Origin of the sequence: Citrobacter sp. Cpo109 (genome assembly GCF_030332565.1) — a bacterium.
GTDB classification, from domain to species: Bacteria; Pseudomonadota; Gammaproteobacteria; order Enterobacterales; family Enterobacteriaceae; genus Citrobacter; species Citrobacter portucalensis.
Map to the genome: position 1 here is coordinate 115343 of NZ_JAOWHQ010000056.1, position 57671 is coordinate 173013.

50 protein-coding genes and 1 pseudogene (2 of these 51 running past the window's edge) are annotated in these 57671 nt (G+C 51.0%); 19 read left to right on the top strand and 32 right to left on the bottom strand.

All coding sequences use genetic code 11. The features are described 5' to 3' along the window. From OGY71_RS10170 to OGY71_RS10180, 3 genes are all read right to left on the bottom strand, one after another. Nucleotides 1-463, bottom strand: the 5' portion of a protein-coding gene (locus OGY71_RS10170) for a nitrate reductase subunit alpha (protein ID WP_286613257.1). The gene continues 3278 nt to the left of window position 1, outside the view; only the first 463 of its 3741 coding nucleotides appear in the window; its start codon is at nucleotides 461-463; its stop codon lies off the left edge, out of view. Between the two features lie 96 nt (nucleotides 464-559). Continuing rightward, the gene (locus OGY71_RS10175; protein WP_063940753.1) at nucleotides 560-1945 is read right to left on the bottom strand and encodes a NarK family nitrate/nitrite MFS transporter; all 1386 of its coding nucleotides are present in this window, start codon (nucleotides 1943-1945) and stop codon (nucleotides 560-562) included. A gap of 212 nt (nucleotides 1946-2157) precedes the next feature. Next, nucleotides 2158-2736: a TetR family transcriptional regulator gene (locus OGY71_RS10180; RefSeq protein ID WP_003833036.1), complete on the bottom strand. Its 579-nt coding sequence runs from the start codon at nucleotides 2734-2736 to the stop codon at nucleotides 2158-2160. A 117-nt stretch (nucleotides 2737-2853) separates the two neighbouring features. On the opposite strand from OGY71_RS10180, the gene OGY71_RS10185 reads away from it, so the two are divergent. Further along, nucleotides 2854-4338, top strand: a complete 1485-nt coding sequence (locus OGY71_RS10185) for an MFS transporter (RefSeq protein ID WP_286613258.1) — start codon at nucleotides 2854-2856, stop codon at nucleotides 4336-4338. 3 nt (nucleotides 4339-4341) lie between these two features. On the opposite strand, the gene OGY71_RS10190 is transcribed toward OGY71_RS10185, so the two are convergent. The 3 genes from OGY71_RS10190 to yddG all read right to left on the bottom strand — a co-directional run bounded on the left by OGY71_RS10190 (nucleotide 4342) and on the right by yddG (nucleotide 7289). Beyond that, the gene (locus OGY71_RS10190) at nucleotides 4342-4782 is read right to left on the bottom strand and encodes a GFA family protein (RefSeq protein WP_003833032.1); all 441 of its coding nucleotides are present in this window, start codon (nucleotides 4780-4782) and stop codon (nucleotides 4342-4344) included. 83 nt (nucleotides 4783-4865) lie between these two features. Continuing rightward, on the bottom strand, nucleotides 4866-5948 hold the full coding sequence (ompD, locus tag OGY71_RS10195; RefSeq protein WP_008784801.1) for a porin OmpD: 1083 nt from the start codon (nucleotides 5946-5948) through the stop codon (nucleotides 4866-4868). A gap of 459 nt (nucleotides 5949-6407) precedes the next feature. Further along, nucleotides 6408-7289: an aromatic amino acid efflux DMT transporter YddG gene (gene yddG / locus OGY71_RS10200; protein WP_063941986.1), complete on the bottom strand. Its 882-nt coding sequence runs from the start codon at nucleotides 7287-7289 to the stop codon at nucleotides 6408-6410. A 288-nt stretch (nucleotides 7290-7577) separates the two neighbouring features. On the opposite strand from yddG, the gene fdnG reads away from it, so the two are divergent. The 4 genes from fdnG (at nucleotide 7578) to OGY71_RS10220 (ending at nucleotide 12904) form a co-directional block, all read left to right on the top strand. After that, nucleotides 7578-10625, top strand: a complete 3048-nt coding sequence (fdnG, locus tag OGY71_RS10205; RefSeq protein WP_286613260.1) for a formate dehydrogenase-N subunit alpha — start codon at nucleotides 7578-7580, stop codon at nucleotides 10623-10625. A 13-nt stretch (nucleotides 10626-10638) separates the two neighbouring features. Next, complete coding sequence (gene fdnH / locus OGY71_RS10210) at nucleotides 10639-11523, top strand: formate dehydrogenase N subunit beta (RefSeq protein ID WP_003833024.1); 885 nt, start codon at nucleotides 10639-10641, stop codon at nucleotides 11521-11523. Continuing rightward, nucleotides 11516-12172, top strand: coding sequence for a formate dehydrogenase-N subunit gamma (gene fdnI / locus OGY71_RS10215; protein ID WP_003020054.1), 657 nt, complete (start codon nucleotides 11516-11518; stop codon nucleotides 12170-12172). The genes fdnH and fdnI overlap by 8 nt, the downstream gene beginning before the upstream one ends. Before the next feature lie 129 nt (nucleotides 12173-12301). After that, nucleotides 12302-12904 carry an inorganic diphosphatase gene (locus OGY71_RS10220; RefSeq protein ID WP_286613262.1) on the top strand — a complete coding sequence of 201 codons (603 nt, stop codon included), beginning with the start codon at nucleotides 12302-12304 and terminating at the stop codon, nucleotides 12902-12904. 80 nt (nucleotides 12905-12984) lie between these two features. Here OGY71_RS10220 and OGY71_RS10225 read toward each other — a convergent pair whose 3' ends face one another. The 3 genes from OGY71_RS10225 to sra all read right to left on the bottom strand — a co-directional run bounded on the left by OGY71_RS10225 (nucleotide 12985) and on the right by sra (nucleotide 17024). After that, nucleotides 12985-14697 (bottom strand): ABC-F family ATP-binding cassette domain-containing protein, encoded by a 1713-nt coding sequence (locus OGY71_RS10225; RefSeq protein ID WP_286613264.1) that lies wholly within the window; start codon nucleotides 14695-14697, stop codon nucleotides 12985-12987. A gap of 309 nt (nucleotides 14698-15006) precedes the next feature. After that, complete coding sequence (gene maeA, locus OGY71_RS10230; protein ID WP_003833011.1) at nucleotides 15007-16704, bottom strand: malate dehydrogenase; 1698 nt, start codon at nucleotides 16702-16704, stop codon at nucleotides 15007-15009. 179 nt (nucleotides 16705-16883) lie between these two features. Beyond that, nucleotides 16884-17024: a stationary-phase-induced ribosome-associated protein gene (gene sra, locus OGY71_RS10235; protein ID WP_003833009.1), complete on the bottom strand. Its 141-nt coding sequence runs from the start codon at nucleotides 17022-17024 to the stop codon at nucleotides 16884-16886. Nucleotides 17025-17251: 227 nt separating this feature from the next. Here sra and osmC point away from each other — a divergent pair, with 227 nt between their 5' ends. Further along, a complete protein-coding gene (osmC, locus tag OGY71_RS10240; protein ID WP_003833007.1) occupies nucleotides 17252-17683 on the top strand; it encodes a peroxiredoxin OsmC in 432 nt (143 codons plus the stop codon). 84 nt (nucleotides 17684-17767) lie between these two features. Here osmC and OGY71_RS10245 read toward each other — a convergent pair whose 3' ends face one another. The 6 genes from OGY71_RS10245 to OGY71_RS10270 are packed head-to-tail and all read right to left on the bottom strand — an operon-like array spanning nucleotide 17768 to nucleotide 23477. Further along, nucleotides 17768-18538 carry a 3-hydroxybutyrate dehydrogenase gene (locus OGY71_RS10245; protein ID WP_218667426.1) on the bottom strand — a complete coding sequence of 257 codons (771 nt, stop codon included), beginning with the start codon at nucleotides 18536-18538 and terminating at the stop codon, nucleotides 17768-17770. 11 nt (nucleotides 18539-18549) lie between these two features. Further along, nucleotides 18550-19944, bottom strand: a complete 1395-nt coding sequence (locus OGY71_RS10250) for a GntP family permease (protein WP_196776256.1) — start codon at nucleotides 19942-19944, stop codon at nucleotides 18550-18552. 37 nt (nucleotides 19945-19981) lie between these two features. Next, nucleotides 19982-20905, bottom strand: a complete 924-nt coding sequence (locus OGY71_RS10255) for a 3-hydroxyacyl-CoA dehydrogenase family protein (RefSeq protein ID WP_164562780.1) — start codon at nucleotides 20903-20905, stop codon at nucleotides 19982-19984. Next, complete coding sequence (locus OGY71_RS10260) at nucleotides 20895-22100, bottom strand: acetyl-CoA C-acetyltransferase (RefSeq protein ID WP_267394218.1); 1206 nt, start codon at nucleotides 22098-22100, stop codon at nucleotides 20895-20897. Before OGY71_RS10260 ends, OGY71_RS10255 begins: the two co-directional genes overlap by 11 nt. A gap of 10 nt (nucleotides 22101-22110) precedes the next feature. After that, entirely contained in the window at nucleotides 22111-22767 is a 657-nt protein-coding gene (locus OGY71_RS10265; RefSeq protein ID WP_063941979.1) for a CoA transferase subunit B, read from the bottom strand. A 2-nt stretch (nucleotides 22768-22769) separates the two neighbouring features. Then, nucleotides 22770-23477 carry a CoA transferase subunit A gene (locus OGY71_RS10270; RefSeq protein WP_286613269.1) on the bottom strand — a complete coding sequence of 236 codons (708 nt, stop codon included), beginning with the start codon at nucleotides 23475-23477 and terminating at the stop codon, nucleotides 22770-22772. A 142-nt stretch (nucleotides 23478-23619) separates the two neighbouring features. Between OGY71_RS10270 and OGY71_RS10275 the strand changes: the two genes are divergently transcribed. Further along, entirely contained in the window at nucleotides 23620-24510 is an 891-nt protein-coding gene (locus OGY71_RS10275) for a LysR family transcriptional regulator (protein WP_003020016.1), read from the top strand. Between the two features lie 19 nt (nucleotides 24511-24529). Here OGY71_RS10275 and OGY71_RS10280 read toward each other — a convergent pair whose 3' ends face one another. Genes OGY71_RS10280 through OGY71_RS10310 form a run of 7 tightly spaced genes read right to left on the bottom strand, consistent with a single transcriptional unit; the run spans nucleotide 24530 to nucleotide 31447 of the window. Continuing rightward, nucleotides 24530-25465 (bottom strand): ABC transporter ATP-binding protein, encoded by a 936-nt coding sequence (locus OGY71_RS10280; protein WP_286613271.1) that lies wholly within the window; start codon nucleotides 25463-25465, stop codon nucleotides 24530-24532. Continuing rightward, complete coding sequence (locus OGY71_RS10285; RefSeq protein WP_003832994.1) at nucleotides 25458-26444, bottom strand: ABC transporter ATP-binding protein; 987 nt, start codon at nucleotides 26442-26444, stop codon at nucleotides 25458-25460. The genes OGY71_RS10280 and OGY71_RS10285 overlap by 8 nt, the downstream gene beginning before the upstream one ends. Continuing rightward, nucleotides 26441-27337 carry a D,D-dipeptide ABC transporter permease gene (ddpC, locus tag OGY71_RS10290; protein ID WP_003832993.1) on the bottom strand — a complete coding sequence of 299 codons (897 nt, stop codon included), beginning with the start codon at nucleotides 27335-27337 and terminating at the stop codon, nucleotides 26441-26443. The genes OGY71_RS10285 and ddpC overlap by 4 nt, the downstream gene beginning before the upstream one ends. Then, nucleotides 27334-28356, bottom strand: a complete 1023-nt coding sequence (locus tag OGY71_RS10295; RefSeq protein ID WP_003020008.1) for an ABC transporter permease — start codon at nucleotides 28354-28356, stop codon at nucleotides 27334-27336. The genes ddpC and OGY71_RS10295 overlap by 4 nt, the downstream gene beginning before the upstream one ends. A gap of 44 nt (nucleotides 28357-28400) precedes the next feature. Next, nucleotides 28401-29963 carry an ABC transporter substrate-binding protein gene (locus OGY71_RS10300; protein WP_003832992.1) on the bottom strand — a complete coding sequence of 521 codons (1563 nt, stop codon included), beginning with the start codon at nucleotides 29961-29963 and terminating at the stop codon, nucleotides 28401-28403. A 15-nt stretch (nucleotides 29964-29978) separates the two neighbouring features. Next, nucleotides 29979-30566, bottom strand: a complete 588-nt coding sequence (ddpX, locus tag OGY71_RS10305; RefSeq protein ID WP_003832991.1) for a D-alanyl-D-alanine dipeptidase — start codon at nucleotides 30564-30566, stop codon at nucleotides 29979-29981. A 14-nt stretch (nucleotides 30567-30580) separates the two neighbouring features. Continuing rightward, nucleotides 30581-31447 carry a MurR/RpiR family transcriptional regulator gene (locus OGY71_RS10310; RefSeq protein ID WP_003020002.1) on the bottom strand — a complete coding sequence of 289 codons (867 nt, stop codon included), beginning with the start codon at nucleotides 31445-31447 and terminating at the stop codon, nucleotides 30581-30583. A 401-nt stretch (nucleotides 31448-31848) separates the two neighbouring features. On the opposite strand from OGY71_RS10310, the gene hdeB reads away from it, so the two are divergent. The 4 genes from hdeB (at nucleotide 31849) to OGY71_RS10330 (ending at nucleotide 36035) form a co-directional block, all read left to right on the top strand. Continuing rightward, a complete protein-coding gene (gene hdeB, locus OGY71_RS10315) occupies nucleotides 31849-32178 on the top strand; it encodes an acid-activated periplasmic chaperone HdeB (protein WP_003019999.1) in 330 nt (109 codons plus the stop codon). A 155-nt stretch (nucleotides 32179-32333) separates the two neighbouring features. Continuing rightward, on the top strand, nucleotides 32334-34277 hold the full coding sequence (locus OGY71_RS10320; RefSeq protein ID WP_191221488.1) for a methyl-accepting chemotaxis protein: 1944 nt from the start codon (nucleotides 32334-32336) through the stop codon (nucleotides 34275-34277). Between the two features lie 179 nt (nucleotides 34278-34456). Beyond that, nucleotides 34457-34771: a helix-turn-helix domain-containing protein gene (locus OGY71_RS10325; protein ID WP_003832988.1), complete on the top strand. Its 315-nt coding sequence runs from the start codon at nucleotides 34457-34459 to the stop codon at nucleotides 34769-34771. Continuing rightward, complete coding sequence (locus tag OGY71_RS10330; protein WP_206159540.1) at nucleotides 34764-36035, top strand: type II toxin-antitoxin system HipA family toxin; 1272 nt, start codon at nucleotides 34764-34766, stop codon at nucleotides 36033-36035. Before OGY71_RS10325 ends, OGY71_RS10330 begins: the two co-directional genes overlap by 8 nt. A gap of 96 nt (nucleotides 36036-36131) precedes the next feature. Here the strand turns inward: OGY71_RS10330 and OGY71_RS10335 are convergent, their stop codons facing one another. The 5 genes from OGY71_RS10335 to OGY71_RS10355 form a co-directional block, all read right to left on the bottom strand. After that, the gene (locus OGY71_RS10335) at nucleotides 36132-37499 is read right to left on the bottom strand and encodes a glycoside hydrolase family 10-like protein (RefSeq protein ID WP_003832985.1); all 1368 of its coding nucleotides are present in this window, start codon (nucleotides 37497-37499) and stop codon (nucleotides 36132-36134) included. Between the two features lie 12 nt (nucleotides 37500-37511). Continuing rightward, the gene (locus OGY71_RS10340; RefSeq protein ID WP_032943454.1) at nucleotides 37512-37799 is read right to left on the bottom strand and encodes a VF530 family protein; all 288 of its coding nucleotides are present in this window, start codon (nucleotides 37797-37799) and stop codon (nucleotides 37512-37514) included. A 134-nt stretch (nucleotides 37800-37933) separates the two neighbouring features. Beyond that, nucleotides 37934-39262: an HlyD family type I secretion periplasmic adaptor subunit gene (locus OGY71_RS10345; RefSeq protein WP_185879291.1), complete on the bottom strand. Its 1329-nt coding sequence runs from the start codon at nucleotides 39260-39262 to the stop codon at nucleotides 37934-37936. Beyond that, the gene (locus tag OGY71_RS10350) at nucleotides 39262-41001 is read right to left on the bottom strand and encodes a type I secretion system permease/ATPase (protein ID WP_003832979.1); all 1740 of its coding nucleotides are present in this window, start codon (nucleotides 40999-41001) and stop codon (nucleotides 39262-39264) included. Before OGY71_RS10350 ends, OGY71_RS10345 begins: the two co-directional genes overlap by 1 nt. 10 nt (nucleotides 41002-41011) lie before the next feature. Next, nucleotides 41012-46345, bottom strand: coding sequence for a peroxidase family protein (locus OGY71_RS10355; protein WP_286613274.1), 5334 nt, complete (start codon nucleotides 46343-46345; stop codon nucleotides 41012-41014). A 632-nt stretch (nucleotides 46346-46977) separates the two neighbouring features. On the opposite strand from OGY71_RS10355, the gene OGY71_RS10360 reads away from it, so the two are divergent. Beyond that, nucleotides 46978-48165 carry an OmpP1/FadL family transporter gene (locus OGY71_RS10360; RefSeq protein WP_063941973.1) on the top strand — a complete coding sequence of 396 codons (1188 nt, stop codon included), beginning with the start codon at nucleotides 46978-46980 and terminating at the stop codon, nucleotides 48163-48165. 237 nt (nucleotides 48166-48402) lie between these two features. Continuing rightward, complete coding sequence (locus OGY71_RS10365) at nucleotides 48403-49032, top strand: winged helix-turn-helix transcriptional regulator (RefSeq protein ID WP_003832974.1); 630 nt, start codon at nucleotides 48403-48405, stop codon at nucleotides 49030-49032. A gap of 116 nt (nucleotides 49033-49148) precedes the next feature. On the opposite strand, the gene OGY71_RS10370 is transcribed toward OGY71_RS10365, so the two are convergent. Then, nucleotides 49149-49535 (bottom strand): KPN_03583 family lipoprotein, encoded by a 387-nt coding sequence (locus OGY71_RS10370; protein WP_063941972.1) that lies wholly within the window; start codon nucleotides 49533-49535, stop codon nucleotides 49149-49151. A 253-nt stretch (nucleotides 49536-49788) separates the two neighbouring features. Here OGY71_RS10370 and OGY71_RS10375 point away from each other — a divergent pair, with 253 nt between their 5' ends. Together OGY71_RS10375 and OGY71_RS10380 are read left to right on the top strand one after the other, a co-directional pair. Next, nucleotides 49789-51771: an alkyl/aryl-sulfatase gene (locus OGY71_RS10375; protein ID WP_286613276.1), complete on the top strand. Its 1983-nt coding sequence runs from the start codon at nucleotides 49789-49791 to the stop codon at nucleotides 51769-51771. Nucleotides 51772-51857: 86 nt separating this feature from the next. Beyond that, nucleotides 51858-52070 (top strand): annotated as a pseudogene (locus tag OGY71_RS10380) (GNAT family N-acetyltransferase); the annotation flags it as partial. A gap of 250 nt (nucleotides 52071-52320) precedes the next feature. Here the strand turns inward: OGY71_RS10380 and OGY71_RS23295 are convergent. Continuing rightward, nucleotides 52321-52548: a hypothetical protein gene (locus OGY71_RS23295; protein WP_003832964.1), complete on the bottom strand. Its 228-nt coding sequence runs from the start codon at nucleotides 52546-52548 to the stop codon at nucleotides 52321-52323. Between the two features lie 434 nt (nucleotides 52549-52982). Here OGY71_RS23295 and OGY71_RS10390 point away from each other — a divergent pair, with 434 nt between their 5' ends. Continuing rightward, complete coding sequence (locus tag OGY71_RS10390; RefSeq protein WP_193134001.1) at nucleotides 52983-53360, top strand: hypothetical protein; 378 nt, start codon at nucleotides 52983-52985, stop codon at nucleotides 53358-53360. Nucleotides 53361-53412: 52 nt separating this feature from the next. Continuing rightward, complete coding sequence (locus OGY71_RS10395) at nucleotides 53413-54249, top strand: DMT family transporter (protein WP_193134000.1); 837 nt, start codon at nucleotides 53413-53415, stop codon at nucleotides 54247-54249. A gap of 9 nt (nucleotides 54250-54258) precedes the next feature. Here the strand turns inward: OGY71_RS10395 and OGY71_RS10400 are convergent, their stop codons facing one another. Next, nucleotides 54259-54780: a GNAT family N-acetyltransferase gene (locus OGY71_RS10400; RefSeq protein WP_191222609.1), complete on the bottom strand. Its 522-nt coding sequence runs from the start codon at nucleotides 54778-54780 to the stop codon at nucleotides 54259-54261. A gap of 110 nt (nucleotides 54781-54890) precedes the next feature. Here OGY71_RS10400 and tam point away from each other — a divergent pair, with 110 nt between their 5' ends. Next, nucleotides 54891-55649 (top strand): trans-aconitate 2-methyltransferase, encoded by a 759-nt coding sequence (tam, locus tag OGY71_RS10405; RefSeq protein WP_126318110.1) that lies wholly within the window; start codon nucleotides 54891-54893, stop codon nucleotides 55647-55649. Between the two features lie 131 nt (nucleotides 55650-55780). Then, a complete protein-coding gene (locus OGY71_RS10410) occupies nucleotides 55781-56158 on the top strand; it encodes a GFA family protein (protein ID WP_003832953.1) in 378 nt (125 codons plus the stop codon). On the opposite strand, the gene OGY71_RS10415 is transcribed toward OGY71_RS10410, so the two are convergent. Together OGY71_RS10415 and OGY71_RS10420 are read right to left on the bottom strand one after the other, a co-directional pair. Next, nucleotides 56155-57069: a bestrophin family protein gene (locus OGY71_RS10415; RefSeq protein ID WP_063941590.1), complete on the bottom strand. Its 915-nt coding sequence runs from the start codon at nucleotides 57067-57069 to the stop codon at nucleotides 56155-56157. The genes OGY71_RS10410 and OGY71_RS10415 overlap by 4 nt on opposite strands. Nucleotides 57070-57284: 215 nt before the next feature. Then, nucleotides 57285-57671: the 3' end of a tagaturonate reductase gene (locus OGY71_RS10420; RefSeq protein ID WP_193133999.1), read on the bottom strand. 1065 nt of this gene lie beyond the right edge of the window; only the last 387 of its 1452 coding nucleotides appear in the window; its start codon lies off the right edge, out of view — the gene reads right to left on this strand; it ends in the stop codon at nucleotides 57285-57287.

Genomic DNA, 57671 nt, shown 5'->3' on the forward strand with positions numbered 1-57671 from the left:
GCCCGCGTACCTGCTTGTAGCTCTGGCATTTTTGCGGGTCGTTCATAATGGATTCCCAGGCTAGCACCGGATCGGGCTGGCGGGAGAGGGCGTCGCGCCACAATTCGATTAAGCGTTTACGCACCAGCGGATATTTCAGGCGGTTCGCGCTATAGAGATACCACGAGTAACTGGCGCCGCGTGGACAGCCACGGGGCTCATGATTTGGCAGGTCAGGACGGGTACGCGGGTAGTCGGTTTGCTGCGTTTCCCAGGTCACCAGCCCGTTTTTAACGTAGATCTTCCAGCTGCATGAGCCGGTACAGTTAACGCCGTGGGTAGAACGCACAATTTTGTCGAACTGCCAGCGCTGACGATAGCTGTCTTCCCAGTCCCGGTTGGTGTGCATTACTTGCCCATGCCCCTCGGCAAACGTATCGCCCTTTTGTTTAAAGTAGCGAAAGCGGTCTAACAGTTTACTCATGACATAACTCCTGCTTCGATAATATTGCCGACGGTGAATCGAACTCCAGGCCTGATCCGGCCTACCTAAATGTCCGATCCTGCGGTATCCATTTTGTTATTTTTTTTGTGATTTACGGCCATAGACCAACCAGGTCACCAGCACGCAGACGATGTAAAACACGAGGAATATTTTCATGGCACCCACAGGAGAGCCGGTCAATGCCAGCGATGAGCCAAACGCTTTAGGAATGAAGAAGCCCCCCACAGCGCCAATGGCGGAGATAAATCCCAGTGCGGCTGCGGTATCGGTTACCGCTTCCCGCTGAGCTTGCTCTTCAGTACCGCCATGCAGCTTCACCCGATAAATTGTGATTTTGCGAAAGATCACCGCAATCATCTGGAAGGTTGAACCGCTACCCAGACCCGCGGTCAGGAACAAGCCCATAAACACCAGGTAAAACGCGATAAAGCTACCTTCGCCCGAGCCGGGCAAAGTGAGAAACAGCAGGGCGCTGAACAGTGCCATAAAGATGAAGTTAATTAAGGTGACACGTACACCACCAAACTTGTCAGAGATAACACCGCCCGCCGATCGTGCAAGCGCGCCGATGAAGGGGCCGAAGAACGCCAGTTGCAGGATATTCACGTCGGGGAACTGGGTTTTCGCCAGCATGGCAAAGCCTGCCGAAAAACCGATAAATGAACCGAAGGTGGCGAGATACAGCAGACTTAATAACCACAGATGAAAACGCTTGAGGACCGGTAACTGGGAGGCAATTGAGGCCTTCGAGCTGGCAATGTCGTTCATTCCCATGCCCGCTGCCACGGTGGCTATCAGCAGTAACGGCACCCAAATCCATGCGGCATTGGCCAGCGACAATAACGAGCCATCAGCTTGTGGTACGCCCTGTACGCCCAAAAAGGTAAATATGGGCAGAAAGATCACCAGTGGCGCGATCAACTGCATCACGCTGACGCCGAGGTTGCCGAGACCACCGTTAACGCCTAATGCGCTACCTTGCTTCGCTTTGGGGAAGAAAAAGCTGATATTGCCCATGCTGGAGGCAAAGTTAGCGCCAGCAAAACCACACATCAGCGCAATGATAATAAATACACCGAACGGAGTAGTGGTATTTTGCACGGCAAATCCGAGCCAGACACAGGGAATAACCAGAATAATCGTACTAAAAATGGTCCAACGACGCCCACCAAATATAGGTACCATAAAGGAGTAGGGAACGCGCAATATTGCACCAGAAAGAGAAGGCAGTGCCGTTAATAAAAACAGTTGGTCGGTGGTGAAATTAAAGCCAATTTTATTCAGATTTACGGCAACGGCGCTGAACAACATCCAGACGCAGAACGCAAGCAGCAGGCAACTTACTGATATCCAGAGATTTCTGCGCGCAATGTGCTTGCCTTTATTTTCCCAAAAGCCGGGGTTCTCTGGTTTCCAGTCCGTTAAAAGATAACGATTATTTTTCTCATTTGATGATGACATATTATTCTCCATGCACATGCCGTTCATGAAAAAGAAATAAACGCATGCAGCGCCGCGCGGCTTCTTTTTAGAAACTATTGAAAAGTTTTAGGAATATTGACTGAAAGAATAGATAAAAAAGTGCAATAACGCGGCGTGATAGGAGAATTACACGTTGCTTAAGTGTTACTAATTGTAAACATAAAAGATGTATTGTTAATTCATCTATTACATCAAATAAATAACTCCTGCGTAATCATACGATCAAGATGACGATCGAATGCAGGATCGGCCATTTCCTCAATACCTAATATGTACATACCATCCAGGCCGCAGACTAATGCGATTAAACGCCATGCGACGTCGGCGGCATCAGGCGTAGATGAGAACTCACCGGCTTTCTGTCCTTGGGTAATAATGTTGGCGGTTTCTTCGTGCCACATTCGCATGGTCAACAGATAGGCGCTTTTAATTTCCGGATCTTTACCCGCAACAACCTGTGCTTCACGCCATAGCTTAATATAGGGTTCCAGACCACCATCTTCACTGCCTAGCATCGCATGCAGTCGCTCACGGAAACTGGCGTCTTCGCTGACCAGTTCGGCATCAAGTAGGGTGCGGATAAGGCGCACAAATGCCTGGGATTTGAGCTCACCGGCAGAGGCGAAATGGTGATGTAGCTGGCCCGTCGCGACGTGAGCTTCAGCAGCAATGCGTCGAACCGTCATGGCGGAAAATCCTTCTTCAAGTGCGACACGCATTGCCGCTTGCAGAATCACTTCCCGACGTTCATCCCGATTTAGATAGCTCATCATTCCTCCTGTATCCGTATAGATCGCAGTCTAACAAAAAGTTGGACATATGTTCAATTTTCCGTAGGATCGCTAAAGCTGGACATGTGTCCAGTTTTGGTTTCGTTAGGGAGTTTTATGTTTCGTCAGTGGTTAACGTTAGTCATTATTGTGCTGGTCTACATCCCTGTTGCGATTGATGCAACGGTGCTGCACGTTGCCGCGCCCACGCTGAGTATGACGCTGGGTGCCAGTGGTAACGAGCTGCTGTGGATCATTGATATTTATTCCCTGGTAATGGCCGGTATGGTATTGCCAATGGGCGCGCTGGGGGATCGCATCGGCTTTAAACGTCTGCTGCTGTTAGGCGGTGGATTATTTGGTCTCGCATCGCTGGCGGCCGCTTTTGCTCATAGCGCAAGCTGGCTGATTGCCACCCGGGCGGTATTGGCGATTGGCGCGGCGATGATTGTTCCGGCAACGCTGGCGGGTATTCGCGCCACGTTCTCTGAGCAACGGCATCGAAATATGGCGCTCGGCGTCTGGGCAGCGGTCGGTTCCGGCGGTGCGGCGTTTGGCCCACTGGTTGGCGGGATGCTGCTGGAGCACTTCTACTGGGGGTCCGTATTCTTAATTAATGTACCAATTGTCCTGGTGGTAATGGCCTTAACCGCACGCTTAGTGCCACGCCAGGCCGGACGTCGCGATCAATCGTTAAATTTTGGTCATGCGATCATGCTGATTGTTGCCATTCTGCTGTTGGTTTACAGCGCTAAAACTGCGCTGAAAGGGCATACGGCGACTGTTGCCATCGCCCTGACGCTGTTAACCGGCGCTTTACTGTTGTGGCAGTTTGTCCGTATCCAGCTTGCGGCAGCCCGCCCGATGATTGATATGCGTCTGTTCACGCATCGCATTATCTTGAGCGGTGTAGTGATGGCGATGACCGCGATGATAACGCTGGTGGGTTTTGAGTTGCTGATGGCTCAGGAGCTACAGTTTGTTCACGGTTTAACACCGTATCAGGTTGGATTGTTCATGCTGCCGGTGATGCTGGCCAGTGGTTTCAGCGGACCGATTGCCGGTATGTTGGTTTCACGCCTGGGATTACGTTGTGTGGCAACGGCGGGCATGGCGCTGAGCGCCGTCAGTTTTTACGGCCTGGCGATGACGGATTTCAGTAACCAACAGGTACAAGCCTGGATTTTGATGGCTTTGCTTGGCTTCAGCGCCGCCAGTGCGCTCCTGGCTTCAACAGCGGCTATCATGGCAGCAGCGCCGGCGGAAAAAGCCGCGGCCGCTGGCGCCATCGAGACAATGGCTTATGAACTGGGGGCAGGACTTGGGATCGCTATCTTTGGCTTACTGCTGAGCCGTAGCTTTTCTGCATCGATTCTGCCGCCAGCCGGACTTAATGCGCAGGAAATGGAACGTGCCTCATCGTCAATGGGGGAGGCGGTACAACTGGCGCACTCGCTCCCGCCGTCACTGAGTGAAGCATTGCTGACGGCTGCCAGAGAAGCGTTCACCTGGTCACATAGCGTGGCATTAAGCAGCGCCGGCAGCATGCTTATCGTATTAGCGATAGGAATGTGGTTCAGTCTGGCAAAGGTACAACGTTAATAACTAGTGAGCTAAATGACAGGGGTAATCCATCTCTTCGACTTCTTTCCCACTCAGTCGAGCGTATTGCCCTGTCAATCTCCAGAACGCAGGCTGTGTTTCCGTATAGATTTCTGCCGCTAATATCAGGCGGCGGCGATCTACCTCATTAAGTTCCAGAAGTGTCCACGGAATAAAGTAGCGATCGCTGTCCGTTAACGTAAACCACAGTGGGCATCCGCAGCCGGAACAGAAGAACCGTTCACCACGATTTGAAGAAGGGAAGTGCGAAGGTTCTGCCGATTCTGGCGACATCAGCGGGTGAGCGCTGGCTTCCAGATACATGGCGATGCCGCCTGACCATTTCTGACACAGCGTACAGTGGCAGGCATAGACATCCAGCATTTCGACGTCAACGGTAAAATGACTCTGTCCGCAAAGACAACGACCAGTGAATGTCTGCACGGCATACTCCTTATGACCGAGTCTACATTAAGAGAAAAAGCCAGCCCTGGAAGGACTGGCTTTGTATTCAGACTACAACAAAATTAGAACTGGTAGTTCAGACCAACAGCCACGATGTTGTCAGTGCTGATCTGCGCAACATTTTTAGTGAAGTTAGTGTCATCCAGCAGGTTGATTTTGTAATCAACGAAGGTAGACATGTTTTTGTTGAAGTAGTAGGTAGCACCCAGGTCTACGTATTCAACCAGATCCTGGTCGCCGTATGCACCCAGATCTTTACCTTTGGATTTCAGGTAAGCGATGGACGGACGCAGGCCGAAGTCGAACTGGTACTGTGCAACAGCTTCAAAGTTCTGAGTTTTGTTAGCAATACCGTCGATTTTACCGAATGTGGTCATATTGCGGGTTTCGGAGTAGGTGGTCGCCAGGTAGATGTTGTTCGCATCATACTTCAGACCAGCAGCCCACACTTCCGCATTCTGACCTGAAGCGTAAAGACCGTTGGTGCCGTTGCGCACCTGACGATCGGTACGGTCAGATTTCGCATAGGTAGCACCAACGCCGAAACCTTCGTATTCATAGGTAGTAGACAGACCGAAGCCATCACCGTTCGCTTCAACTTCATCGGTACGATCGTTTTTGCCCTGGTACTGAGCGGCAAAGTTCAGACCTTCAACCAGACCGAAGAAGTCGGTGTTACGATAGGTTGCAACGCCGGTAGCACGCTGGGTCATGAATACGTCGGTCTGGGTCCAGGTATCACCACCGAACTCAGGCAGGACGTCGGTCCATGCGCCGATGTCGTAAGCTACGCCGTAGTTACGACCGTAGTCGAAAGAACCGTATTCAGCGAATTTCAGGCCAGCGAATGCCAGACGGGTTTTGTCTGCTTCGGAACCCTGGCTTTCGGAACGGTTGCCTTTGAATTCGTATTCCCACTGACCAAAACCAACCAGCTGGTCATTGATCTGAGTTTCGCCTTTGAAGCCCAGACGCGCGTAGGTTTTGTCGCCATCGCTGCTGGTGTCGTCAGAGAAGTAATGCTGAGCGTGAACTTTACCGTAGATATCCAGTTTGTTTGCGTCTTTGTTATATACCTCAGCTGCGTTTACCGCACCTGCCGCCAACAGGCTAGTCACTGCCACTGCAACTAATTTAAGTTTCATTCTAAATAATCCTTATAATTTTTTCTTGGTGTGTTTCCTAAACCATTGCTAAACGAAGGGGTTCGTCAATGGCAAACTATTTTTAAATGACGCAGTGGTATAAGTTCAATAATAAGTTTCATAATATTGCGAAATATTTGAGTTTGTGTGATCCAGATCTACATAATATAGCTGATTGTATTAATCTTTATATGTGACAAATCTGAATGGGTATATTTACGTAGGGGACTATTGTGCCGCCTATGGTTTAAATGACGTTAGTCACGCAGGTGTAATATATACATATCGAGGATTATAGATAAGCATGAAATATTTTCTGGAGTTAATTAATTACCAATTATTAACATTTAATTAAACAAAAATAAACATAAGCCACAAGTGGAATGAACATTTATTATTCATTAATTTGATTACAGTGTAGCCGGGTTTTAGATTTGCGCGATAAAACCCGGATTTTTTTCAGGCGCGGCGTGTTGCCAACCAGCAAAGTAGCGAACCCGCACAAACCATCAATGCACCCTGCCAGAAAGATAGCGACAACGGGGCGCTGAGTAACACAGCAGCCAGGGCGGAGGAGAGCACTGGAGTAAAATAGGAACCTACCGCCATGATGGTCACGTTGCCATGCAAAATGCCAATATTCCACGCCGCATAGGCAAATCCTAACGTTAATGCCGCTGAGAACATTTTAATAGTCACCGAAGTGCTGAAAATCATTTCTGGTTGCGGAGTCATAAAATAGTAAACCCACAAACTTGCGGCCGTCAGTAAAACGAATACCGTAATGCCGTTAAAGCCTTTTGCATATTTATTGGTCACCGTGCAATACGTTGCCCAGATAAATGCGCCCAAAAAGGCGAGGAAATAGCTCAGCGGACTGCTGGCAACGTTGTTTATAATTTCACCAGGATTAAGGCCGTTTTCACCACCCAATACCCAACAAACCCCGGTCAATGCGATAATTAATCCAGGGATCACCAGCCAGGTTGTTTTTTGACCATTAAATAAAATAGCAAACAATATCGTTAAACTCGGCCAGAGATAATTGACCATACCGACTTCAATAGCCTGGTGACGAGTAGCCGCATAACCGAGAGCCAGCGCTAAACATATTTCATAGGTAACAAAAAGCACGCTACCCGCGATTAAATAACGCACAGGAATCTTTCTTATATTCGGAAAGCCGACGGTAAAAATCAGCAACAGGCCACTTAACGAAAAAATCATTGCTGCTCCGCCCGCAGGACCCAGTCCTTCACTTACCCCACGCATGAGTCCGACCATCGTACTCCAGAGCACAATGGCAATGAGCCCAATTAACGTTGCTTTTTGTTTTGTCATTCTGATTGTCTGTCCATGGTACTGGCAAAAATTTAAGCTGAAATTTATAGCACCTTTACACCGTAGCGCGCTAATTAATTGCTTTTCACATACTCCCTTATGGGTACAAAGGTTAAACAAAGTGCACTATTTAGTAGCGGAACCGTTTCGTTATTGATTTGACGCAAAAAAAATATGGATATAGCTGATAGTTTCGTCGCGAAGTTGTACATGTCATCTTTCAATTATGCCGCGCTGGCGCGATTTGAGAGATGTCCTGTACGAATCCCTGCAAAAAAGAGGAAAGCAATGGACGTCAGCCGCAGACAATTTTTTAAAATCTGCGCGGGCGGTATGGCGGGAACAACAGTAGCCGCTTTGGGTTTTGCACCCAAAATGGCACTGGCTCAGGCGCGAAACTATAAACTGTTACGCGCCAAAGAGATCCGAAACACCTGCACATACTGTTCCGTAGGTTGCGGGCTATTAATGTATAGCCTGGGAGATGGAGCAAAAAACGCCAAAGAGTCGATTTACCATATTGAAGGGGATCCGGATCATCCGGTGAGCCGCGGGGCATTATGCCCTAAGGGCGCAGGATTACTGGATTACGTGCACAGTGAAAACCGTCTGCGTTACCCGGAATACCGTGCACCAGGTTCCGACAAATGGCAGCGTATCAGCTGGGATGAAGCATTCACCCGTATCGCGAAGCTGATGAAAACTGACCGTGACGCCAACTTTATTGAGAAGAATGAGCAGGGCGTAACGGTAAACCGCTGGCTTTCAACCGGGATGCTGTGTGCATCTGCGGCAAGTAATGAAACTGGTATGCTGACGCAAAAATTTGTGCGCTCACTCGGCATGCTGGCAGTAGACAACCAGGCGCGCGTCTGACACGGACCAACGGTAGCAAGTCTTGCTCCAACATTTGGTCGCGGTGCGATGACCAACCACTGGGTTGATATTAAAAACGCTAACGTCGTGATGGTGATGGGCGGTAACGCCGCTGAAGCACATCCAGTGGGATTCCGCTGGGTGATGGAAGCCAAAAACAACAATGATGCCACGCTGATTGTTGTTGACCCTCGTTTTACACGTACAGCTTCGGTGGCGGATATCTATGCGCCAATTCGTTCCGGCACGGACATTACGTTCCTGTCCGGCGTCTTGCTGTACCTGATTGAAAACAACAAAATTAACGCTGAATACGTTAAGCATTACACCAATGCCAGCCTGCTGGTGCGGGATGACTATGCTTTTGAAGACGGTCTGTTCAGCGGGTATGACGCGAAAAAACGCCAATACGATAAATCGTCCTGGAACTACCAGTTCGATGAAAACGGCTACGCGAAACGCGATGAAACGTTAAGCCATCCTCGCTGTGTCTGGAACCTGCTGAAACAGCACGTTTCCCGCTACACGCCGGATGTGGTGGAAAACATCTGTGGTACGCCGAAAGAAGACTTCCTGAAAGTCTGCGAAGTACTGGCTTCCACCAGCGCGGCGGATCGCACCACTACTTTCCTGTATGCGCTGGGCTGGACACAGCATACCGTAGGGGCGCAGAACATCCGTACCATGGCGATGATCCAGTTGCTGCTCGGCAACATGGGGATGGCAGGTGGCGGGGTTAACGCCTTACGTGGTCACTCCAACATTCAGGGATTAACCGACTTAGGTCTGCTCTCTACCAGTCTGCCAGGTTACCTGACGCTGCCGTCAGAGAAACAGGCGGATCTGCAAACCTATCTGGCCGCAAACACGCCAAAAGCGACATTGGCCGATCAGGTTAACTACTGGGGCAACTATCCGAAGTTCTTCGTCAGCCTGATGAAATCTTTCTACGGCAATGCAGCGCAGAAAGAAAATGACTGGGGCTTTGAGTGGCTGCCGAAGTGGGATCAGTCCTACGACGTCATTAAATACTTCAACATGATGGATAGCGGGAAAGTCACCGGCTACATCTGTCAGGGCTTTAACCCGGTTGCGTCCTTCCCGGATAAAAACAAAGTGGTGCAGTGCCTGAGCAAACTGAAGTATCTGGTGGTTATCGATCCGCTGGTGACCGAAACCTCAACGTTCTGGCAGAACCACGGTGAATCAAACGACGTCGATCCGGCATCGATTCAGACCGAAGTCTTCCGTTTGCCATCGACCTGCTTTGCAGAAGAGGACGGCTCCATTGCCAACTCCGGCCGCTGGCTACAGTGGCACTGGAAAGGTCAGGACGCACCGGGTGAAGCCCGCAACGACGGCGAAATTCTGGCCGGTATTTACCATCGTCTGCGCGACATGTATCGCACTGAAGGCGGTAAAGCTGTAGAGCCCGTTCTGAAAATGAGCTGGAACTATAAGCAGCCGGACGAACCGCATTCCGAGGAAGTGGCAAAAGAGAACAACGGCTATGCGCTGGAAGATCTCTATGATGCCAACGGCGTGCTGGTTGCGAAAAAAGGTCAGTTGCTCAACAGCTTTGCGTTGCTGCGCGATGATGGTTCTACGTCATCGTCCTGCTGGATTTATACCGGTAGCTGGACCGAGCAGGGCAACCAGATGGCCAACCGCGATAACGCCGACCCGTCAGGTCTCGGTAATACGCTGGGCTGGGCCTGGGCATGGCCGCTGAACCGTCGCGTACTGTATAACCGCGCTTCGGCGGATCCGCAGGGTAAACCGTGGGATCCAAAACGCATGCTTATCCAGTGGAACGGTACGAAGTGGACGGGGAACGATATCCCGGACTTCAACACCGCGGCACCGGGCAGTGGCACCAATCCGTTTATCATGCAGCCGGAAGGGCTGGGGCGTCTGTTTGCTATCGATAAGATGGCGGAAGGTCCGTTCCCGGAACACTACGAGCCGATGGAAACGCCGCTGGGTACTAACCCGCTGCACCCGAATGTGATCTCCAACCCGGCAGCACGTCTGTACGAAGCGGATAAACTCCGTATGGGCACGAAACAGGACTTCCCGTACGTCGGGACGACCTATCGTCTGACCGAACATTTCCATACCTGGACCAAGCACGCATTACTGAATGCGATTGCCCAGCCAGAGCAGTTTGTGGAAATCAGCGAAACGCTGGCGGCAGCGAAAGGGATCAACAACGGCGATCACGTCAAAGTTAGCAGCAAGCGTGGATTTATTCGCGCAGTTGCCGTGGTCACTCGTCGTCTGCGTACCCTGAACGTCAACGGTCAGCAGGTTGAAACGGTTGGGATCCCAATCCACTGGGGCTTTGAAGGAGTCGCGCGTAAAGGCTTTATCGCCAACACCCTGACGCCGAATGTCGGTGATGCAAACTCGCAAACGCCGGAATACAAAGCGTTTTTAGTTAACATCGAGAAGGCGTAAGGGAGGCGAACATATGTCTATGGAAACGCAGGACATCATCAAACGGTCCGCAACAAACTCCATCACGCCGCCGCCTCAGGCCCGTGATTACAAAGCAGAAGTCGCGAAGCTGATCGACGTTTCCACCTGTATAGGTTGTAAGGCCTGTCAGGTGGCATGCTCAGAATGGAACGATATCCGCGATGAAGTTGGCCACTGCGTCGGGGTGTATGACAACCCCGCCGATCTCAGCGCCAAGTCCTGGACGGTGATGCGGTTTACCGAAACCGAACAGAACGGCAAGCTGGAGTGGTTGATTCGTAAAGACGGCTGTATGCACTGTGAAGATCCGGGCTGCCTGAAGGCGTGCCCGTCTGCCGGGGCCATCATCCAGTACGCCAACGGGATTGTCGATTTCCAGTCAGAGCACTGCATCGGCTGCGGCTACTGTATTGCCGGGTGTCCATTTAATATTCCGCGCCTCAATAAAGAGGATAACCGCGTGTATAAATGTACGCTGTGTGTGGACCGAGTCAGCGTCGGGCAGGAACCTGCCTGCGTGAAAACGTGTCCGACCGGGGCAATACATTTCGGCACCAAGCAGGAAATGCTGGAAATGGGCGAACAGCGTGTGGCAAAACTGAAAGCACGCGGTTTTGAACATGCCGGTCTTTACAACCCGGAAGGTGTGGGCGGCACGCACGTCATGTACGTTCTGCATCATGCCAACCAGCCTGAACTGTATCACGGTCTGCCAAAAGACCCGCAGATAGATACCTCTATCAATCTGTGGAAAGGGGCGCTGAAGCCGCTGGCCGCTGCCGGATTTATCGCCACCTTCGCCGGACTGATTTACCACTACATTGGTATTGGTCCGAATAAGGAAGTGGACGACGACGAGGAGGATCATCATGAGTAAGTCGAAAATGATTGTGCGCACGAAATTTATCGACCGCGCCTGTCACTGGACGGTGGTGATCTGCTTCTTCCTGGTAGCGCTGTCGGGGATTTCATTTTTCTTCCCGACTCTGCAATGGCTGACGCAAACCTTCGGTACGCCGCAGATGGGACGCATTTTGCATCCGTTCTTCGGCATACTGATCTTCGTGGCGCTGATGTTCATGTTTGTACGCTTTGTGCACCACAACATCCCGGATAAGAAAGATATTCCGTGGCTGAAAAACATTGTGGAAGTACTGAAAGGCAATGAACACAAAGTGGCGGATGTGGGCAAATACAACGCCGGGCAGAAAATGATGTTCTGGTCGATTATGAGCATGATTTTCGTGCTGCTGATTACCGGTATCATTATCTGGCGTCCGTACTTTGCGCAGTTCTTCCCGATGCAGGTCGTGCGCTATAGCCTGCTGATCCATGCGGCTGCGGGGATTATCCTGATGCACGCCATCCTCATCCATATGTATATGGCATTCTGGGTGAAAGGATCGATTAAAGGCATGGTTGAAGGGAAAGTGAGCCGTCGCTGGGCGAAGAAACATCACCCGCGTTGGTATCGCGAAGTTGAAAGACAAGAAGCGAAAAAAGAGAGTGAGGAGGGGGTTAACTAATCCCTGATGTTCCCTCTACGCAATGGCGCTACATCGGTAGCGCCATTTTTTTGCCAAAAAAACGTCATGTTTCTGTCATCTGCTGAACGTAAGGTGTTGTCTTTCCGATAATAGAAGAGTTAAAAGACAATGCATCTGGTGAAAAAATTACTCGCTGTCAGCGTGTTTCTTTGTGCTTCAGCTCAGGCGCAGAACATCCTCGAATTTCCTCAGCCGGAGAACAACCCGGAAGAGTTTTATGCCGTAACCGAAATTCCGGCAGGTGGAATGATTAAATATGAAACCGACGCCAAAACCGGTTTTATCGTTGCCGATCGCTTCCAGTCAATGCCGGTTGCCTATCCCGCCAACTACGGTTCACTCACCCAGTCTTTAGCCGGTGACGGCGACCCGCTGGATGTCATTTTTTATACCCGTGCGCCGCTTGCTCCGGGAACGTTGATTAAGCTGCGCGCTATTGGCGTACTGAAGATGATCGACGGCGGTGAAAAGGACGACAAAATTGTCGCTGTTCCGGCCAGTAAAATTGACCCCACTTATGACGACATCAAAGAGTTAAGCGATCTGCCCAAGGTTGAAGTTCAACGTCTGGAATCTTTCTTCCGCGTGTACAAAGATCTGCCGGAAGGGCGCAAGAAGGTCGAATTAAACGGTTTCAATGATGCCGCTACGGCAAAGCAAGAGATCAGACAGGCCTGGGATGCCTGGAAAGAGAAAAAACCGCAGCAATAACGCATTGCCGGATGGCGCTTGCGCTTATCCGGCCTACGTTTTTGTAGGCCCGGTAAGCGTCGCGCCACCGGGCGTTGCTATCAGAGTTTCGCCGTTATTTCCTCTATCTCCTTGCGCCATTGCGCCTGTAACAACGGTTTTTGATGTTTCGGCTTGCGGGCGAGATCGTCGGCCAGACGCTGCTCAAGATCGAGAAGTTGTTCCAGCAATCTATCGCTGTCACCGCTTATTTCAGTTTTCTCTACGACCGCCGTTTTGGGAACGGTTATCTCCGCGGACGTTTCCCGAATACGCGCATTGACCGCCTCCAGATCGTGCCATTCACTGAGTTCGCCATTGTCGATTAACCAGAACCGATTACAGCTTTGGCTGATAAGCTGCCGGTCGTGACTGACCAGCAACACGCCGCCGTTATATCTTTGTAGCGTTTCTGCCAGCGCCTCTTTGCCTTCCATATCCAGATGGTTGGTCGGTTCATCAAGCATCAGCAGACTGTAGCGCGCAAGCGTCAGCCCAACAAACAGTAGCCGGGAGCGCTCACCGCCGCTTAATGTACTGACCCGCTGCGCATGACGAACCCACGGAAATCCCGCGCTAATCAGCGCCATCTTGCGAATCTCTGGCTGCGGGGCAAACGCTTCCAGCGCGTCAAACAATGAATCGTTATCGGCAAGCTGATGCAGCGTCTGGTCGTAATAACCCAGCGTAACGCGCGGGTGTAACACCAGTGAAGTTGATGCTATCTGTGCCTGGAACTGTTGCCAGATAAGCCTTAACAGCGATGATTTCCCGCAACCGTTACGCCCGACAATCGCCACGCGATCGCCGCTTTTTAACCGGATACCGGCAATGGAAAACAGTGTATCTGCACCAGGAACAGGGGCTACAGACAGATTGGTCATCTCCAGCAAACGATCTGCACGCAGGGCATCACCCTGCAATGTTAGTGTCCACTGACTTCCTGACGTTACTTCTGTTTGCACCTCTTTCAGGCGCTGTACCTGTTTTTCCATCTGCTTGGCCTTGCGGGAGAGATCTTCGTTGTCGTAGACCCGCCCCCAGGTTGCCAGCCGTTTGGCGCTGGCAGTCACCCGGTCTATTTCTTTTTGCTCAGCCTTGTGGCGCAGAGCATCGCTGACATCTCTTTCTGCCAGAGCCTGACGCGCTGCACTACAGGGTAGATCAAACGCATGGAGGGTGCGATCGCGTAAGATCCAGGTTCCGTGAGTCACCGCATCCAGCAGTTGCGGGTCGTGGGAGACCACCACAAAACTGCCAGACCAGTTCTGTAAGAACTGCTCAAGCCACAGTAATGTAGGCAAATCCAGGTGGTTACCCGGCTCATCCAGCAGCAGCAGGTCAGGATTACGCATCAGTGCCCGCGCTAATAGCAAGCGCGTGTGCTGGCCACCGCTCAACGTTTGCGCTGTAAGAGATAAATTCTCTGGCGTAAAACCCATTTCGGCAAGCAGTGCTTCAACCCGCCACTGCTGAGCTGCGCGTTCATGCTCGGGAAGTTGAGCGAGAACGGCTTCCTGCAGCGTAAGCGGCAGTATATCGTCAGGTAGATGTTGTTCTACACGCGCGAGATGGCAGTGATTCGCCTGCGCGATTGCCCCACTGGTGGGCGAGATCGTGCCATCGAGCAGTTTTAACAGTGTGCTTTTGCCGCAGCCGTTGTAACCGATAAGCCCGATGCGGTCGCCTTTTTTCAGGGTAAAGGAAAGATCGTCGAATAGCGTGCCGAATGCCGTATCAACGTGTAAAGATTGTGCGGTTAGTAATGTGCTCATTGTTGCTTACTCAAGAGTTACAGGCGTGAAAACGCCTCGTCAAACATCGCTGACGATAACCCGGTAAGCCCGAGAGAAGGGGATTTAGAAGTTAGCTTCGCTCAAGCAGAAGTTATCGCAGCACGATACCGATAACGCTTGAGCACTGGCGATCGCCAAAAGCATGTGAAACGATAAAACGTTCACAGTACAGCATAAGTATCCTCCTTTTGTTTTTCAGAATGTTAATCGGTGGTGAAAGTGTAATCGTAAGTTGCGCAAAAGCGCAAGTGTTGAACGCCCGGCAGCAGTTTGCCGCCGGGCAAAGCGTCAGATAGAGGTACGGCGGTAGTCGCGATATTCTGCTTGCCAGAAATTATCGTCAATCGCCTGTTGCAGCGCTTCGGCGGAGGTTTTCACCGCCACACCTTGCTGCTGCGCCATTTTACCGACGGCAAAGGCAATGGCGCGAGAAACGGTCTGAATATCTTTCAGTTCCGGTAGCACCAGGCCTTCGCCGTTGAGCACCAATGGTGAATACTGTGCCAGCGTTTCACTCGCCGACATCAGCATTTCATCAGTGATGCGCGACGCGCCAGACGCAATCACACCCAGACCAATACCCGGGAAGATATAGGCGTTGTTACACTGGGCGATTGGGTAAATTTTATCTTTCCACAGTACCGGTGCGAACGGACTACCGGTCGCAACCAGCGCGTTACCTTCGGTCCAGGCGATAATATCCTGTGGCGTAGCTTCAACACGGGAAGTGGGGTTAGACAACGGCATGACGATCGGACGCGGACAATGCTTGTGCATTTCGCGGATGATCTCTTCGGTAAACAGGCCGGTTTGTCCAGAAACGCCGATCAGGATGTCAGGTTTAACGTTGCGGACCACGTCGAGCAACGACAGCACATCTTCTTGTGTATCCCAGTGCTGGAGATTTTCGCGTTTTTGCACCAGTTTGGTCTGGAAGGAGAGCAGGTTCGGCATTTTGTCTGTTAACAGGCCGAAGCGATCGACCATGAATACGCGTTGACGCGCCGCTTCTTCGCTTAAACCTTCACGCTGGATCTGCGCAATGATCTGCTCGGCAATCCCGCAACCGGCGGAACCCGCACCGAGGAAGACGATGTTCTGTTCGCTCAACTGGCTACCGGCCGCGCGGCTAGCCGCAATCAGCGTACCGACGGTAACCGCCGCGGTGCCCTGAATATCGTCGTTAAACGAGCAAATTTCATCACGATAACGGGTCAGCAGCGGCATGGCGTTTTTCTGGGCGAAATCTTCAAACTGCAACAGCACGTCCGGCCAGCGATGCTTCACGGCCTGGATGAATTCATCAACGAATTCGTAGTATTCATCATCAGTGATACGCGGATTGCGCCAGCCCATATACAGCGGATCGTTCAGCAGTTGCTGGTTGTTGGTCCCCACGTCCAGTACCACCGGAAGAGTATAGGCCGGGCTAATTCCGCCACATGCGGTATACAGCGACAGTTTACCGATTGGAATGCCCATCCCGCCGATCCCCTGATCGCCAAGACCTAAAATACGTTCGCCATCGGTGACAACGATGACCTTGATGTTGTGGTTAGGGACGTTTTGCAGGATATCGTCCATATTGTGGCGGTTCTGATAAGAGATAAACACGCCGCGCGCACGGCGATAAATCTCAGAGAAACGCTCACAGGCCGCGCCGACCGTTGGGGTATAGATAACTGGCATCATCTCATCCAGGTGATTATGCACCAGTCGGTAAAACAGGGTTTCGTTGGTGTCCTGGATGTTGCGCAGGTAAATATGTTTGTCGATTTCGGTTTTGAATCCCTGATATTGGATCCAGGCGCGTTCAGCCTGTTCCTCAATCGTCTCGACCACTTCCGGCAGTAACCCCAGCAGGTTGAAGTTACGGCGTTCTTCCACACTGAAGGCGCTCCCTTTATTCAGTAAAGGGAATTCCAGCAGTACCGGGCCAGCGTAGGGGATGTAAAGGGAACGCAGTTTTTTGGTTTCGTTTTCCATGTCACTCACTCTTTTTTGAATAACCGTCCCTGGCGCTCTTTATGATCGTATGTAGCCTGTCCGCCAGGGAAACGGGCGAAGTATAAAGCATTGTGAATGGGTTAAGGGGTTTTATAAGCAAAAACACCACTGCGGTTGCAATGGTGTTTATCTCGTTACTCAGTCAGACGTGCGAAAGGCTACTTGCCGTCAGTGCGGCGCTTTCTTCCAGTAGGATTATTGACCACGTTGGTTTTGTCACCTTCGGTCACGATTTTACGTTGATTTGAGATTTTGTGGTCCAGTCCGAGAATATGACGGGCCTGACGGTTCGATTTCATTCTAACTCCTTAATCCTGTTACTGGTTTCAAGGGCGAGCCCGTATGAGAACGGACGAAATACAACCTGATTTAAAGCCGATGTTCAACATAACGGCTTTCTGGATGGTCGGTCATTTTATCTGAAAGGTCAATGCTTAAGCGGCAAATGAGAACTATCCCGTATGTAACATGCTTTTTCCCGGGCGTCCTATACTAGTAACTCCGACGACAACACAGGAGAGCGGTAATGACTATCCATAAGAAAGGTCAGGCACACTGGGAAGGCGACATTAAGCGCGGCAAAGGCACTGTGTCGACCGAAAGTGGCGTGTTGAATCAGCAACCGTATGGGTTTAATACACGGTTTGAAGGTGAGAAAGGCACCAATCCTGAAGAATTGATTGGCGCGGCCCATGCAGCCTGTTTCTCGATGGCGCTTTCGCTGATGCTGGGCGAAGCGGGGTTTACCCCAGATGCCATTGATACCACTGCCGATGTTTCTCTGGATAAAGTAGATGCCGGGTTTGCGATCACTAAAGTCGCGTTGCATAGCCAGGTGAGCGTGCCGGGGATAGACGCCGCCACGTTTGACGGCATCATCCAGAAAGCAAAAGCCGGATGCCCGGTATCGCAGGTACTGAACGCGGAAATTACGCTGGATTATCAGCTGAAGTCTTAATCGTGGCGTGCCGGATGCGACTGCGTCTTATCCGGCCTACGACTGTGCCGGATGTAAGTCAGTCTTATCCGGCACCTGATGATGTTATTGCGCTACCCAACCGCCATCCATATTCCACGCCACGCCACGCACCTGCGCCGCACCGTCTGAACACAGAAATAGTGCCAGCTCACCTAACTGTTCCGGCGTGACGAATTCGCGCGACGGCTGCTTTTCCGCCAGCAGGGCGTCACGCGCAGCCTCAGGCTCTGCGCCTTCGGCAATACGCTTATCGATCTGTTGCTGAACCAGCGGCGTGAGCACCCAGCCGGGACACAGCGCATTGCAGGTTACCCCCGTCTGCGCGGTTTCCAGCGCAATGGTCTTGGTGAATCCCACCACGCCGTGCTTCGCCGCTACGTAGGCAGATTTCTCTTTTGAAGCCACCAGGCCGTGAACAGAAGCGATATTAATGATGCGCCCCCAGTTTCGCGCGCGCATACCAGGAAGCGCCAGACGCGTGGTGTGAAAAACGGAAGAGAGATTAATAGCGATAATCGCGTTCCATTTATCAATCGGGAAGGTTTCCACCGGGGATACATGCTGGATCCCCGCATTGTTGACCAGAATATCAACACCGCCGAATTCGCTCTCGGCATAGCGCATCATGTCGGCAATTTGCGCTTCATCGCTCAGATCCGCGCCATGATAACCTGGCGTTTTGCCATATTGCGCAACAGCGTCTTTAGCGGCATCCACATCACCAAACCCGTTAAGGATCAGGGTAGCGCCCGCTTGCGCCAGCACCTGTGCGATACCTAATCCGATACCGCTGGTCGAGCCGGTAACCAGGGCGATTTTTCCCGTTAAGTTCATGATGATTCTCCTTAAACAATTCCGGTGGTGTAGAAGACGCCGATGACAAACAGTACGGCCAGACTTTTAATGACGGTAATAGCGAAAATTCCGCCATACGCCTGACGATGGCTGAGACCGGTGATAGCCAATAAGGTAATGACCGCGCCGTTATGCGGCAGGGTGTCCATACCGCCGCTGGCCATAGACGCCACGCGGTGGAAGACTTCAAGTGGGATATTGGCAGCGTGAGCGGCCGCGATAAAGGTGTCAGACATGGCGGCAAGGGCAATACTCATCCCGCCAGACGCCGAACCGGTGATCCCGGCGAGCGTAGTGATACTGATTGCTTCATTGAGCAGCGGGTCAGGAATAGCCGCCAGTGCTTTTGACAGTACAAGGAAACCTGGCAGGGCGGCGATTACTGCGCCAAAACCGTACTCTGACGCGGTGTTCATCGCCGCGAGGATCGCGCCGCCAACCGCCGTTCTGCTGCCTTCCGCCAGGCGACCTTTAATGTTGCGGTAGCCGAAGAGCACCACCAGCAGGATCCCAGAAATCAGCGCCGCTTCCACTGCCCAGATAGCGGTGATTTTACCGACTTCGGTGGTAATCGGCTTGGCGAGACCCGGAAGCTCCAGTTGATGCGTTGCGCCATACCATTGCGGGATCCAGCGGGTGAACAACAGGTTAAATACCCCAACCAGGATCAGCGGAGAGATCGCGATGATCGGGTTCGGCAGATTAATGTTATCCGGCGTTTCCGGCTCGTTTAACAGTTCAGTGCCATAACCCTCATTCTTAGCCTGTGCTTTACGACGCTGACGTTCGAGATAAACCAGACCAACAACGATGATAAATACGGAACCTATCAAACCCAGCCACGGCGCGGCCCAGGCGTTGGTACCAAAGAAACTGGTCGGAATAATGTTCTGGATCTGCGGTGTGCCTGGCAGGGCATCCATGGTGAAGGAGAAGGCACCCAGCGCAACGGTTGCCGGGATCAGGCGTTTAGGAATATTGCTCTGACGGAACAGTTCAGCCGCGAACGGATACACCGCAAAGGCCACCACAAACAGCGATACGCCGCCGTAGGTCAACAGCGCACATACCAGCACAATCACCGGGATGGCATGACGACGACCGAGGATGTTGATAGCGGCAGCAACAATGGAACGTGAAAATCCAGATAACTCGATTAACTTGCCAAACACTGCCCCCAGCAGGAACACCGGGAAGTACAGCTTCACAAAACCGACCATTTTTTCCATAAACAGGCCGGTGAAGGCAGGGCCGACGGCGCTGGGTTCGGTAAGCAATACAGCACCTAATGCCGCGATGGGGGCAAACAGAATGACGCTGTATCCGCGATAGGCTGCCAGCATCAGCAGGCCCAGCGCTGCCAGGGCGATTAATACACTCATCATGACTCCTTATTATTATATTGGGGTACAGAAAGAGACGTTATGGTTTCAGAGCAAAACGCAGCTGATGCTCTCTGCGTTGCTGGATGTACTCCTTGCGCGAATCATCCCAGCGATAAAATCCCTGACCGCTGCGTAAACCGGTATCACCGTTGGCAACCTTGTCAGCGACCAGCGACATCATGTCGCTGCCGGTTGCCAGTTCCGGAAGCAGATGCCGACAAATGTCCTGCACCGTAGAAAGCCCGGTCATATCAGCAGCCTCCAGCGGACCGACCATTGCATAGCGACGTCCGAGCGAGGCGCGCATCACCTGATCAACCACTTCTGCGCTGGCGATGCCGCTTTTAACGATATGTAGCGCTTCGCGTAGCAGGGCAAACTGTAGTCGGTTGCCGACAAACCCTGGGGCAGCGCGGTCGAGCACCACCGCCTCAAGTTGCATCGCGATCAGCATTTGTTGTAATTCATGGAGATATTTCGGCTTCGTTGCGGTGCCAGGTACAATTTCGACCAGCGGAATAAAATGAGGCGGGTGCCAGAAATGGGCTATCAGCAACCGTTCAGGATGGGCGAGCTTTTCCGCCAGTGCATCCGGCGGCAGGCCACTGGTATTACTGGCAATAACGGCCTCCGGCGCGATCAGCTCTTCCAGTTGGGCATACAGTGCGTGTTTGAGTTCGAGCCGCTCCGGGATCGCTTCAATCAGTAACCGGCATGCGGCAATATCCTGTAGCGAGGTCGTGCCGTGCAGGCGAGACACGACCGTCGTTTTTTCACCAATGGCAAATTGGTCGGTGGCTATCAGCTCATCCAGAATACCGCCGGCAACTCCGCTTATTTCTGCAATTCGGCTGCTATCGGTATCGTATAACCAGACATCGTGACCATAACGGGCGAAGTGGGTAGCAATGCCGACGCCCATTAAACCCGCCCCCAGGACGCAGATAGGTTTACTTTGCATGAGATACCTCCTGTGAACGCTCTACTGCCAGCGCCACACCTTGACCTCCGCCCACGCACAACGTAGCCAGCCCTTTTGCGGCGTTGCTGCGAGCCATTTCGTGCAGCAGTGTTACCAGAATCCGGCAACCTGATGCGCCAATCGGGTGCCCTAGAGCAATTGCGCCGCCGTTCACGTTCACCCGGTTGCTGTCCCAGTTCAGGGATTCGCCAACCGCCAGCGCTTGTGCGGCAAATGCTTCGTTGGCTTCGATAAGATCCACGTCATTCAGCGTCCAGCCAGCACGTTTCAGGCACTGGAGTGATGCTTCTACCGGCCCAATCCCCATAATGGCGGGATCGACGCCAGAAACCGCGTAGCCTGCCACCCGGGCAAGCACCGGCAAATTGAGTTCTGCGGCTTTGGCTGCGCTCATCAACATCACCGCGGCGGCACCATCATTGATGGATGAGGCATTTCCGGCGGTCACCGTACCGTTACCTGGACGAAATGCTGGTTTAAGTTGCGCCAGCTTGTCGGCCTGAGTATCCGGGCGAGGCTGTTCGTCACGATCCACCACACGTGGCGGTTTTTTGCCCTGCGGGACGCTAACCGGCGTGATTTCCGCGCTAAAACGACCCGCTTCAATGGCGGCGGCGGCTTTTTGCTGGGAGCGCAGGGCAAAAGCATCCTGCTGCTCACGGCTGATAACAAACTTATCCGCCAGATTTTCGGCAGTAATTCCCATGTGATAGTCGTTGAACGCATCCCACAGACCGTCATGCACCACGCTGTCTTTCATGCTGGCATGACCCAACCGCAGACCGGCCCGCGCCCCGTCGAGAAAATAGGGCGCATTACTCATGCTCTCCTGGCCTCCGGCAATCACGATTTGCGCATCGCCACAGCGAATCGCCTGTACCGCCTGATGCACCGCCTTCAGACCCGAACCACACACCAGATTAATGGTTAGCGCGGGCGTGGTGACTGGCAGACCTGCGCGTAACGCCGTTTGTCTGGCCGGATTCTGACCGCAGCCCGCGGCCAGAACCTGACCTAAGATCACCTCATCAATTTGCTCGGGTTCCACAGCCGTTTTTTCCAGCAGCGAACGGATCACCACTGAACCAAGCTCAACCGCGGAAAGTGGTGCCAGCGCGCCATGAAAACTGCCAATCGGGGTGCGCGTTGCCGCGACAATGACAACATCCTGCATGGTCAGCTCCTCAGCTAAATTGCATTTCTGGGACATTTTCGGGAACGATGAGATTACCGGCGGTTCTGGCGACAATCTCATCCACGCTGATGCCCGGTGCACGTTCACGCAGAATGAATGCACCGTTGGCAATTTCCAGCAGAGCCAGGTCGGTAAGCACGCGTTTGATGCAGGCCACGCCGGTCAGCGGCAGGGTGCAGGCGGGAAGCAGTTTCGACTCACCGCTTTTGGAAGCATGGGTCATTACCACGATGATATTGTCGGCTCCGGCAACCAGGTCCATCGCGCCGCCCATGCCTTTCACCATTTTTCCGGGGATCATCCAAGAGGCGATATTGCCGTTAACATCGACTTCAAACGCACCGAGCACCGTCAGATCAACGTGGCCGCCGCGGATCATGGCGAAGGATTGCGCTGAGTCGAAAATCGCCGCGCCTTTGCGCGCCGTCACTGTCTGTTTCCCGGCGTTGATCATGTCGGCATCAATTTCGTCTTCTGTGGGAAACGGGCCCATACCCAGCAAACCGTTTTCTGATTGCAGCATCACGTCCATGCCATCAGGGATGTAATTTGCCACCAGCGTGGGAATACCGATCCCAAGGTTGACGTAATAACCGTCGCGCAGCTCGCGGGCGACGCGCATCGCCATTTGTTCACGCGTTAACATGGTCAGGCTCCTTCCTGGCGCAGGGTGCGTTGTTCAATACGTTTTTCAAACTGCCCCTGAATAATGCGGTTAACGAAAATTCCGGGAGTGTGAATCGCCGCAGGGTCCAGTTCTCCGGGAGGGACAATCTCTTCAACTTCCACGACGGTAATGCGCCCGGCGGCGGCCATCAGCGGATTAAAGTTCTGTGCGGTGTGGCGATAGATGACGTTGCCGTACCAGTCGGCTTTCCAGCCTTTAACCAATGCAAAATCGCCGGTTATCGCCTGCTCAAGAATGTAAGGGCGTCCGGCAAACTCGCGAACCTCTTTACCTTCCGCCACGGGAGTTCCATATCCGGTCGCGGTAAAAAATGCAGGGATCCCCGCGCCGCCCGCGCGCAACTGCTCTGCCAGCGTACCCTGCGGCGTCAGGATGGCTTCCAGTTCGCCGCTAAGCACCTGTTTCTCAAACAGGGCGTTTTCCCCTACATAGGACGCGACCACTTTGCGCACCTGACGCGTTTCCAGCAGCACGCCAAGACCAAAGCCATCCACACCACAGTTGTTAGACACAACGGTAAGTCCCTGAACCTCCCGACGGCGGACTTCGGTAATCAGGTTTTCAGGGATCCCACATAAACCAAAACCGCCCGCCAGCAGCGTCATGTTGTCGGTCAGTCCTTCCAGCGCCTCTTGATAAGTGGCAACACGTTTATCCAGTCCAGCCATACACTTGCCTCCCAAGTTGTCCTTGCCGACATCATTGAGGGTGAAAAATGATTTGTTAATTTTAAATTTGTGACTCACTCATTGGGTTTTTTTATCAATTTAATGTTAATTAAAGGTATTCAACAAGTTAAAGGAATGCGAAATGGGAATGAGCATCAAACAGTTACGCGCGTTTTTAGCGGTAGCTCACACTCTGAATTTTGCTCATGCCAGCGAAAGACTGAATATGTCGCAACCCGCGTTAAGCCTGGCGATTAAAGGACTGGAGGATTCGCTGGGTGGGGCGTTACTGTTAAGAACGACCCGCAAAGTGACCCTGACGCAGGAGGGAGAAACGCTGCTGAATATGGGGCGACAGCTGCTGGCGGACTGGGAGAATACGGAAGAAGCCATGCGCCAGCGCTTTACGCTGCAGCGCGGTAAAATATCGATCGCCGCCATGCCCTCATTTGCCGCTAACGTCCTGCCATCGGTACTGAAAACATTTCGTGATTCTTATTCCGGTATCAACGTAACGGTTCATGATGTGATCAATGAACACGTGATTGAAATGGTCAGTGAAGGGCGGGTCGAGATGGGCATAGCCTTCGAGCCGGACTATTCGGGACATCTGCATTTCACGCCGCTCGGTGTGGATCGTTTTATCGCGATTGTGCCGCCAACCTGTCGACTGGCAGACAGGGATCGTATTGCGTGGCGCGAACTGCTGACGCTGGATTTTATCACCCTGCAACGCCCGTCCGCCGTGCGGCTGATGCTGGAAGAACAACTGGTGCAAAGCGGACATACTCTGGAAGTAGCGCTGGAGAGCCATCAGCTGGTGACCGTTGGCCGCCTGGTGGCTAACGGTCTGGGCGGTAGCGCCGTACCTGCACTATGCCGCACGCAAATGACAGAGTTAGGCGCAACCTGTATCGATCTGGATACGCCGGTGATCCAGCGTCGGATCGGGGTTTTGCGTTCGGCGCATCATAAATTATCTACCGCTTCCGAGGTGCTGGTGGATTCACTGAAAAAGGCGTATCGCACCTGACTTTTCTCAACGGCTCTGGTCATGTAACCGCCCGCCAGCAGCGAACGTCACAGCCGGTATCACTCTTCAGCAATGCCTGTTTTTTGTCACAACCGTGGGTTGCCAATGGACATCTGTCACGGAAAAAGCAGCCCTGGGGCAACGTTCGGTTTCCCGGTAGCTCAGTCTTACGTAACACCAAATCTTCCGCCAGCGGTGCGCCCGTTTTAGGGACCGAGTCCAGCAATAATCGTGTGTACGGATGGGCGGGGTGAGTGAGAACCTGTTGGGCATCGCCCAGCTCAACAATTTGCCCGAGATACATCACCGCCACACGGTCACTCATATGGCGGACCACCGACACGTTATGCGATATCAATACGTAGGTCAGGTTTCTACGCGCCTGTAGCGACACCAGCAGGTTGAGAATTTGCGCCTGCACGGAGATATCCAGTGCTGAAGTTGGCTCATCAAGGACGATAACATCCGGCTCTGACGATAGCGCCCGGGCAATAGCAATACGTTGGCGCTGTCCACCGGAAAACGCGTGCGGCAAGCGGTCGAGATATTCAGGACGAATCCCCACCTGCCGTGCCAAATCCTCGGCAAGCATGCGTCGTTCACGCTCCGGACTCCGTTTTTGGATCCACACCGGTTCGGTAATTATCCGCCACACCGGTAAGCTCGGATCCAGCGATGAAAGAGGGTCCTGAAAGACCATTTGCATACCGTTATGCTGTTTTTCACCACGGCGAGAATAGCTTCCCTGGCTGGGTTTCAACATGCCCATCAGCAGTTGCGCCAGCGTACTTTTTCCACAGCCGGATTCGCCAACAATCCCCAGCGTTTCACCCTGGTGAATCTGTAAATCCAGACCGTTGAGCGCATGCACCCGTTCCGTAACCTTGCCAAGCCAGTTTTTACGCGCAGGAAAGTTGACATGAACATCCTGCAGCGCCAGTAAATAATCAGACATGTGTTGTCTCCAGTTGCGGATACCAGCAGGCAGATTGTTGATCCGCGCCTCCCTGACTACTTAACGCAGGCATCTCTTCACAACGAGGACCAGCGGCAAAGCAGCGTTCGCGAAACGCGCATCCGGCAGGTAAGCAGGTTAGGTTCGGCACGGTGCCGGGAATGGCGGGCAGCAATGCGCGCGGTTCGCCGTGTTCCGGTGCACATTTCAGCAAGCCAATGGAATAGGGGTGCGTCGGACGTTGAATAACGGTTTGCGTCGGGCCACTCTCAATCACGCTCCCGGCATACATGACATACAACCGGTCGCATAACTGTGAAACCACCGCCATATCATGGCTGATAAATAACACCGCTGTTCCGCTGGCGCGCGCTTTTAACTTCAGCAAACGCAGCACCTGCAGTTGCACCGTGACGTCCAGAGCAGTGGTCGGTTCATCGGCAATGATAAGCTCCGGCTCGCACGAAAAGGCCAGCGCAATCATCACGCGTTGGCGCATACCGCCGGAAAGCTCAAACGGAAATCGTTTCATGACCTCTGGCGCGTCCGGGATTTGCATCTCTTCGAGTAGAGCAACAGCTTTCTGGCGGGCATCCGTTCGGCTTAACGCCTGATGATGGCGGATCACCTCCACCATTTGCTGGCCGATACGGCGGGTCGGATTCAGTGCCGTCATGGGCTCCTGAAAGATCATCGCGACGCGTGCGCCGCGCCATTGGCGCATTTGTTTCTCACTGGCGTTGAGCACATCTTCACCCAGCAGCGAAACGCGTCCCTGGTGAATACGATAGCTTCCCTCCGGTAGCAGACGCATGGTGAGCATGGCGGTCACGGACTTACCGGAACCGGATTCACCCACCACACCAACAATTTCTCCGCGGTTGATGTGCAGTGATACATGGTTCAGCGCATGCACGTCAGCTTTATAGCCGGGGAAACTCAGATGCAAATCTTCGATTTCCAGTACGGGTTGTGTCATGACTGTTTTCCTCCGGCTTTCGGATCCAGCAGATCGCGAATACCATCGCCAAAGAGATTAAAGCCCACGGCGGTAATCAGAATGGCGGCGCCGGGAAAAGCACAATACCACCACTGATCAAGCACGTAATTGCGGCCAATTGCGACCATCGCACCCCATTCAGCGCTGGGCTGCTGCGCGCCCAGACCGATAAACCCGAGCGTGGCGGCCATCAGGATCGCACTGCCGATATCCAGTGATGCCTGCACAATGAGCGGCGGCAGAGAATTGCGTAAAATGTGCCAGCTAATCAGATGCCAGCGTGAAGCGCCGTAGGTCCGGGCAGCCTGTACATAAGTAAACTGGCGCACCACTAACGTCTGGCCACGGGCGAGGCGTACATAGAAAGGGATACGGACGATTGCAATCGCCAGCATGGCGTTAAACAGGCTGGGGCCCAGCGCGGCGGCCAACGCCATCGTCAGCACCAGCGAAGGGATGGACAGCATAATGTCCATCATCCGCATAATTATCGCGTCGGCACGTCCGCCCATGACACCCGATAAGCAACCCAGCAGTGAGCCCAATCCCCCGGCGATACCCACTACCACCAGACCCGCAACGACAGATTGCTGACTTCCTACCAGGACGCGGCTGAACAGATCGCGACCGACTTCATCGGTTCCAAACCAGTGAGCGGCTGACGGGGGCAGCAGGCGCGCACTCAAATTGATGGCATTCGGATCGTGGGGTGTTATCCACGGCGACAGCACCATCAGCAGCAGTATCAATACGATAATGACCCCGCCAACCAGCGTCAGCGGGCTACTTTTCATCATCCAGAACAGTTTGGCCCAGTCCGTGCGGCGGCGTGCAGTCTGAGGGGCGGTCGGTGTTTCTTGAGTGAGCATCATTCAGCACCTCCACGTCCAATTCGAGGGTCTACCCACAGATAGAGTAAATCCACCACCAGGTTGACCAGCACATAGGCAAACGAGACCACCACCGCAAATCCCATTACCGCCGGGAAGTCGAGTGCCTGAATTGAGGTCACCACCCAGGCGCCCATGCCAGGCCAGGCAAAGACCGTTTCGGTCAATACCGCACCGTAGAGCAGATCGCCTAGCGCCAGGCCGAGGACGGTGATTGATGGGATAAGTGCGTTAGGCAATGCATAGCACAGCACGATGTACCAGCCCGGGAGCCCGCTGGCGCGGGCGGTACGTATGTAATCTTCACTCAGTTGCTCCAGCATGGCGGAACGAATCTGACGGGCAACGATCCCAAGATGTACAAAAGCCAATGTCAGTGATGGCAAAATCAGGTGCTGAAGCGCATTGAAAAAGACTTCGCCGTTGCCTTCCAGCAGAGCATCAATCAGGTAGAAACCGGTGACGTGAGCAGGTGGATCCAGCCAGTCGTCTAAACGCCCACCGCCTGGTAAAATTTGCAGATGACCGTAAAACAGCACGATAACCCCCAGCCCCAGCCAGAATGCAGGCGTGGAGATACCGGTAATTGCCATTAGCCGAACAAGGTGATCAAGCCAGCGGTTACGCCAGACCGCAGATAAAATACCCAGCGGGATACCTATCACCAGCGCCAGCAACAAAGAACAGAAAGCCAATTCAAGGGTCGCGGGGAAGAAAATGCGCAGCTCATCCAGTACCGGACGCCCGGTGCGAATGGAGGTGCCTAAATCGCCGTGAAAAATATCGCTGACATAGCGAAAAAACTGGACATACAGCGGTTGATTCAGCCCCAGCTGTTGGCGAATATTTTCGACAATTTCATCGCTGGCACGGTCACCCGCCAGCAGCCGCGCGGGGTCGCCAGGTATCAGGTGTGAAATAATAAAGGTGATTACGCAAACACCGATAACCACCAGAATAAGTCCCCAGCATCGCTGGCGTAAAATACTCCAGAACGTCATTAGCTTCCCCTTGCGGAGCCAGAACGGCTCCGCATAAACGTGGCTTATTTACTCATGGTGGAGATATTGAAGACCTGTTCCAGCATGGGGTTGAATACAAATCCTTTGACGTCTTTGTTCATCGCCAGCTGATAGTTTTTCTGGAATAAATAGACGTAGGCTGCTTCATCAATCACGATGGTTTGAGCCTGCTGGTAGTCATTGGTTCTGGCCACCTGATCGGTCGTGGCCAGCGCGCTGCGCAGCAGTTTATCGACCTCACCGTTTTCATAGAACGAACGGTTACCCGGCAAGCCTTTCTTATCTGACTCAAACCAGTAGTTCATAAACATGTACGGGTCGGCAAAATCCGGACTCCAGTTGCCAATGGCAATGTCGTAATCGCCTTTGCCCACGCGGTCACGCATGGTGGCGTTTGCCAGTTTTTCCAGTTTCACCTTAATACCCAGTTTGCCAAGGCTTGCCTGGGTGGCGAGCGCGATAGGTTCCCAGTTAGGGTCATTATCGGAGTACAGGAAGCTCAGGCTTTCAGGTTTGGTGGCAACTTTGTCCCACGCTGCTTTGGCTTTAGCTTCATCAAAGCTGTACTGCATGGCCTTGTCGTCAAAACCCCACATGCCTTCAGGGATCGGGCCACGCATTTGCTTTCCGTTGCCGCTCAGGATCCCGTTGACCATGCCCTTATAATCGGTGGCCCACGAGATGGCGCGGCGTAAATCCACCTGATTAAGCGGGGCCTTACTGTTGTTGAGATACAGATAGGTCACGCGCAATGAGGGATAATCCGCCACGTTCACTTTGCCTTCCTGTTTTAAAGCGGCAAGCTGGTCAACAGGAAGCGCATCGGCAATGTCGATATCACCACGTGACAGTTGCAGGCGACGGGAGGCGCTTTCACCAATGATTTTGACTGAGACACGCTTAAATGTCGGTTTCGCCCCGGCATAATGCGGATTCGGCACCAGTACCAGTTGTTGTCCCTTTTGCCAGCTCTTCAGCATAAAGGGACCAGAGCCTGCCGTGTTCTGCGCGAGGAATCCGCGGGCATCGTCTGCGGCATGCTCTTTCAAGATGGCCGGGTTAATGATTGAGGCACCGTCATTTGCCAGCGTATACAGAAACGGGGCAAACGGCTGGCTGAGGGTAAATTTCACCGTATTGTTATCAATGACGTCGACCTTCAGATCTTTTGGGAAAGCCTCCGCAGGTCCCTGACCAATTTTGAGCAAACGTTCAAAGGATTGCTTTACCGCATCTGCCGTTACCGGCGTTCCGTCGGCGAATTTGGCATCGTTTTTCAGGGTAAACGTCCACTCTTTCTGATCGTCAGAGGCTTTCCAGCCGCTGGCTAAATCACCTTCAACTTCCGTGGAGCCTTTACCTCCGTCGGTTTTGTATTGAACCAACCGCTGGTAGGAGGGATAGGTGACTGTCCAGTCATTGTTATCGATGGTCACGGCGGGGTCGAGCGTCTGCGGATCGGCGGCTTTACCAATCACCAACATATCTTTGGGAACGGCAGCCTGTGCGGCGGGCAGGGCAAACGCTAACGCAACGGCTATCAGAGCGGGGCGGAAAAAGGCGTTTAACGCAGGTGTAGTCTTCATAACCAGGCTCCAGAATTAAAGTGGATGTTGTGTTGTTATTGGCGTGACAGTGTAACAATCTATTTGATCGTCAAGCAGCGGGTAACGGGCGGCATCAGGTAATTCAAAATGCCACCATTCACTGTTAATACCGACAAAACCACCACCAAACATAATGGCATTGAGCAACAGGCGGTTACGCTGCGCTGCCGGAGGTACAGACGGGTGCCAGGCGTGGGAACGGTCATGCATTTCATCAAAACCGGCACCCATATCAAGGAGATGGCCGCGATCGTCCATCAACGTGACGTCAATGGCCGTACCCCGACTGTGATTGGAACCAATCGCGACATCGACAACATACTGCGGGTCGGGACAGGCATTCCACAGTATCGCCTGCGCCTGCTGGGGGCGATACGCGTCGTACACCACAAGCTGCAGGCCGGCCAGTTGCGCAATACTGATGCTTTTAGCCAGCGCGGTAACCGCCTCAGTGTGCAACAGACAACGCGCTTCCCGGTAGATTGGTGCGCCGGTAATGTTGTCGGCAGTGGCGTATTTAAGATCGATATGCAGCGACGGAAATATCACCGACAGATCGACCAGTTCTGGGAGTTCTGACATAGCACGTATCCTGTTTATTGTTCGAATTGACCAAATTGTTGTTGTAACTGGCGATTGGTTTGCAGGCGTCCTGCGAGGGCGTCACCCAGTTGTGCCACCACCGCAGAAAGTAATAAGTTGAACAGACAGCTCACAGGCGCCAGTGAGTCCCAGAAATGTCCGGTGTCGGTTTTTACCTGTAGTAAATCAATGGAATAATCCCTGGCCCATGGGCACCACACATCGGTAATTAGCGCCAGCGGAATGCAGCGCTCTGTGGCGACACGGCAATATTGTCGCGAAATAGCGGAGTAGGCGCGCATATCGGTAATAACCACGTAAGGCTGGCTGAATCCCGAGTTCAGCGACTCTACCCAACTGCCGGAAAGGCCTTCGGAGTAGCTGACTTTAGGTCGCAGGTATTCCAGGTGACTAAAAAAGGCGTTGGCGATCCCGCGGGTGGACTGGATCCCGAGGATGTACACGGCTTCCGCATGCGCCAGTTGCTGTGCAATGCGTAAAAACGTTTCGCCTTGTGCGAGCTGGTAGACGTGGGTAATAGCGTCGATCTCCAGCAACAGCGACTGATGCGCCCGATCCGGCAGGCTTTGTTGCTGGTGCCAGGAGTCCAGTCGTTCGTTCATTCCCCAGGGCTGATAGGGAACAACGGGAAGCTCACGCAGACTGGCTTTTGCATCCTCCAGGTTACGAAAGCCCAGTTTACGCAGATAACGTCCGACGGTAATGCCGCTGGTGCCGGTTGCTTTGGCGATGCCATCTGCGGTTTCAAATGGGATCTGCACAGCATGGGCTAACAGCCACCCGGCCACGCGCTTTTCGCTGGGCGTCAGCTGGCTAAAGGTTTGCTCTATGCGGGTAAATAACTCTGGTTTGGCTGTCATTACCTTCTCGCTGTTAGTTGCCTGTCAGATACCGTATTTCTGTTAGCGAATTAACAATGCAGGACGCGTGCCATGTGCGTAACAGCGGCACGTCGGCTGTTTTTGTTAAAAATAAACCGATATTCATTAACCAATGATCAACATTTGTGCAATGTAGTTCAGTTTTGGTGCAACGGCAGAGGAAGAGGGGTATGAATCTGCTGATTTCGTCGGAACGATCACATTGTGGGCAACATTTACCCCTCAGACATAAGAATCAGTAATGGGAAATATAAATTTCAGCCATATCAATAACAGTAATCTTTATTCTTATGATGGTAGGGGTATTATTTTTCGCGAGCTACATTAACGGTGTTAAGCGCAAGTGTAGATATTATTTATATTATAAATGGAGTACTACAATGAATAAATTCTCCCTTTCTACAGCAGGTATTCTGGTCGCAGCGCTGTTAACCAGTGTCAGCGTCAATGCAGCAACAGATAACGCTAAAACTGAAGTGACTCCAAAAGGCATGAACTGCCAGGAGTTTATTGATTTAAACCCACAAACTATGGCTCCAGTGGCCTTCTGGGTGCTCAATGAAGACGAAGACTTCAAAGGTGGTGACTACGTCGACTATAACGAAACCGTTACGACTGCAGTTCCTCTGACCGTTGAACTTTGCAAGAAACATCCGCAGAGTGAATTAAGTAAAATAAAAGACGAAATCAAAAAAGAATTATCTAAATAAGATTTAACTGTTATTAAAACCCAGCCAAAGCGCTGGGTTTTGTTATTTGTGACGCTGTCACTAATTTGTTTTGCAATACTTAAGAAAACTTTATAAAGATATAAACGCCTGTGCCGATACTGGATAAAAGTTAGCCTTTTGCAGAAGGAGTTTGTATGGCCTGGTATCCTACTCGTATTTCAACGCGTTTAACCATCGGCGGCATTCTGCTGCTTGCAGTAACGAGCCTTGTTATCGTGATGATTATGCTCTGGCGCGGTCAGCCACGCGTCGTTGAAATCAACACCGCTCTGATCGAAGAAACAGGGCAAGGTTTAACCCGTCAGTTGAGTACCGTATTGTCCCGAATTGAAGGTGAGACCGTCAGCCTGTCGCGACTGGCTGAAGTGTTGCCTAACGATGAATCACTGTACCAAAGCGTTGTTCCGCATCTTATTGGTGAAGGTAAAGACTCGATTATTACCGGCGGCGGCATCTGGCCAGAACCAGACGCCTTCACCGCAGGTGTGGAGAAAAGAAGTTTTTTCTGGGCGCGTAATGCTGAAGGAAAGCTGGTGTATTCCAATGATTATAACGTCGAAGGATCGAGTGGATACCACAATGAAAGCTGGTATCAACTGGCAAAAGGCCATTCACAAAACAGCTGTTTATGGTCTGACGTTTACCAGGATGCCAGTTCAGGCGTCAACATGGTGACATGCAGCGTGCCTTATCAACAGGCGGGCAAGTTTGCCGGTGTCGCTACCACCGATATCCGTCTGGATAACGTCGCCACTTTTATGCAGCAGCAGGGAAACAGCACCGGTGGTTACGCGTTTGTGGTAGACAAGCAGGGACAAATTCTCTATTTCCCGCAGGCCGACCTGGCAAAATATAAAACCATTAACGATTTGGCGCAAAGCGCACAGTGGCTTATCCCGATGCAAAACGGTCTGAAATCCTTGCGCCCGGCGGATGGAGTGAAGACGATTACGCTTGCGAAAGACAACGTGTTGAATACGCCATCCCGGGTAATGCTGTTCCCGATGGCGGATACCGGCTGGGTCGTGGGGCTGGTGACACCTGAATCACGCATCGTCGGTCTCGCCAAAGTGATGATGCAGGATGTTCTGGAAGTATTGATCCCTATCATGACGCTGTTGCTGGTGGGATCATGGCTGGTGGTTCGCCGACTGATTTCGCGTCTCGATGATACTCGCCAGGCACTTGATGATATTGCGCAGGGCGAAGGCGATCTTACCCGTCGTCTGGATGTTCGTGGCAAAGACGAGATTTCAGCTATCGCCGAGGCGTTTAACCTGTTCGTCGATAAAATCTCGGCCATCCTGATCACCGTCAGAAGCAGTAGCACAGTGGTAGCGAATAACGCCGTTAGCCTGGCTGACAGTAATATGGAGCTTTCATCTCGCGTCACGCAGCAGGCCGCTGCGCTGGAAGAGAGTTCGGCGGCGATGGAACAGTTAAATGCGACCGTTCATCAAAACGCCAGTAATACACAACTGGCGGATGAGCTATCCGATAGCACCGCGCAAACGGCCAACCGCTGCGGCGATGTGATGCAGGGCGTGATCTCAACAATGGATAACGTCAGCGCCTCATCCGGCAGAATGGTGGAAATTGTCGCAGTCATCGACAGCATTGCATTCCAGACCAATATTCTCGCCCTGAATGCCGCGGTTGAAGCCGCCAGAGCGGGTGATGCTGGCAGAGGGTTTGCCGTCGTGGCCTCCGAAGTGCGCACGCTGGCTCAGCGCAGTGCCACCGCCGCCCAGGAAATTAAAACGTTGATTGATGAATCCGTTTCTCATGTAGGTAGCGGAAGTCAGCAAATCCACACTGCCGGCGAACGTCTGGGAGAACTGGTCAGCAATGTGCGTCAGGTGCGCCAGTTGATGGGGGAAATACGCGTTGCGGGTGAAGAACAACGTAAGGGCGTTTCCGAAGTCACGCTGGCCGTTACCGAAATGGACAGCACCGTTCAGCAGAATGCCTCGTTAATTGATGATGCCGCAGCACGGACGCAGGCGCTGAAAGAGGAGGCGGAACAGCTGGCACTGCTGGTCTCATCCTTCAGGTTACCTGAGCCTTCCGTTGCCTGATAACCACACCATATCCGGGTACAGACCTTGTGCCCGGATAACTCCAGCATAATGGCTTTTAAGTAAATTTTTCCGGTTTAACTCCCTTTTATTGTGTTTTATAAGATTTTGAATTCCCCACCATTTAACTCTATAATATTAGGTGTAAAGTAGCTTTTATTCTTATAAGGGCCAATATTATGGATTTAACGCTCAACACAGCTGCTGATATCGTCAAACTACTCTGTGACAGATTGCGTAAAGAACGACTCGCGCGGCAAATGACGCAGGCTGATGTTGCCGCGCGTTCAGGTGTCGGTGTGAATACCGTTTCAAATCTGGAAACAGGTAAGAATGTAGGATTTGAGAATCTGGTCAAAGTCGCAATGGTGTTAGGCTATGGCGATGCACTGGAGGGGTTATTCAAACCCAGGATTGATAGTCTGGATGATATTTTGCGTTACGAAAAGAGCGCAACGCGCCAGCGGATCAAAAGGAAAAAACCTGATGCCTGAACAAGTTGATGTCTTCTATGAAGGTTGGGGTGAAAAATGGCTGTGGGGAAAACTGGTGTCTTCCACAGCCCTGACCGGACGTCCGTTGATCGCCTTTGAATACAGTGAAGACGCCTTACGTAGGGGCCTGGAGCTGTCCCGTCTGATGTTACCGCTGAACGGTCCCCGTTTGCGCAGGGATTTCCCGGCTCATCAGTTGGGATTACCTGGACCGGTTTATGATTCGCTACCTGACGGCTGGGGCATGCTGTTGATGGACCGATTATTTAAACGCCGCGGACTCAACGCAGCACGCATAGGTCCATTAGAGCGTTTAACCTGGGTCGGCAACAACGCGATGGGCGCCATGACATTCCAGCCCATTCAGTCAGATGTCGAGATGCTGTCAAAAGAGAATGTTCCTCTCGAACAACTGGCCGCTGAGGTTCAGGAAGTCCTGAGCGGCGAAGGCGGGGAATTTTTGCACAAACTGCTCCAGATGGGCGGTTCGCCACAAGGAGCAAGGCCTAAGGCGCTACTTTATCGTGACACTGTCACGTCTAAATTCACCACGGTGCCGCAACCCGGGAGCGAAAGCTGGCTGATTAAATTTCCCGCCAGGCATGAGCATGCTGAGGTATGTGCCATCGAAGCGGTTTATGCTGAATGCTTGCGCCAATGTGGGATCACCACGCCTGATACGGCGTATTTCAATCTGCCCGGCGGACAGGCGGCATTTGCCACTCGCCGTTTCGACCGTGACCAGTCGATACGTATTCCTATGCAGAGCCTGGCGGCACTTACCGGGGCAAATTACCAGATACCCGGCGCTTTAGACTACCGGGATTTTCTGCGCGCCACGCAGATTTGTACCAATGATGTCAGAGAAAAGGCAAAAGCGTTCGAACGCGTGGTTTTCAACGTGGCTTTTAACAACCGCGACGATCATCCGAAGAATTTTGCCTATTTAATGTCAGCCGATGGAAACTGGACTCTGGCTCCGGCTTACGATGTCACCTGGTGCGAAGGACCTGGCGGGTATCACCAAATGGACGTGCTGGGAGAGGCGCTGGATATCGAAAGAAAGCACCTTCAGTCGCTTGGCGTTCAGGAAGCTGAGTTATCTGCTGACCATGTGAACGGCATAATCGAAAAAGTCTGTCACTTTGCCACTGCATTGAGCGCTATCGCCAGGGACAAATACCCCGATCAGATAACGCTATCTACGCTGAATACGATACAGAAACAAATTAATGATAATGTCCGCCGGCTAATGTCCCGGTGACGCAGATACGGCCGCAACACTTCCCGGAAAATTAAAGCTGAGCGGGGCAAGGTTTCCCCGCTACATTTCCTCGCTAAACTGACCAGAGGACAACCATTAACGTCCCCAACGATTGCGAATATAGGTCACAGCTTCCTGCGTTTGCGGTTGATTAAGATAATCTTCGCGAAACAGGATCGTGCCGTTGATGTACGGTTCGGATTCGTTTAAATCGAGCTGCTTTTTCAGTTCCGGCACACCGCCTTTTACCGTCCAGTCTGGCTCTTTTCTCGATGGTTCACCGACTTTATACAGCGCTACACCAATGTAGAGGCGAGTGTTGGTTGATTTCACGACATCTGCCCACCATTTTGCTAGTACATCGTAACGCGCTGCGTCACGGGCAAAAGGCCAGTAGAGTTGCGGTGCAATGTAATCCAGCAAACCTAATTGCACCCAACGGCGGGTGTCTGCATACGACTCATCATACGCTGCCGCGCCGCGCGTGTCGGAGCCCGCTGGATCGTGCGAACGGTTGCGCCACACGCCCGCAGGACTAACGCCAAACTCGACTTCAGGCTTGAGTTTCTTGATGGTCCGCGATACCTGGGCAATCAACCTTTGCGTGTTATCGCGCCGCCAGTCAGCTTTGGAAGCGAACCCCTGACCGTATCTTCTGAAGGTCTGGCTGTCATTGAGCGCAGAGCCGGGAGACTCGGTATAGAAGTAATCATCAAACTGCACGCCGTCAACCGGGTAATTCTCAACCACTTCCGCCACGATGCTGGTGATCCAGTCGCGCACGTCGGGAATACCGGGGTCTAACACAAAACGCTCGCCCGCAGTGCGGATCCAGTCCCGATGCAGGACGTATACGCTGGACGGCGTCTGTGACAGCGTGCTGTTTAATTCAGTGACCGTCGAAGGTTTGGTGTTTACGGACACGCGATAGGGGTTAAGCCAGGCATGAACTTTCATTCCGCGCTTATGCGCTTCATCGAGCATAAACTTCAGCGGATCGTAACCCGGATCCTGGCCAATCGTACCGGTCAGGGTATCTGACCACGGTAGAATTTTTGACTTCCACAATGCGGTCCCATCGGGCTTAACCTGGAAAAAAACGGTGTTAATACCAAGCCGTTTCAGGTTGTCCAGCTTATCCGTCAGCGCTTTTTGCTGCAGGCTGATGCGTACGGCAGGCGAACTGATGTTCACGGATGAAATCGGCGGCCAGTCAAGACGTGAAACCGTCGCCAGCCAGATCCCGCGCACTGGCTCCTTGCTCTGCTGGGGTTTGCTCACCGGAGGTAGCGGAGTGGTCTTGTGACCGGGTGGTTGTGAAGAACAGCTGCCAAGTAACAACATACTGCCTACAAGTACAGCAAACCATTTCATGTTGGTCAGCGGTAGTCTGGCACGAGAACGGGCGAGAATCTTCGCCAGTTTTTTCTGATAATTTCCTGAAAAGAAACCGGATGCTGCCATCTGATTTTGCTCTTATTTCTTTTTATTGCGGCTGTTAGCCCAAGGATCGAAGGCCGGTTCGGGGGTGTTGTTTGAGGCCAGGTCATGCAGCGAATCAAGGTACAGCGCTTCAACTTCTGCCCGCGCCCACGGCGTACGGCGCAGAAACTTCAGACTGGATTTAACGCTCGGTTCATTTTTAAAGCAGTTGATATTAATACGTTGCGCCAGTTCAGCCCAACCATAACGTTCAACCAGGGCATTGACCTGCATTTCAAGCGTTACGCCATGTAAAGGGTCTTTAGAAATATGAGCATTCATATGAAGTCCAGTTCAGTGGTTCCAGATTTTGTCAGTAGTGTGACGGGAAGAAGGTTACAAGAAAGCAAAGCTGCCAGCAACGGCAGAAAGCGGTATGGCGCGACAAGCCGTACGCCATACCGGCAATGGATGGCTCAATACTCTTTAAAAGCCAGTTCCAGACGGGCAATCAACGGTTTAAACAGGTAACTCATCAGGGTTCGTTCACCGGTCTTGATCGTCACGCTGGCGGGCATTCCCGCTTTAATTTTGTAATCGCCCAGCAAACGCGCGCCCTCTGCTGAAACCTGTACTTCCGCAAGGTAGTAAGGCTGCTGAGTGGCTTCATCAATTAAGCGGTCCGCCGAGATAGTCAGAACCCGGGCCGGAACCGACGGCAACAGGGCATGGTTAAGGGCAGGGAAAAGCACATCAACGGTTAAGCCGGGGACCAGTTTATCAATGGCATGCACGGGTATTTTGGCATCAATTTGCATCGGTTGTCCGGCAGCAACGATATCCATAAGATGTTCGCCGGGTTGAATGACGCCGCCCACGGTACTGACTTTAACATCCAGCACAATACCGTTAATCGGTGAGCGAATCTCGGTGTTATCCAGCTCGTGACGGGTGGACGCCAGTTCATCCTCCAGCATTGCCACTTCTTTTTGGTTTTCCGTCAGTTCAGACTCAACTTCACGTAAATATTGATGACGCACCTGGTAGGCTTTAATTTTTAATTCGTTTTGCTGCGATTTCAGTTTGGCAATGTTAAGAATATCTTCTGAAACGCTGCCAGATATTTCTGCTGCCTCGCGCTCCAGCACCAGTAATTGCGCTTTGGGATAATAGTTTTTTTCGCTCAGCGCGCGAATAGCCCCTAACTCCCGGTTAATCAGAGAAAACTGGTGGTCGCGATAGCCTTTTATTTTATTGAGATTATCCGTTTGTCCTACCAGACCATCGAGCGTTTCCTGAATCATCGACAGTTCATCCTGAATCGTTTTGCGACGGGTATCGAAAAGTTTAGCCTGCAGATTTCTGACTTCTGCCAGCCGTTTATTGCCAGATAATTGCTGCGTCAGCGTCGTATTAAAGACGATCGCATCCAGGCCATCGCGTTCTGCCAACAGGCGATCTTCGATACTTTTTGCAGAAATATACTGGGCATTTAACGCGCTGAAACGCATTTCAAGCTGCATTTTATCCAACCGGACGAGGACCTGATTTTTCTTCACCAGGTCGCCTTCTTTGATAAAGATATCCGTTACCCGACCGCCGCTCAGATGCTGAATGGTTTTGCGGTTACTCGATACGGTTACCGTACCATCGGCGACCACGCCCGCATCTAACGGCGCTTGCACTGCCCAGAGGATAAAACTACCGACACCAAGCACAATGACGATCACGCCCCGGATAATCGGCGACCAGATATTAGTATCAACGCCAGCAGAGGCCGCGTTCTCAGATTTCTTTTTCATCATCAGGCCTCACGTTGCTGTTCAGTCGTGGATGGAGAAGGCGTAGCCACTGGTTTCAGTACGTTGGCCTGACGCAAATGGGCAAAAACCTGATCGCGGGTACCAAACTCCTGTATAGCGCCATCGTTAAGCAGCAAAACCTTATTGACCACGCCGAGCAGCGTCGGGCGGTGTGAGATAATGACAGTGGTTTGTCCCTGGGTACGCAGGGTATTGATGGCTTTAACGAGTGCGAATTCACCCGCGTCGTCAAGATTGGCATTCGGTTCATCAAGCACGATGAATGCAGGATTGTTATACACGGCGCGTGCCAGCCCGATGCGCTGCCGCTGCCCGCCGGAGAGCTGATATCCACCTGCTCCCAACAGCGTGTCATAACCTTGTGGCAAGCGCAGGATCATCTCATGAACGCCTGCCAGTAATGCGGCGGCGACGATAAGCTTACTGTCATTCTGCGCGAAGCGGGCAATGTTTTGCGCGATGGTACCGTCAAACAGTTCCACATCCTGTGGCAGATAGCCAATAGACGGGCCCAGCAGCGCTTTATCCCACTGACAAATATCTGCGCCGTCTAATCTGACTTTCCCTGATAGCGGTTTCCAGACGCCAACCAGAACCTTTGCCAGTGAGGTTTTCCCTGAGGCTGAGGGGCCGATAATCCCCAGAACTTCACCTTGCTCCAGCTGGAATGAGATATTACGCAGTAGCGGGGAAGGCTGGCCGGGGGCTGCGGCGAAGACGCTTTCGACGCTGATGTTGCCGTTAGGACGCGGCAGGGTCAGTACCTCTTTCGGTGCCGGATACTCCTTCAGCAAGGTTGAGAGCTGATGCCACGCGCTACGAAACTGCACGAACTGCTTCCAGCTGCCAATGACTTGTTCTACCGGGTTGAGGACGCGGCCAAGAATGATCGAGGCGGCGATCATCAGGCCCGGAGTAATATGGCCGCCGATCACCAGTAAAGCCCCGGCGCCCAGCGCAATAGATTGCAGCAACACCCGCACAAAGCGGCTGAGACTGCTTAACCCGGCCGTTTTGTCGGCAATCTGCGTTTGTAGCGCCAGCACTTTGTTATGTTGCTCCTGCCAGTTGGACTTCAGGGTCGAAAGCATCCCCATCGCTTCAATGGCATCGGCGTTTTGCAGCTGTTTATTCAGTTTGCTGGCATTGTTAATGGTTAAGGCGTGCGCTTGCTGAATCGGGCGCTTGGTAGAGATTTCAGATACCAACGTCAGAATAAATAATAATGTTATTCCGCCGAGAGAAAGATATCCCAGCAGGGGATGGACCAAAAAGGCGATGAACAGATATATTGGCGTCCAGGGAATATCCAGTAAGGCGAACAGGCTATTCCCGGAAAGAAACTGACGAACCTGATCCAATTCGGCTAAAGATTGCGCCGGGTTGTTATCACCGGTAACCATCTTTCTTTTAAAGGCTGCGTTAAAAACCAACTGGCTTAGCTTTATATCCAGCCTGTTGCCAAGCCTGACCATAACCTGCGCGCGGGCAGATTCAATCATGGCAATAACGATGTACAAGCCGACAATTAATAAGGTTAACATTAACAGCGTGGTGGTATTTTTACTGACCAGCACACGGTCATAAACCTGTAGCATATAAATTGCCGGCGCCAGCATAAGCATATTAATCACACAACTAAAAAACAACAGCATCAGAAAAGTGGGTTTCGTTCCCTTTAATGCATCATTCAGTTCTGTTGGCGTATGCTGGCGCGACATAGTCATCTCCTTATACGATCAATGAACTATTGCCATTGTTACTGGCAAGGGTAGTGGGCATTTCCAGATAAAAGTCACCAATATTCACGGTGTTCGAATTGACGCCCACCAATGTGATGGTATCTGTACCGATAGTCACAATGGTGTTGCCATTGTTTCCGGTGATAGACACGCTGCTGGCAAAATTACCCGCGTTGATACCTAACAAGACGAGATCAAGGAAGTCCTGCCCGCCGTTGGGGTTACTGTCAAAACCGGTAATTCGGTCCTGCCCAAAGTTGGCACCAAAGGCGAAGATATCGCTCCCGGCACCACCGTCCAGAATGTCGTTACCTTCCTGACCATTGAGAATATCGTCCCCGCTACCGCCGGAGAGGGTATCCGCGCCCGCACCGCCAATCATGACGTCGTTACCAACCCCGCCTTGCAGGTTATCAGCGCCATCTCCGCCATCGAGGAAGTCATTCCCGATACCACCAAACAACTGGTCGTTACCGCCCATACCGAACAGATAGTCGTTACCGGTCCCTCCCGTAATGGTGTTCGCAATGGCATTACCGGTACCGATAAAACTGCCGCTGCCGGTAAATACCAGTTCTTCCACGTTATCGGTGAGGTCGTAGCTGCTAAGGTTGGTTCGGACAACGTCCGTGCCGCCATTCACACCTTCGATAACTACATCACCGAAATCATCAACAATGTAGGTATCATCGCCCGTGCCGCCGGTCATACTGTCGGCACCAAGCCCGCCATCAAGCGTGTCATTACCAGCATCACCTTGCAGAATATCTTGCCCCGCCTGACCAGAGAGGTTGTCGTTTCCCGCACCGCCGATGAGCAGATCGTCACCTGCACCGCCGAGTAAGGTGTCATTACCGCCTTCACCGCGTAGGATATCGCTCCAGGCAGTACCGACGAGGGTGTTAGCCCCGTTGGTACCCACAATCAGATCGCCCACGGGCTGGGTGGTGGTCGACGTCAGGACAACAGGGGGGTTGCCTTCATCGTCGACGACGGTAACGACCACCTGCAACGTTCTGCCAACCATAGCCTGACCCGGCGTATAGGTGGCGGAAGTCGCACCGTTAATGTTGACGAATCCGGTTGGCGAACTCATTCTCCATTGATAAGTGAAATTACCGCCGCTCAGACCATCGGCGTCAGCAATGCCTGAAACCACCGCGGTCAGCGTCAGGCTTTCAGTTGGGGTGAGGTCGTTAATTACCGGCACACCGGTCGTGGCCTGATTTCGCGGTAGGATCGCCTGAGTTTGTGCCGACACCAGGGTTTCAGCGTCACCCATGCGGTCGTTAAAACTGGCTACCACACGCAGCGGAGCACCCTGAATAGTGCCAGGCACTCTGAACTCAACACCGGTTGCCTGGTCTCGCCATTGGCCGTTGACGAATGCCTGCCAGGTCATGGTGATGGCCACATCCGCCGCCAGGCCGTTACCATCCAGCAAGTTCGCCACGTTGACGCGCAGCAGGTCGCCCACCGAAGGGTTAGGATTGCTGATGGTAAGATCGCCCGTCGCTTGCTGCGCCGTCACCCACAGCTGCTTCCCATCGCCAAACTCCAGTTTTTCGATGTTCAACAGACGATCGATGCCATCATTCAGGTTCAGCGCGGCATCCGGCGTGGCGTGATCGACGCGCAGGCTACCGTCCGCCATACGGGTAAAGACATAGTTGCTGCTGACATCACGGTACACCGCGACGTCAGTTTCCGTGCCGTTACCTTCATGCAGGATTTCTCGCACAATCGACAGCTGATTCGGTTTCAGCGTGCCGGCCAGCATGTACGATTTCAGTTCGGCCATACCTTCGGCGCTGGTGAGTCCCGCCATACCTGTAACGGCAATACGCACGTTGAGCCATGCATCACCATCAATGATATCGTTACCGGCTTTACCCATAATGCGGTCGCTACCGCCACCGCCGAGTAAAATATCGCTACCATCATCAGGGTTCAGTAGTACCGCGTTCGGATTTGTAGAACGCTCTACGCCGAGAATAGCCTGTAAACCGGTGATCCGGTCCGCACCTTCCTGGGTCAGGTTGTTAGAGAGGGGAACGCCCTGAACAGGCGCAGTACCTATCGGCTGTTCTGTCCCGGTCAGGATATCGTCGTATTTCCAGCCCGACAGCCCTTCAACAAGATCAAAACGGTCGCGTAGAATAAACTCCTGCTGGTTGACGAAAATAGGGATCCCAAGGTCAGAGTTAGCGCCATTTGGGTCGCCTTTATGGATAGCCCAGTCGAAACCGGCCATGCCATTATTGCGCTGGATCCCCGCGCCCTGAATCATGATGTCGTCACCGGCTTCGCCATCGTAGTCGGTGTCGTTACCCTGACCGTTGAGGACATCGTGACCGATAATGGTACTGTTGAAGAACAACTCAGAGTTGTCACCCGCCAGCGTGTCAAACCCGTCGCCGCCTTCCAGCCAGTCATCGCCTTCGTTGCCCATCAGGAAATCACCACCCGAGCCGCCAAGCGCAAAGTCGTTATCCTGACCCGAGAAGACCTCCTGCGCATCTTCGCCGACCACCACGAAGTCGCTACCGCTGCCACCAAAGACCAGATCGTTTCCGTTACCGGAGAAGATAACGTCATGTCCGGCATCACCGTGCAGGAAGTCCGCATCACCAACAGGCGTACCGGTATCGGTAATAATGTCATCACCGTCACCACCATGGACCACGTCTGCTTCGTCGCCGCCGTCCAGTCGGTCATCTCCGCCATCACCCCACAGACTGTCGATCCCTTTACCGCCGATTAATGTATCATTGCCTGCCGTCCCTCCAAGCACCACATGCCCATCGCCGGTATATTTCAGATACCCGCCATCGGCAAAACTATCGCCGTCAACATCCACTCCTGGGTCGCGACGCACCAACAACGGCGAGAGCAGATCCTTCAGCGGATTACCCCATTTCGGGTCGATTTCCGTTTGCAGCACGCGGTTCACTTCAAAAATATGGTCCGGTGTCTGGAACAGATTAGCGGGCAGGTGGGAGGATCCCTCATCACCAAGATCGCTGTTACGCATTACCAGCGCGGAAAACGAGTTGGCCTCCAGTTCATTGAGTAAGTTCAGTCCCTGAACGCGGCTCAGATAGTAGAAGCGATCGCCGTCCTGAAGCATTTCCATTTGTGTTTCAAAGACGAAGTTGAAGGTTGAGCCGAGCATGCCGCCAAATTCATTTTTGCGCTCTGCCAGCCCGCCAATCCAGAAATCGACCATATTCAGGCCGGTCTCTTTGGTTGCCCACGCTCCGATACTGTTAAAGAAATCCATCGCATCCGCAGGCAGGGCATTGTTAGCATCACCAAACAACAGGAAGTTGACCGCTGCACGCTTACCTTCAAGGCTGGTGGCATTGAGGATCAGCTCATGCTGACCATAGGCGGCCATAAAGTTAATGATTGAAGCGGGATTTTTCAGGTAGGTAGTGAAGTCAGCCCAACTGGTATAAGGCTTCAGTTGACTATCACCGCTTAATGCAAAAAACTGCTCGCGGGCCTGGTTCAGCGTCGGCATTGCGGTGTCACGGCCACGGGCTATATTAAGCGCGCCTAAATCGAGGGGCAGGCCGATGAGATTATTACGCAGCGCATCGGTAATAAATTCATCAATTTCGTTACCCACCTGACGCGTCATACCACGCACAATTGCGCCAATAGCCTGATCGTCCGTGACGGTGGCCCCGTTGATTTGATTAAATGCTACCGGATTCAGGAATGCTGAAATCAGGTCAATATCACCGCTTTGCATATCAATGTCGGTGCGCGCCACGGTTTCTGTCAGCATTGAATGCCCGAAACGGTAAACCACATGCGCAAACTCGGCAAAGATCATCGGGTTTATATCCGCCGTGTTGGAGAAAACAAACGGATCGACGGCGGGTTGTACGGTACGGGCAAACTCCTCGAATACGAGGTGCTGATATTGCATTTCCGTGGAGAAACGACCTGCCTGGAATAGGTACTCACCGTTCCATACCAGCGTACTGGTATCGGCAGGTAATTCCGTGATTTGATGATTGGGCATCAACCACTGATTAATGAGGTCGATATCACCGGTTTCCAGCAGTGTTGTTTTATATTGCTCAACCAGACGGTTATGCTCGCTGTGAAAAACGGCGTGCACCGCGGTTAAACCTATATTTTCGTTCCCACGCCCGTCACCGGTAATAAAGTGACGATCGAGCAGTTCGTTATCATAGGTTCCTGCCGGTTGCGCTCCTTCGCCCCCAATCGCAGTGTCATCATCTGCCAGCAGACCCGCTTTTGGCGCGGCAGTATGCGCAATATCATCAAGAAACGCATGGCCGGTGCGGAATGTTCCCTCAGGCAACAGACCGCCGTTGGCTTCAACCAGTCCCCCGGTGGTAACAATCTGTACCTTTCCATTTTCACTTAAAATCAAATTACCGTAGCGATCCGTTGCCAGCAGGGGAACATTAAACACATCCTGATCGGTGAGTTTAATGCCTAGCAGAGTTTCAGCCTGGTTTTTAACGTCGGCCCAGGTCGCCAGTCCACCGTTCGCACCGCCTAATAAATTCCCGGTAGGCTCAGGTTTCCCATCAATAATGACGTATTCGCGGATGAAAATCTGATGTGAAGGATGGGAGGTGTAGGTTTGGTTTTGGTCGATGAAGGGGGTCGTCAGGTTTACTGTCTCTCGGTTTTCATCCACCGTTGCCCGGGTTAATAGCATAAAGTTTGTCGACGACCCTTCCACATATAAAGGGTCATCCGGCTGTAGCGGAATGAAAACGATACCGTTGCCGCCTTTGGGAATCAAATCCAGACCGTGGTCAAAAAACTGGCCAAAGAAGGTCATCCAGCCGTTAAAAGCAGGGGAGAGACCGATATCGGGAGACTGGTTAGGAATGGATAACGTTTCTCCGTCTCCTGTAATAGTCCCCCCGCCGGGAGCATCTTTTAACGCGTTAAATACCTCCAGTGCGGCTGGGTTAGATGCCGTTTGATCGGAAATTAAGTTACTAATAATACGTGGGTCGGCATCAATAACGGTGCCACCAATTTGGATATAACTGGTCATTTGGTCCGCATCTTGCCAGTTTAACGCGGTTAATCTCGGCATTGTCTGGTCGGCAGAGCCATATAACTCCTGGCCTGGTAGAAGATTATTCCATGAACCATCTACCGTGCGAAGTCCATAAGGCAATAGCGGACTGGAAACTAATTCTCTAAGCAATTCAGCATTAACGCTACCATCCGGGTTAGTTGCCGCTTCGGATATTTTGATCTGCTTAAGAATAAAAGCAAGATCGTGCAGAGTGACAGTAAAGTCATATTGTGAGGCCATAAGTCATTACCCCTATCTTTACCTGTATTAGCTATCATCACTCTTTTCTTCCACTTACAAAAACTGACAGAAGAATGAGTCGTATAAGATACCTGATTGTTATTACATGATTAAAACTCCATATTTAAAAAAATGAAGTATCTACGACTTGATTAGCATTATTCTCCTGAAATTTAGTTAGCACAGTAAGATATGCACCTCACTTATATATTAGGTTTGAGCGGTTGATGACCATCGTGCCCATTGAAATTAAAGGTATATTCGAGACACGCAGTTTTGAGAAGACAAGGTCTCCTCAAGGCTGTAAAGGTTTTACTTTTTAAAACGCATATTACAGTTATGTGATGATCATAACTATGGTTTTTCCGTTGGCGACTTCACTCATACTTTATTATGAAAAGATTAAATTTTCATTTCTTTACATTAGAATTTATGTCAAATCTCTTCTTAAGAAGAATTCTCATTAAGTCGACTTTTAAGATGTCATTGTGTTGAATTATAAAATTTAATATTGGATGAAATTTAACACGACATCATTCCTGATGCCTGATTATGCTATTAGCATAAATCAATATAGTGTGATAGCTGACCCTACGTTTAGTAAAGAACGCCCCCTCCAAACAGGTAATGCAATGAAAAAAAATATAATTTTTCTCTCCGGGATGATTTTTTCGTCAGTCGGTCACGCCAGTGCGCTCTACTTCTATGAAGTCGGAACGGAGGATACCGCACTGGCTGGTGCAGGGCAGGCCGCTCGTGCTCAGGATGCCTCTACGCTGTTAACAAACCCTGCGGGGATGACCCGTTTACCTGACCATATGGTCAGCGGAGGATTACAGGCGATGGGCGGAGATATTCCCTATACGCTGAACAATACGACAGATGGAAGGCAAAGCCCCGGTAATGTAATGACGCTTTTCCCCAATGCCAGCATGTTTTATACGCAACGGCTAAGTGATACCGTTTCTGCCGGTTTGGGTTTGTACGGCAACTATGGGTTAGGTATCGACTTCGGCAACTGGGCAGGGGATCGGTTAATTAAACAAAGTACCATGGTTGCGATGACGCTGAGTCCCGCCGTTGCATGGAAACTAAGTGATAAGGTGTCGGTTGGCGCAGCTGCAGGGCTAAACTATGGTTTTCTGTCGCTAAGCAGAGATGTCGATGGCCACGATGAGAAACAAAGCGATCATGACTGGGCGATGAATTACCACCTTGGCTTATTAATGGATTTAACCGACAAAACGCGGGCGGGAGTAACCTGGACCAGCAAGACTGATTATCATTTCAATATTGACGGGACGGCACGTTTCCCCAATATACCTAATATTGGATATGATCTGCCGATCTCCACACAGGTCCGTGCTCCGCAGCAGGTGATGTTTAGTCTGGTTCACGATATCAACAGTCAATGGTCAGTGATGGGCGATCTTGGCTGGCAGGACTGGAGCCAGTTTGGCAGCCCGCAGATTACAATAAATGGTCAGCAAAGCGATCGTGATAATCGTCTGAAAGATACATGGCATACAGCGCTGGGCGTGCAATATCATCCCGATGAGCAGTGGCGCATTAATGCCGGTATTGCCTATGACAGTTCACCGTACAAATCGCAAAGTGATGTAGCGCTTTCGATGCCAACCGGCGATGAATGGCGACTTGCCACCGGTGCACAGTACCAGATTACGCCAGCCAGCAATATTGGCGTTGCCGTTGAGTATTTGCACATGCAGTCGTCAAACGTCAAATCTGATATCTTTGCAGGCCAGTATAAGAATCCGTGGCTATGGTTTGCCAGTGTCAACTACAGCTATCAATTCTAGCGCCGTTATTCCCGATTAACTATCTCACGCATTGTTAATAGTCACCATGGCGGATTATCTATCCGACAGTGTCTGGTAACCGTCTGCTGGTGGTCTTATCACACACGCTCGTTTAAATAAAAATAAATTTCTACTTTTATTATTGAGCAATTTATGGCTTTAATATGAATCTGTACTACCTTCATGGAATATAGGTAAAAGCATATTGTTTTCAATCTAAATAATACAGGTTTGATTATGCAAATTTCACCTCCGGTACGCCCAGAACAAAGCATACAACGCTTAATGCAAGCACTTGAACCGATTGCAGAAAAGATGAAGGTTGTGCCGCGGCGGCGTATCATGTGGAAATACAAGAATAAGCCTCAACTCTACCTTTTTTTGCAAGGGGAGCTGTCTATTTTACGTTCTTCTGATGGTCTGTTAATCGTGACCGTCTATGAACCCCATCTGTTCGGTATTGCCGAAATGATCCAACCGGTACACGGCCATTTATTGCGCGCTGAAGCTGAGTCAACATTATTACGCGTCGATGCCGATAAAGCACGAGAACTCTTTCATCAACAAGGCTTGTGGGAAGATGCGGCGGCAGTGCTTTCATATCATACGGGCTATCTCTTTTATCGTGATGATTTAGTCGTACAGCAGCGAACTTATTCAGTGATACGTAACCACCTCGAAGAGATGATTTTGTTGCCGGAAGAGACGCGCACGCGAGTCTCTATTTTAGATTATATTCAGGATCGGACCCACTTATCGCGCAGCAGTGTTTTAAATGTTGTGTCTGCGTTAAAAAAAGGAGGGTATATTGATTTTGAACGCGGAGGGTATCTTACTTCCATCAATAAATTGCCTGAGCGATTTTAAATAAACCCACAAACAAGTTACAAATCGATTATCTAAATTTAATATTCTATTGTTGTGGTATGCCATATATCAATCGTAAGAAATCCTCCTCATCATTTTCTGAGGAGGATTTCTTGTTATTCAATAAGAGAGTTCACGGACTGATTAATGCTTAACAGTCCTGTTTGATTATGCTCCTTATAATAAAAATTGTTCATTTGCTGCATTTGTTCGAGCTTGGTTAAAGAAGCATAAACCTGGTATGCCTGGCTATGAACGTCAAACATCTCTCTTGGCTTAACCTCATGAAGATATTCATTTTTTAATGAACTCGCGACGTTTTCAATTTGCTGTTTATTATCCTGATATAAGGACAGGGATGCCGAGTCACTACTTGATTTTGACTCGGGTTGTGCCTGAACAACAGGGATCACCATTTTATTGATTTTAACAACTTTCTCTGGGGGAGAAGTATTACAGCCAGAAAGTATCCCAACGATGAGAAGTAGATAGAGAGTGCGCATATATAGTGTTCTAAAGACAATGGATGCCAGCTATTATCTTTTTATACAGTCAGGTGTCTACAGCTATTTTGTTTAAATAAAAACAAAAGGAAATTTAAAATTAAATGCCATTGCATTACATTGTTTCATAAGACCATGTTAGCCTACGAGCATTAGATCATAGAAACCTGATAAGTAAGTATTACGGAAGCTTCTCAACAATCAGAACTGCAGGATTTCTTTCTTCTGGATAATATATTATTAGCGAGGATTTATGAAACTTAATAAACTAGTAAGTTATCTGACTTTAGCTGGCGTGTGTTCAACATCATTAATATCACTACCTGTATTGGCACAGGAAGGAGCAAAAGATGCGACTGCTCAGACCAAAAGTGCGAATGACGCCTTATATGGTCAATTGCCATTCACTGATAAAACCGATTTTATGAACGCACATAAAGGTTTTATTGCTCCGCTTCCCAGTGAATTGATTAAAGGGAAGCAGGGAAATGTTGTCTGGGACCCTCAGCAATATGCCTTTATCAAAGAGGGCGAAAAAGCCCCCGACACGGTTAATCCAAGCCTGTGGCGTCAGTCGCAGTTGATCAATATTGGCGGTTTGTTCCAGGTCACTGATGGCGTGTATCAAATCCGTAATCTTGATCTCTCGAATATGACAATTATGGAAGGGAAAGAGGGTATTACGGTCATTGATCCGCTGGTATCGGCAGAAACCGCGAAAGTGGGAATGGACCTTTATTATAAGAATCGCGGTAAAAGACCCGTTGTTGCCGTCATTTATACGCACAGCCATGTTGACCACTACGGTGGTGTCCGCGGCGTGATTGATGAAGCGGATGTGAAATCCGGTAAAGTGAAGGTATATGCACCGGCTGGTTTTATGAAGGAAGCTGTATCTGAAAATATTATGGCAGGTAACGCCATGAGTCGCCGAGCTAGTTACATGTATGGCAATCTGTTGAAACCGGATGCAAAAGGTCAGGTCGGTGCGGGTCTGGGGACGACAACCTCCGCCGGTACGGTCACGCTGATTGAACCCACTAACTATATTACCCACACCGGGCAGAAAGAAGTTATCGACGGTCTAACCTATGACTTCATGATGGCGCCGGGATCGGAAGCACCTTCTGAAATGCTGTGGTATGTAGAAGAGAAGGGAATGATCGAAGCTGCAGAGGATGTCACCCATACGCTGCATAACACTTATTCATTACGTGGCGCGAAGATCCGCGATCCGCTGGCATGGTCAAAATATATCAATGACGTTATTGGCCGCTGGGGGGTAAAGGCAAACATTATTATTGCTCAGCATCACTGGCCGACCTGGGGTAATGAAAATGTGGTGAAGTTAATGAAAAGTCAGCGTGATATGTACCGTTACATCAACGATCAGACGCTGCGCATGGCTAACCAGGGGCTGACCCGTGACGAAATCGCCGCTAACTTCAAACTGCCGTCTGGACTGGAAAAATCATGGGCCAGCCGTGGATACTATGGTTCTGTCAGCCATGATGTGAAAGCAACGTATGTCTTTTACCTCGGCTGGTTCAACGGTAATCCGGCAACACTGAATGAATTACCGCCCGTTGATGCCGCGAAGAAATATGTCGATTATATGGGCGGCACCGATGCAATCATGCAAAAAGCGAAAACTGATTACGCCCAGGGCAATTACCGTTGGGTGGCGCAAGTCACTAACAATATCGTCTTTGCTGATCCGAGCAATAAAGAAGCCCGTAATCTGGAAGCAGATGCCCTTGAGCAAATGGGTTATCAGGCTGAGTCCGGTCCATGGCGTAATTTTTATCTGACTGGTGCACAAGAATTACGCAACGGTGTGGTGAAAGGCGCGACGCCAAATACCGCCAGCCCGGATACCGTTAAAGCCATGTCACCTGAGATGTTCTTTGATTATCTCGCGGTACATATTAACGGAGAAAAAGCGGCAAATGCGCAGGCAGTCTTCAACGTCGATTTAGGTGCTGACGGCGGTAAATACAAACTGGAACTGGAAAACGGTGTTCTTAACCATAGCGCCGATACACAGGCCAGCAATGCTGACGCCTCCATTACGCTTAACCGCGCAACGTTGAACAAAATCATTCTCAAGGAAGAATCGCTGAAACAGGCAGAAGAGAAGGGTGATGTACAAATTTCCGGCAATCATGCCAAGCTTGATGAGTTCCTCGGGTATTTAGATAGCTTTGATTTCTGGTTTAACATGGTAACGCCTTAACTGTAGAGACAAACCATGCCATAACCCGCCAGCACTGGCGGGTTTTTTATTTTTGTTTATCAGAGTATTGAGTTGAACGATGCTGTATAGCAGTTGCCAGATTGGCCGTAGATCTTTCTGTTCGTGGAAAAGGGTTAGGGGCCGATCTGCTTCACGATGCGGTACTACGGTGTTACAAAGTGGCAGAAAATATTGGCGTGCGTGCCGTTATGGTACATGCGCTCACAGACGAAGCTAAACGTTTTTATCTTCACCACGGATTCAAAGCATCTCAACTGCAGGAACTCAGGCTTTCATGATTGTAATGAGCAGAGGAGGTCAATGGCCAAACGTGGGCCACATGGAGTCTCAACTGAGTACGCAGCAATTGCATTTAACATAATATACATTATGCGTACTGACATAGATAAAGGCGGAATCTGCTGTTTTATGGTCATCCTTGTGCTGCTCAATAATGACGCCTCAAAACCCTTTCAAGCGCAGTTGCCTCAACAGCGCTAACAGTTTTGGATGATGGCTCTTGACTACAGCTGGTTATGCAGTACCGTTTTACGTTCCGCCACCGCCAAACGCGCTCATGGCCGGGGGAATAAACTGCCCATCAACCTGTCGTCCCTTGCCATGCAGAAACAGACCGAACAGGCCGCCGCCATAACCAACGGCCTCCTGAATATTGCTATGCAGTTCATTACGGGCATCTGCCAGTGATACATCCGGCAGCAGGCGCACCTGCAATTCATAGGAAATATACCAGTCCATCAGACTCAGCTGACGCACCAACGGCGGCTGTGAAAGATCAGCACATTAAAAAAGCGATCACAATCCTGTTCATATTCGCCACCGAAAACGCGAGAATTATCGTTATTATTCAAAAAGCCAACGCAAATTTGATTGCTTTTTTAGCATAGACCAGCCTTTCACTTACGCAATGTTAGTGAGAATGAGATCTTCATTTGATGTGAAAGATGACATTTCTCTGGGAAGGCTCTTATCTTCATCGTCGCTAATTTGAAATGCATATCTCTGACCAAAAGTACATAGTCTCAATTATTACGTCATGAGATTCTGTCTTTAGTAGCTTTCATTTAAAAATATAAAGCTGCACATCTGTGATTTTTAAGCAATGGTATGTAATCGTTCGTTATATACTGAACCAGGTGACTTCACTTACTTTCAGAAATACGATAATAAAATTGAGTACATATCGGACAATGCGAAACAAAAAAAGCAAAACCATCCTACACTTCGCGCTCTTGCTACTATTTACCTCTACGCTGTCGAGCTGCACATTAACCCGTGTTTCCGACAGCACACTCGCCAAAGAGGTCGATGAGCTGAATGTTATTGGTCTGAGCCTGGAGGCAGCAAGGCAAAGAGCAACTGAAAAAGGTTTTGTGTGCAGCGAATACGGAAACGTGAACACGGTTGTAACCGAACAGGGTGAGCATCGATGGCTACAAACTGAGTGCAGCAAGAAAAGTGCAGAGCTGTTCTGCCCGCAAATGCGTTTTGTCGTTCTTAATGTCGAGCCCAGCACGAACACAGTCGTTGATGTTGGCAACTATATTAATCAACACACCTGTTTTTGAAGGCAACACCTGCATATTGCGCTAAACCTCGTATTGACTAAAGGACGCTATCTTGCTCATCAGAATCATCATCGCAATGATCGCATTTGCTGGAAATTCAGTGCTTTGCCGACTCGCATTGAAGGGTATGCATGCTGATGCTATCTCATTCAGCAGCATCAGATTGATAAGTGGCGCAATTGCCCTTTTTTTATTTATCGCGATAACATCTGACAGCAGAAAATTTGAGTTCAAGTGGTTAAATGCCCTGCTCCTTTGCATCTATGTTTTTTCATTCTCCATTGCCTATGTTTCTCTTAGCACCGGCGCTGGTGCCCTGCTGCTCTTTGGTACCGTTCAGCTCGTCATGACGGTATGGGGAATAGCCCAGGGAGAGAAACTCGTAATTTTAAAAATAACAGGAATACTCGGGGCATTGGCTGGAATAGCGATTTTGCTATTTCCTGGTGTGGAGCGTCCTTCCTTTTATGCCGCAATAATGATGGTTATTGCTGGGTTAGCCTGGGCTTTCTACAGTATCACAGGGAAGAAAATCACGGATGCTGCTGCCTCAACCGGGGGGAATTTCATCCTGGCAATCCCGGTCGCATTGATTATTCCTCTGTTCTTCCGCTCTCATCTTCATATTGATATATATGGATTAGTTCTGGGCGTGCTTTCTGGTGCAATTACATCGGGAGGTGCATATCTGCTCTGGTATTCATTGCTCCCCTTACTCCGGTCCACAACGGCCAGTACTTTTCAACTCAGCGTACCTTGTCTGGCCACTCTTGGTGGGATCATATTTTTGGGCGAAACGCTCACCGTCAGAATCCTTCTCGCAAGCGTCATTATTTTGGCTGGAATTGGCTTAGTTATTTTCTCTGATATGAGAAAAGGAGCAAAATAGACTGATTAATTATCGGCAAAGACGATACAGAACATGTTGTGCCAATCGATGATCTGGCGGCAACGCGGGATGCGTAAACTCTTCTGTTTTATTCATACCAATTCGTATCATCAGATCCTCTGACGGTTTATTCAGCACAGAAGTAAATGAAACGACTTCATTTAGCGCCAGTATGTCAAAAGCAAATGCAAGACTCGCTTGCGCGGCTTCTAACGCCAGACCCTGGTGCCAGTATGCTTTAGCAAGGCGCCAGCCTATTTCGGTGCAGGGTGAAAAATGAAATTTATCAGGTTGTGGATGTAACCCCACACAGCCCACAAACTGGTGTGTTTCTTTTAGCTCTACGGCCCAAAATCCCCAGCCGCGTTCTGCAATACCTTCACTAAATCTATCGGCCAGGTTATCGCTTTCAGCTTTCTCTAGCGGCGCGGGGAAAAAGCGCATCACGTCAGAATCGGCATTGAGTGCAGCAAAAGGGGCCCGGTCTTTAGCCTCCCATTGTCGTAATATCAACCTTGATGTTTCCAGCATATTCCTGCCCTTATCATTCATTTTCATATAATCTTCTAAAATAAGTGGCTCATCGGCAAGGTCTTATACCGTCCTTTTCCGACTTTTCCTCTCATACTGGAGATTTATACATGGCCGACTGGAACCCTTCGCTTTATCTGCAATATGCAACTGAACGTTCAAGACCCGCAGCAGAATTACTCAGCCGTGTGGCGTTAGAAAATGTCCGCTCAGTTGTTGATCTTGGTTGTGGTCCGGGAAACAGTACGGCATTGCTGCATCAGCGCTGGCCCACGGCAAAGACAACAGGTGTCGATTCTTCACCTGCTATGCTGAATGAAGCGCGCAACGCATTACCTGACTGCCATTTTATCGAAGCGGATATTAGCCAGTTTAAGCCCGAGCATCCCGTAGATCTGCTTTATGCAAATGCGTCGTTACAGTGGGTGCCCGATCACTATGACTTATTCCCACATTTGGTCTCACAACTCGGTCACAACGGCGTTCTGGCCGTGCAAATGCCGGATAACTGGCTGGAGCCCACGCATGTACTGATGCGCGAAGTGGCTTATGAACAAGATTACCCCGACCGGGGGCGTGCTCCGCTTCCTGGCGTTCACGCCTACTATGATATTTTGACCGAAGCGGGTTGTGATGTGGATATCTGGCGTACAACGTATTATCACATTATGGATTCGCATCAGGCGATTATCGACTGGGTAAGCTCAACGGGACTCCGCCCCTGGCTGCAGGATTTGAGCGAAAGCGAGCAACGTCATTACCTGGCTCGCTACCATGAACTGCTCCAGGAACAATATCCGTTGCAGGAAAACGGCAATATTTTGCTGGCATTTCCGCGGTTGTTTATTGTAGCCAGACGCAATAGTTAAGCATTTATCATCAGACAGATCACAGGACTGGGCTACCGAGTATGCGCGCCCTCGCCTTTTTATCATAAGGATCTAGTGGCTATGTCAGGCATCTGCTAGTGTCTTGCCACATGTTTCTGACGGGAGTTGTTATGTCTAAAGTCTACATTGGTGGGTGTCTGTGTGGCTCGATCCGTTTCACAGCCAGCAGTCCTAATAATTCCCATACCTGCTCCTGCGATATATGCCGGAAACATACTGGTGCCCCGACCGTCGTCTGGATTGAGTTTGATGCAGAAAATGTAGAATGGACGGGAAAAGCCGGAAAACCGACAACCTGGCGCTCATCTGAAACCACCAGTCGGGCCTTTTGCCCTCAGTGTGGCAGTTCCGTGGGCGCCATCGATGACGCTCCGGTCATTGCGCTTTTAGCCGGCGCTTTTGACGATCCTAATGATGAAGATCTGGCGCCGGAGTTTCATTCGTTTTCTGATATGCGGCCAGCATGGTGGGAAACAGAACGAAACTAAGTTAGTTGGTAATGTTTATCCGGCATATGTTTTGCTGGCACATTGGTTTCATCGTTCATTTGCAGTAAATCGATTTCGATTGCATTGCAAATCGCATCCAGCGGCAGGTCATTGTTCTCAGTACCAAACGGATCTTCAAGCTCTTCCGCAAGCGCATCGAGCGAGATAAAAGTATAGGAAATAAGCACTGAAATAAACGGCGTCATGTAGTGAAGATCCACCACTAACGCGAATGGCAGCATGATACAAAACAGATAAACAGTGCGATGAAGGATCAAAGTATAAGCAAACGGCACTGGCGTATTCGCAATTCGCTCACAACCTGCCAGTACTGCCGACATATCATTTAATCTGTTGTTTAAACTATGAAATAATATATCGGACAGCTGTCCATCACGTCTGCGCACGGCCAACCACTCCCCCATCAGCAACAAAATGCGGTTTGCTGGCGATTGTGCGGAAAATACCGTCTGCAGATCTTTCTCGCTGAGATATTTCGCCAACGGCTCTGCCTGTGGGTTTCGACGTAACGTCATGCGTAAACAGTGGGCAAATGCGATTTGCAGACGAACAAACTGCCCCAGTTCGGCGTCATCCGGTAAGGTGGTTTTCACCTCGCGAAGTAGTGATCGGGAAGCAATCATCAACTGCCCCCACAGGTGTCGGGCTTCGACATAACGTGAATAGCAGGCGTTATTGCGAAAACCTAAAAAGATAGCAATCGCCACGCCCAGAATACTGAACGGTGCCAGGGTAAATTTGATACCCAACATCGTATACCAGGGCAACATGATGATAACGGCGATGGAGAGCAGGAAGTTCAGCAGCAACCGTGAGAATATTTTAGATAATACGGAACCATGCCAGACGAATATCAGGCGCAGCCAGTGTTGTTGGGGACGAACGATCATGGTTATCTTCGGGAAAATGTGAAATCCGTCACATTAGACGCGATAGCGATCAATGTTGCAAGTTAATCGCAACATTATCCCAACAACTTTTGTTCTGCTTAAAATGAAGCCGCACCTAAGTCACAGACCGGGTTTATGATATAAACCACACAGTATGTTGTAACTAATGTATATCAAGAAAAAACCCGGCCTGAGCCGGGTTGTCGGTAGTCGTCTTAGCACAGTGGCTTAACGGCTTCACGCATACCTTTTGCCAGAATGGTATCCAGATCGGTAGAGACCTGTTCCACCAGTCCAGAAACCTGCGTCAGATCTTGTTCCCAGTGTTCTTTGACACCCAGTACAGATTTGACCAACGCTTCGGTACTTATCTGGCGATCGCGATGCTGAGACCACAGCTGTTGAAAACGTTCTATCCAGTGAGCATCGTCTTGAACCGGATAAGACTCACCGTTGCGCTCTCCACGATAAAAAGCAATTAACGCGGCAAGCGCAAACGTCAAACGCGCCGGCAGTTTACCGCTGGTCTGTTGCCCTGCCAGCAGTTGCGGCAATATACGGGTGCGGAACTTGGTCATGCCATTCAGGGCAATAGACAGCAG

Bases quoted from the DNA above. Each gene is read 5' to 3' on its own strand.
- OGY71_RS10175 (WP_063940753.1), bottom strand. From the start codon at position 1,945: ATGTCATCATCAAATGAGAAAAATAATCGTTATCTTTTAACGGACTGG.
- OGY71_RS10180 (WP_003833036.1), bottom strand. From the start codon at position 2,736: ATGAGCTATCTAAATCGGGATGAACGTCGGGAAGTGATTCTGCAAGCG.
- OGY71_RS10185 (WP_286613258.1), top strand. From the start codon at position 2,854: ATGTTTCGTCAGTGGTTAACGTTAGTCATTATTGTGCTGGTCTACATC.
- ompD (WP_008784801.1), bottom strand. From the start codon at position 5,948: ATGAAACTTAAATTAGTTGCAGTGGCAGTGACTAGCCTGTTGGCGGCA.
- yddG (WP_063941986.1), bottom strand. From the start codon at position 7,289: ATGACAAAACAAAAAGCAACGTTAATTGGGCTCATTGCCATTGTGCTC.
- fdnH (WP_003833024.1), top strand. From the start codon at position 10,639: ATGTCTATGGAAACGCAGGACATCATCAAACGGTCCGCAACAAACTCC.
- fdnI (WP_003020054.1), top strand. From the start codon at position 11,516: ATGAGTAAGTCGAAAATGATTGTGCGCACGAAATTTATCGACCGCGCC.
- OGY71_RS10220 (WP_286613262.1), top strand. From the start codon at position 12,302: ATGCATCTGGTGAAAAAATTACTCGCTGTCAGCGTGTTTCTTTGTGCT.
- OGY71_RS10225 (WP_286613264.1), bottom strand. From the start codon at position 14,697: ATGAGCACATTACTAACCGCACAATCTTTACACGTTGATACGGCATTC.
- maeA (WP_003833011.1), bottom strand. From the start codon at position 16,704: ATGGAAAACGAAACCAAAAAACTGCGTTCCCTTTACATCCCCTACGCT.
- sra (WP_003833009.1), bottom strand. From the start codon at position 17,024: ATGAAATCGAACCGTCAGGCCCGTCATATTCTCGGACTGGACCACAAA.
- osmC (WP_003833007.1), top strand. From the start codon at position 17,252: ATGACTATCCATAAGAAAGGTCAGGCACACTGGGAAGGCGACATTAAG.
- OGY71_RS10245 (WP_218667426.1), bottom strand. From the start codon at position 18,538: ATGAACTTAACGGGAAAAATCGCCCTGGTTACCGGCTCGACCAGCGGT.
- OGY71_RS10250 (WP_196776256.1), bottom strand. From the start codon at position 19,944: ATGATGAGTGTATTAATCGCCCTGGCAGCGCTGGGCCTGCTGATGCTG.
- OGY71_RS10255 (WP_164562780.1), bottom strand. From the start codon at position 20,905: ATGCAAAGTAAACCTATCTGCGTCCTGGGGGCGGGTTTAATGGGCGTC.
- OGY71_RS10260 (WP_267394218.1), bottom strand. From the start codon at position 22,100: ATGCAGGATGTTGTCATTGTCGCGGCAACGCGCACCCCGATTGGCAGT.
- OGY71_RS10265 (WP_063941979.1), bottom strand. From the start codon at position 22,767: ATGTTAACGCGTGAACAAATGGCGATGCGCGTCGCCCGCGAGCTGCGC.
- OGY71_RS10270 (WP_286613269.1), bottom strand. From the start codon at position 23,477: ATGGCTGGACTGGATAAACGTGTTGCCACTTATCAAGAGGCGCTGGAA.
- OGY71_RS10275 (WP_003020016.1), top strand. From the start codon at position 23,620: ATGGGAATGAGCATCAAACAGTTACGCGCGTTTTTAGCGGTAGCTCAC.
- OGY71_RS10280 (WP_286613271.1), bottom strand. From the start codon at position 25,465: ATGTCTGATTATTTACTGGCGCTGCAGGATGTTCATGTCAACTTTCCT.
- OGY71_RS10285 (WP_003832994.1), bottom strand. From the start codon at position 26,444: ATGACACAACCCGTACTGGAAATCGAAGATTTGCATCTGAGTTTCCCC.
- ddpC (WP_003832993.1), bottom strand. From the start codon at position 27,337: ATGATGCTCACTCAAGAAACACCGACCGCCCCTCAGACTGCACGCCGC.
- OGY71_RS10295 (WP_003020008.1), bottom strand. From the start codon at position 28,356: ATGACGTTCTGGAGTATTTTACGCCAGCGATGCTGGGGACTTATTCTG.
- OGY71_RS10300 (WP_003832992.1), bottom strand. From the start codon at position 29,963: ATGAAGACTACACCTGCGTTAAACGCCTTTTTCCGCCCCGCTCTGATA.
- ddpX (WP_003832991.1), bottom strand. From the start codon at position 30,566: ATGTCAGAACTCCCAGAACTGGTCGATCTGTCGGTGATATTTCCGTCG.
- OGY71_RS10310 (WP_003020002.1), bottom strand. From the start codon at position 31,447: ATGACAGCCAAACCAGAGTTATTTACCCGCATAGAGCAAACCTTTAGC.
- hdeB (WP_003019999.1), top strand. From the start codon at position 31,849: ATGAATAAATTCTCCCTTTCTACAGCAGGTATTCTGGTCGCAGCGCTG.
- OGY71_RS10320 (WP_191221488.1), top strand. From the start codon at position 32,334: ATGGCCTGGTATCCTACTCGTATTTCAACGCGTTTAACCATCGGCGGC.
- OGY71_RS10325 (WP_003832988.1), top strand. From the start codon at position 34,457: ATGGATTTAACGCTCAACACAGCTGCTGATATCGTCAAACTACTCTGT.
- OGY71_RS10330 (WP_206159540.1), top strand. From the start codon at position 34,764: ATGCCTGAACAAGTTGATGTCTTCTATGAAGGTTGGGGTGAAAAATGG.
- OGY71_RS10335 (WP_003832985.1), bottom strand. From the start codon at position 37,499: ATGGCAGCATCCGGTTTCTTTTCAGGAAATTATCAGAAAAAACTGGCG.
- OGY71_RS10340 (WP_032943454.1), bottom strand. From the start codon at position 37,799: ATGAATGCTCATATTTCTAAAGACCCTTTACATGGCGTAACGCTTGAA.
- OGY71_RS10345 (WP_185879291.1), bottom strand. From the start codon at position 39,262: ATGATGAAAAAGAAATCTGAGAACGCGGCCTCTGCTGGCGTTGATACT.
- OGY71_RS10350 (WP_003832979.1), bottom strand. From the start codon at position 41,001: ATGTCGCGCCAGCATACGCCAACAGAACTGAATGATGCATTAAAGGGA.
- OGY71_RS10355 (WP_286613274.1), bottom strand. From the start codon at position 46,345: ATGGCCTCACAATATGACTTTACTGTCACTCTGCACGATCTTGCTTTT.
- OGY71_RS10360 (WP_063941973.1), top strand. From the start codon at position 46,978: ATGAAAAAAAATATAATTTTTCTCTCCGGGATGATTTTTTCGTCAGTC.
- OGY71_RS10365 (WP_003832974.1), top strand. From the start codon at position 48,403: ATGCAAATTTCACCTCCGGTACGCCCAGAACAAAGCATACAACGCTTA.
- OGY71_RS10370 (WP_063941972.1), bottom strand. From the start codon at position 49,535: ATGCGCACTCTCTATCTACTTCTCATCGTTGGGATACTTTCTGGCTGT.
- OGY71_RS10375 (WP_286613276.1), top strand. From the start codon at position 49,789: ATGAAACTTAATAAACTAGTAAGTTATCTGACTTTAGCTGGCGTGTGT.
- OGY71_RS10390 (WP_193134001.1), top strand. From the start codon at position 52,983: ATGCGAAACAAAAAAAGCAAAACCATCCTACACTTCGCGCTCTTGCTA.
- OGY71_RS10400 (WP_191222609.1), bottom strand. From the start codon at position 54,780: ATGCTGGAAACATCAAGGTTGATATTACGACAATGGGAGGCTAAAGAC.
- tam (WP_126318110.1), top strand. From the start codon at position 54,891: ATGGCCGACTGGAACCCTTCGCTTTATCTGCAATATGCAACTGAACGT.
- OGY71_RS10410 (WP_003832953.1), top strand. From the start codon at position 55,781: ATGTCTAAAGTCTACATTGGTGGGTGTCTGTGTGGCTCGATCCGTTTC.
- OGY71_RS10415 (WP_063941590.1), bottom strand. From the start codon at position 57,069: ATGATCGTTCGTCCCCAACAACACTGGCTGCGCCTGATATTCGTCTGG.